Source organism: Paludisphaera rhizosphaerae (genome assembly GCF_011065895.1).
GTDB classification, from domain to species: domain Bacteria; phylum Planctomycetota; class Planctomycetia; order Isosphaerales; family Isosphaeraceae; genus Paludisphaera; species Paludisphaera rhizosphaerae.
On the sequence record NZ_JAALCR010000043.1, the window covers coordinates 1 to 40,613 of the forward strand.

30 protein-coding genes are annotated in these 40,613 nt (G+C 67.6%); 10 read left to right on the forward strand and 20 right to left on the reverse strand.

Going from position 1 to position 40,613, the window contains the following annotated elements; genetic code table 11:
- Window positions 1-187: 187 nt before the first annotated feature.
- Window positions 188-481: a hypothetical protein gene (locus tag G5C50_RS29415; protein WP_165074920.1), complete on the reverse strand. Its 294-nt coding sequence runs from the start codon at window positions 479-481 to the stop codon at window positions 188-190.
- A 101-nt stretch (window positions 482-582) separates the two neighbouring features.
- The gene (locus G5C50_RS29420; protein ID WP_165074922.1) at window positions 583-2,289 is read right to left on the reverse strand and encodes an ABC-F family ATP-binding cassette domain-containing protein; all 1,707 of its coding nucleotides are present in this window, start codon (window positions 2,287-2,289) and stop codon (window positions 583-585) included.
- A gap of 996 nt (window positions 2,290-3,285) precedes the next feature.
- Between G5C50_RS29420 and G5C50_RS29425 the strand changes: the two genes are divergently transcribed.
- The gene (locus G5C50_RS29425; RefSeq protein ID WP_165074924.1) at window positions 3,286-7,416 is read left to right on the forward strand and encodes an NACHT domain-containing protein; all 4,131 of its coding nucleotides are present in this window, start codon (window positions 3,286-3,288) and stop codon (window positions 7,414-7,416) included.
- An 81-nt stretch (window positions 7,417-7,497) separates the two neighbouring features.
- Here the strand turns inward: G5C50_RS29425 and G5C50_RS29430 are convergent, their stop codons facing one another.
- The 5 genes from G5C50_RS29430 to G5C50_RS29450 form a co-directional block, all read right to left on the reverse strand.
- On the reverse strand, window positions 7,498-7,731 hold the full coding sequence (locus tag G5C50_RS29430) for a type II toxin-antitoxin system Phd/YefM family antitoxin (protein ID WP_165074926.1): 234 nt from the start codon (window positions 7,729-7,731) through the stop codon (window positions 7,498-7,500).
- Window positions 7,732-7,837: 106 nt separating this feature from the next.
- Window positions 7,838-9,628, reverse strand: coding sequence for an aspartate kinase (locus tag G5C50_RS29435; RefSeq protein WP_165074928.1), 1,791 nt, complete (start codon window positions 9,626-9,628; stop codon window positions 7,838-7,840).
- Window positions 9,629-9,901: 273 nt separating this feature from the next.
- The gene (locus tag G5C50_RS29440) at window positions 9,902-10,453 is read right to left on the reverse strand and encodes an RES family NAD+ phosphorylase (RefSeq protein WP_165074930.1); all 552 of its coding nucleotides are present in this window, start codon (window positions 10,451-10,453) and stop codon (window positions 9,902-9,904) included.
- A complete protein-coding gene (locus G5C50_RS29445; RefSeq protein WP_165074932.1) occupies window positions 10,446-10,619 on the reverse strand; it encodes a hypothetical protein in 174 nt (57 codons plus the stop codon). Before G5C50_RS29445 ends, G5C50_RS29440 begins: the two co-directional genes overlap by 8 nt.
- A gap of 275 nt (window positions 10,620-10,894) precedes the next feature.
- The gene (locus G5C50_RS29450; protein ID WP_165074934.1) at window positions 10,895-11,440 is read right to left on the reverse strand and encodes a hypothetical protein; all 546 of its coding nucleotides are present in this window, start codon (window positions 11,438-11,440) and stop codon (window positions 10,895-10,897) included.
- Between the two features lie 367 nt (window positions 11,441-11,807).
- Between G5C50_RS29450 and G5C50_RS29455 the strand changes: the two genes are divergently transcribed.
- Both G5C50_RS29455 and G5C50_RS29460 read left to right on the forward strand, forming a co-directional pair.
- Window positions 11,808-12,923 carry a hypothetical protein gene (locus G5C50_RS29455; RefSeq protein WP_165074936.1) on the forward strand — a complete coding sequence of 372 codons (1,116 nt, stop codon included), beginning with the start codon at window positions 11,808-11,810 and terminating at the stop codon, window positions 12,921-12,923.
- Window positions 12,924-13,013: 90 nt separating this feature from the next.
- Entirely contained in the window at window positions 13,014-14,330 is a 1,317-nt protein-coding gene (locus tag G5C50_RS29460) for a UDP-glucose dehydrogenase family protein (RefSeq protein ID WP_165074938.1), read from the forward strand.
- Window positions 14,331-14,595: 265 nt separating this feature from the next.
- Here the strand turns inward: G5C50_RS29460 and G5C50_RS29465 are convergent, their stop codons facing one another.
- Window positions 14,596-15,858 carry a tetratricopeptide repeat protein gene (locus G5C50_RS29465; protein WP_165074940.1) on the reverse strand — a complete coding sequence of 421 codons (1,263 nt, stop codon included), beginning with the start codon at window positions 15,856-15,858 and terminating at the stop codon, window positions 14,596-14,598.
- Between the two features lie 102 nt (window positions 15,859-15,960).
- Window positions 15,961-16,239 (reverse strand): hypothetical protein, encoded by a 279-nt coding sequence (locus tag G5C50_RS29470; RefSeq protein WP_165074942.1) that lies wholly within the window; start codon window positions 16,237-16,239, stop codon window positions 15,961-15,963.
- Window positions 16,240-16,769: 530 nt separating this feature from the next.
- Here G5C50_RS29470 and G5C50_RS29475 point away from each other — a divergent pair.
- From G5C50_RS29475 to G5C50_RS29490, 4 genes are all read left to right on the forward strand, one after another.
- A complete protein-coding gene (locus G5C50_RS29475; protein WP_165074944.1) occupies window positions 16,770-17,426 on the forward strand; it encodes a hypothetical protein in 657 nt (218 codons plus the stop codon).
- A gap of 181 nt (window positions 17,427-17,607) precedes the next feature.
- Window positions 17,608-19,857 (forward strand): hypothetical protein, encoded by a 2,250-nt coding sequence (locus tag G5C50_RS29480; protein WP_165074946.1) that lies wholly within the window; start codon window positions 17,608-17,610, stop codon window positions 19,855-19,857.
- On the forward strand, window positions 19,857-20,324 hold the full coding sequence (locus G5C50_RS29485; RefSeq protein ID WP_165074948.1) for a GyrI-like domain-containing protein: 468 nt from the start codon (window positions 19,857-19,859) through the stop codon (window positions 20,322-20,324). The genes G5C50_RS29480 and G5C50_RS29485 overlap by 1 nt, the downstream gene beginning before the upstream one ends.
- Window positions 20,325-20,840: 516 nt before the next feature.
- A complete protein-coding gene (locus G5C50_RS29490) occupies window positions 20,841-21,473 on the forward strand; it encodes a hypothetical protein (RefSeq protein WP_165074950.1) in 633 nt (210 codons plus the stop codon).
- A gap of 18 nt (window positions 21,474-21,491) precedes the next feature.
- Here G5C50_RS29490 and G5C50_RS29495 read toward each other — a convergent pair whose 3' ends face one another.
- From G5C50_RS29495 to G5C50_RS29530, 8 genes are all read right to left on the reverse strand, one after another.
- The gene (locus G5C50_RS29495; protein WP_165074952.1) at window positions 21,492-21,884 is read right to left on the reverse strand and encodes a hypothetical protein; all 393 of its coding nucleotides are present in this window, start codon (window positions 21,882-21,884) and stop codon (window positions 21,492-21,494) included.
- Between the two features lie 276 nt (window positions 21,885-22,160).
- The gene (locus G5C50_RS29500; RefSeq protein WP_165074954.1) at window positions 22,161-22,550 is read right to left on the reverse strand and encodes a hypothetical protein; all 390 of its coding nucleotides are present in this window, start codon (window positions 22,548-22,550) and stop codon (window positions 22,161-22,163) included.
- Between the two features lie 260 nt (window positions 22,551-22,810).
- Window positions 22,811-23,581 carry a biotin--[acetyl-CoA-carboxylase] ligase gene (locus G5C50_RS29505; protein WP_165074956.1) on the reverse strand — a complete coding sequence of 257 codons (771 nt, stop codon included), beginning with the start codon at window positions 23,579-23,581 and terminating at the stop codon, window positions 22,811-22,813.
- Between the two features lie 208 nt (window positions 23,582-23,789).
- Entirely contained in the window at window positions 23,790-27,248 is a 3,459-nt protein-coding gene (locus G5C50_RS29510) for a pyruvate carboxylase (RefSeq protein WP_165074957.1), read from the reverse strand.
- 407 nt (window positions 27,249-27,655) lie between these two features.
- On the reverse strand, window positions 27,656-28,648 hold the full coding sequence (locus G5C50_RS29515; RefSeq protein WP_165074959.1) for a fumarylacetoacetate hydrolase family protein: 993 nt from the start codon (window positions 28,646-28,648) through the stop codon (window positions 27,656-27,658).
- A 347-nt stretch (window positions 28,649-28,995) separates the two neighbouring features.
- On the reverse strand, window positions 28,996-29,967 hold the full coding sequence (locus G5C50_RS29520) for an N-acetylglucosamine kinase (protein ID WP_165074961.1): 972 nt from the start codon (window positions 29,965-29,967) through the stop codon (window positions 28,996-28,998).
- Entirely contained in the window at window positions 29,964-30,884 is a 921-nt protein-coding gene (murQ, locus tag G5C50_RS29525; protein ID WP_165074963.1) for an N-acetylmuramic acid 6-phosphate etherase, read from the reverse strand. Before murQ ends, G5C50_RS29520 begins: the two co-directional genes overlap by 4 nt.
- A 14-nt stretch (window positions 30,885-30,898) precedes the next feature.
- Window positions 30,899-32,368 (reverse strand): sodium:solute symporter, encoded by a 1,470-nt coding sequence (locus G5C50_RS29530; protein ID WP_165074965.1) that lies wholly within the window; start codon window positions 32,366-32,368, stop codon window positions 30,899-30,901.
- Window positions 32,369-32,708: 340 nt separating this feature from the next.
- Here G5C50_RS29530 and G5C50_RS29535 point away from each other — a divergent pair, with 340 nt between their 5' ends.
- From G5C50_RS29535 to G5C50_RS33065, 3 genes are all read left to right on the forward strand, one after another.
- The gene (locus tag G5C50_RS29535) at window positions 32,709-33,428 is read left to right on the forward strand and encodes a PEP-CTERM sorting domain-containing protein (RefSeq protein ID WP_165074967.1); all 720 of its coding nucleotides are present in this window, start codon (window positions 32,709-32,711) and stop codon (window positions 33,426-33,428) included.
- 177 nt (window positions 33,429-33,605) lie between these two features.
- Window positions 33,606-34,394 (forward strand): class I SAM-dependent methyltransferase, encoded by a 789-nt coding sequence (locus G5C50_RS29540; RefSeq protein WP_165074969.1) that lies wholly within the window; start codon window positions 33,606-33,608, stop codon window positions 34,392-34,394.
- 103 nt (window positions 34,395-34,497) lie between these two features.
- Window positions 34,498-36,843, forward strand: a complete 2,346-nt coding sequence (locus G5C50_RS33065) for a sigma-70 family RNA polymerase sigma factor (protein WP_165074971.1) — start codon at window positions 34,498-34,500, stop codon at window positions 36,841-36,843.
- Window positions 36,844-36,882: 39 nt separating this feature from the next.
- On the opposite strand, the gene G5C50_RS29550 is transcribed toward G5C50_RS33065, so the two are convergent.
- The 3 genes from G5C50_RS29550 to G5C50_RS29560 all read right to left on the reverse strand — a co-directional run bounded on the left by G5C50_RS29550 (window position 36,883) and on the right by G5C50_RS29560 (window position 39,742).
- Window positions 36,883-37,332 carry a hypothetical protein gene (locus G5C50_RS29550; RefSeq protein WP_165074973.1) on the reverse strand — a complete coding sequence of 150 codons (450 nt, stop codon included), beginning with the start codon at window positions 37,330-37,332 and terminating at the stop codon, window positions 36,883-36,885.
- A gap of 20 nt (window positions 37,333-37,352) precedes the next feature.
- Window positions 37,353-38,315, reverse strand: coding sequence for an ADP-ribosylglycohydrolase family protein (locus G5C50_RS29555; protein ID WP_165074975.1), 963 nt, complete (start codon window positions 38,313-38,315; stop codon window positions 37,353-37,355).
- A 218-nt stretch (window positions 38,316-38,533) separates the two neighbouring features.
- A complete protein-coding gene (locus G5C50_RS29560) occupies window positions 38,534-39,742 on the reverse strand; it encodes an anhydro-N-acetylmuramic acid kinase (protein ID WP_240907415.1) in 1,209 nt (402 codons plus the stop codon).
- Between the last annotated feature and the right edge of the window lie 871 nt (window positions 39,743-40,613).

Genomic DNA, 40,613 nt, shown 5'->3' on the forward strand with positions numbered 1-40,613 from the left:
CTGTAGGCTGAGTCTGGCCCCAGTTGCCGCGAGCCGTCGCCTTCTCAAAGCTGGGTCCCGATCCAGCCTGCCACTCCAGGGCCGATTCACCTGTAAGCGTCAGGGGCCCATGAGGTTGCAGCCATACGCGTCGGCCAATCCGGGGCGGTAGAGCTACGGGACTTCATAGGTTTCCCCGATCAGTACGTCAAGCGTGACGCCGCCAGGTCTCCGTGACGCCTTCGTACTCGAATTCGGCCTGGCTCATGGCCTCTTCGATCGACTGATGATACGTGTCCGTGATGGCGCACCAATTCGCGTCACACCCGAACAGGTAATAGCCCTTTTCCCCCTCGTATTGGCAGATCATAAGCCCGGCCGCCGGTCCCTGAAGAACGCCGGCCACCACCTGGCGGCAATTGCCAGTAGGCCGGTGGCGTCGGTCGATCGACGTGAACAGGATGACCTTCTCCCCATCAGTGAATTCAGGAGCGTCTTTCACGAGGCGCCTCCACAGAGCTATCCCCTCTCGCCGTCCGGCCGGGGCAGTCCGGCCTCCGTCGACGCTCGGCCGTCCGGGAGTCCTCTCGCGGAGCCCCCGATTCAGGACACTGAGGACGCCTTGCGGCCCGAGCCGGGCTTGGCGCCGCCGTTGGGGGAGTCTTCCTGCTTGGGCTTGACCCGGCGGGTGAGGACGGCGAAGGGGCTGTCGGCGTCCTGGCGCTTGAGGCGGGCGTAGAGGTAGTCGTCGTAGCTGCAGGGGTAGACCGTCAGCTTGCCCGCCTCGACCTCGATCACCTTGTTCGCCACGGCGCGGATGAAGTGCTCGTCGTGCGAGATGAAGCAGAGCGAGCCCGTGTAGTCGTTCAGAGCCTCTTCCAGCACGTCGCGGCTGGCGATGTCGAGGTGGTTCGTGGGCTCGTCCATCATGATGAAGTTGTGGGCGACGGTGAGGATCTTCGCCAGGCAGAGGCGGGTCTTCTCGCCGCCGGAGAGCGCCCCCACGGGCTTCTCGACGGAGTCGCCCGAGAAGAGGAAGGCGCCCAGCATCTGCCGGAGCGCGCCCTCGCTGGCGCCGGGGTGGACGTCCCGCAGGTTGGCGATCACGGTGGCCTTCATGGCCAGCGCCTCGACCCGGTGCTGGGCGAAATACGTGGCGAAGACGTTGCTGCCGAACGCCACCTCCCCCTTCGTCGCCGTGTTGACCCCCGCCAGCAGCTTCATGAGCGTCGTCTTGCCCGCGCCGTTGGGGCCGACCAGCACCACCTTGTCGCCCCGCTCGATCTCCAGGTCGAGGCCGTCATAGACCACCTTGGAGCCATAGGCGAAGCCGACGTCGGCGAACTTGGCGACCACATGGCCGCTCCGGGGCGGCTCCGGCAGGCGGATCCGGACGGAGGCGTTGTCGGACCGAGGGGCGTCGATCCGCTCCACCTTGTCCATGGCCTTCAGACGGCTCTGGGCCCGCGCGGCGGTCGCCGCGTTGGCGCGGTTGCGGTCGACGAAGTCCTGCATCTGGCGGAGCTTCTTCTGCTGCGTATCGAACGACGCCTGATGAACCGCCAGCCGATGGTCCCTCTGGGGGAGGTAAGCCGAGTAGTTGCCGGTGTACGTGTAAAGCTGGCCCAGCTCCAGCTCGAACGTCTTGGTGATGACGCGGTCGAGGAAGTCGCGGTCGTGGCAGGTGATCAGGATCGCGCCGGGGTAGGAGCGGAGGAACTCCTCGAACCACTTGACGCTGAGCAGGTCCAGGTGGTTGGTGGGCTCGTCCAGGAGCAGCAGGTCGTGGTCGAAGGCGAGCAGCCCGCCAAGCGCCAACCGCATCGCCCAACCGCCCGAGAGCGTGGCCACCGGCGCGTCGAGCTGGGCGACCGAGAAGCCCAGGCCCAGCAGGATCGCCTTGGCGCGGGCCTCCATCTCATAGCCGCCGGCGGCGACGAACGCTTCCATGGCGTCGTCATAGCCGTCCAGGGCGTCCGGGTCGCCGTCTTCCAGCCCCTTCATGACGGCCTTGAGCCGGACGTCGGCCTCGGTCCAGGGGCCGAGGTGGTTCAGCATGTTCTCGAAGACGGTCCCCTCGCGGAGCGGGTGGATCTCCTGCGAGAGGTAGCCGATCGAGACCTTGCGGTCGCGGAGCAGGTCGCCGGTGTCCAGCGACTCCTGCCCCATCAACACCTTGAACAGCGTCGACTTCCCCGCGCCGTTCTTCCCGAGCAGACCAATCCGCTCGCCGCGGACGATCGACGCGTCGACGCCGTCGTAGATCGTCTGATTGCCGAACTTCTTATGGGCGTTGACCAAACGGATCATCGGGGATTCGTCTCGCGGTTCGGACCGGGCGGGAAGAGACGATGAGCCGAAACGCCGAATCCAAGTCCGGCCGGGCCCGTCGTCGAAGTCAATCAATCAGGCAGGGAGAGTCGAAGGAAAGCTAAGAAGGCTAACCGAAATCTACGACATCCGGCAAGGGAAGCCCGCGAGAGTGACATGCCGAAACCGACGGCATCCCCAGAGGCGAGGCATCGACTCGAACCCAGGACATCGAACTCGACGCATCTTCACCTTTCGGCCGCGCCCCCCGGGGCGATCCGCGACCCCCGGACGCATCGCCGGTTTCGATTTTGGGTCCGTTCGCTCCGATCGAAACCCCGTTTTCCCAACGCAAACTCCTTCACCAAAACCTGTTACGCCAGACGCCACCGCCGGTTCGTTCGCGCGCTTCGTCAGGAGATTTCCACGCCGATCCGGTGCCAGCGATTCAGCCTCCCATGGATCCTCAACCCCTCTCCGCTCACCTCCCGATTGGCTTCGACATTGGGTTCGCTCGCCCCCGAACCGAACCCCGGCGGCGGACATAACTCACAAACTGAAATCCACTTACGGCAATACTGCCGACGGCTTCGTTCGTCGACTTCTCCGATTCAGCGGTCGAAGCCATCCGTCGCAGTCACACCGCGCCTGGGCATGACGCTCCCCACAATCCAACCGAGATGCCAAAGAATCCACACGGAGGCTCTTCCCACCAAGATGTTACCCCCAACTCGCCATTTCTGATCCGGCCGCGAAGGATTTTGGGGCGGGTACTGTGTCGACCAAGGACTCGGCGGTCCGACCCAGGAGCGCCGACCACGGCGCGGATTCGCGGCTCCCACCGATGCAGGTCTCCAAGAGGGTTAACGGGCACCACCACAGACTACCTCGATTCGTGCCGACTGATGCCTCACGGGCTATTCTGCCGACCTCGGTTACAATGCTTGAGAGAGTTGCTACATCGCCGATGGCGTCGGTCGAGAGAACAAGCCTTCGATGAACGAGTGGCCAATTCAACGATCCTGGAGCATTCGTTCTACGGAGCCGCATCCAGAGGTCCTAAGGACGTATCAACTCGTCGACGAGCGAGTCTGTTGCCTGCTCGGTGCAGCGGGCATGGGCAAAACCTTCGAGATGCAACGTCTCAAGATCCGGGAGGAGAAGGTCCGCCCCATCTCCTTTGAACGCCTGGCCGCAATGGGAGCCACCGCGGACAGGCTCGAATCGGAATTGAAGAACCTCAGCCGAAATCTCGACGACGACGCAGTCCTCTATCTCGACGCCCTCGATGAGGCGCTCGTCCGTGGCCGTTCAATCGCCCGGGTATTAGCCGGCTGGATTCGAGACGACTTGAGCGTCAAGCAGCCGTGGTTGAGGATCTCTTGTCGCTCCGCGGAGTGGCCGGAATCGATCAAGGAGGCACTGGCAGCCGCCTACCCAGACGGGTGCGTAAAGGTCGCATCTCTCCAGCCCCTTGACCCGACTGAAATCGGGCTGATCGCGAGTGCCGAGGGATTTGAGGGCGACTCGTTTCTCGAAGAAATTCGGCGATCGAATACGAGCTTTCTGGCTCAGCAACCACTGACCCTCAGGATGCTCTTCAAGATTTACCGGAGAGGGAATCGCCTCCCGTCGAGTCGATGGGATCTCTTTGATGAGGCGGTGAATCTCCTCGCTGGCGAGCGAGCCGAGCGACATGATGAGGGAACTGCAGGTCCCTGGAATGAGTCTCAACTCATCGAAGCCGCCGAAAGGCTCGCCTGCTTCGTCATCCTATCCGGCTGCGAAGCAATCGACCTGAGTGACGATCCCCTTGAGGGCAGCCTCGGCAGCATGGAATTGGGACGACTCCCGAGCGCGGACCGCCCGCTCGACCGTGAGATTCTCAAGGCCATAGGTCGAAGCGGACTCTGCGAGGGAGACGAGCCAAGGCGATTCCGCTTCGTCCATCGACAGATCGCAGAATATCTGGCCGGACGCAGGATCGGCTCGCTACCGCTCCATCAATCGCGTCCCCTCTTAGCCTCCGGTCAGGGGTGGCAGTCAGGTGTCGCCAAACCGCTCCTGGAGACGGCGGCGTTCGCCGCGATCAGAAATCCGGACCTCGCACTCGCCCGCTGGGTCGCCGAAAACGACCCGGAGATCATAGGACGTTCGGATGTGGCCGACGACACACTTCGTCGCCGTGCCACCCTGCGACTGATCGAGCTTTTCCGGTCTCACGAACTAACCGATGCCCAGATGTACCGGGATCAACTGCCCACGGACGGGCTCAAGTACACCGGCATCGAAGAGGATCTGCGGCCGGTATTGAGCGAGCGAGTTCCTCTGTGCGAAGACGTTCTGGAATTCACCATCAAGCTCATCGAGAACTGCGGCATCACATCTCTCCATCAGCATTTGGCAGATCTGACCCTCGATCCATCGGCACCCATTGGCTCAAGGGTGACTGCCGGCGGCGTTCTTCAACGTCGAGGCACCCCTGAGGTCAGAGCACGGCTTCGCCCCTTGATTACAGGTTCTCCTGAGGACGAGCACGAGGACCTCAAGGGGATCGCGCTTCGATGTTGCTGGCCCGATAGACTCTCCTCCTCAGAGCTATTCTCAGCCCTGAGCCCGTGGAGCAAGACGATGAGGCTCGGAGACTACGGCTCCTTCCTCTATCAGTTGGGAACCGAAGGGTTTGATGCCGCGGGATGTCGCCTTGCTGGACTCAAATGGGCCAAATCCGTTCTGAACCCAAATAATGCCACGGCACCGACCAACCTCATTGTGCAGCGAATCGCACGCGGCGCATTGGCCGAGATTGGCGATGTGGAGATTGGTGACGCCCTAGCGGAACTACTCCTCGAAGCGGCACGAATTCACTCCGACTCTCCATTCGATCCAATCCAGTCATACCGCAATCGCCAAGTGCCGGAGGTAGCACCGTTACAGGCAGCCAATTCCGAGACTCGACATCTCCTCATCCAACACCTCGCGGCTAGGGCTGATGGCGATGACGTGATCAAGACGGTCACGGTAACGACTCCAGGCCTCGTGCAAGCTGAGGATTTTTGCTGGCTGCTCGAGAACGCAGTCGACTCGACGAGAGGGCAAAACGAGCGGGAAAACCTGGCGACAATCGCGAGCTTGAATTTCCGCTACGACTTTGACTCTGTGGAGGCTTGGCTGCGATTTCGTGAGATGGAGCCAGTTCGGTCGATTCTCAAATATCACTTGTGCGTCAAACTCGAAAGTGATTTGGCGGATACATTGAGACATTACCATTCCCTGGAGAAACACAGGTCCTTAGTGCAACGCAGGATCGAAGCCGAATCAAGCGGTGACACAAATCCCGCAGAACAGGTTCTGCAAACACTGGAGCTCGCGGAAGCCCAACATCCAAACTTCTTCTTCAAACTCTGCAACGATTTAAAACAAACTACAGGGGCTGACCGCAACGAGTTTGAGCGTTTTCCAACCCGTATGCCCGGTTGGATAGCGGCGAGCCTCGAAGTCCGCAGCAGGATCGTGGAAGCCGGCCGCCGTATCCTCACGGAACCGACAGACGCCCCGAAAGCGATTCGATCGCTTCCGTTCGATCAGACACTCCACGGACACATGTGCGCGGTCTGGCTTCTCCTGAAGGTTGACCCGGTCTGGTTGGATAAGCAGCCATCGGAGTGGTGGGAATTCTGGTCCTGGTATCTATTGAGAGGGATAAATCTCCACCTCGTTGGAGAGCCGAAGGAACCCAAACACCTCCTCTTCAAGAAGATACACGAACGGACTGGCGGTTCGATCAAAGGAGCCGTTACCGCACTTCTGAAATCGGACGTTCCCAGGTCGGGCGACCATTTCTTGGAGATCCTGGAGCTTTACGAAGGCATTCCAGACCCCGACCTCGATGCTCTCCTCCTAAATGCCCTGGCCGACGCGTCGATTCGACAAGACAGCCTGCGAAACGTCGTGCGGTTTCTTCTAGGTCGGATGTACGCAGAGACCCTGGCCTGTTGCGCATCCATCCTGCACAGAGCGTCGCAGTTCCCACCAAACGTGGTCGCGACCATCGCCTCCGTGCTCCTAAACGAGACAACTTCCACCGCATGGGACGTCGTGCTCGTCTTCTTCAGGGAGTATCCCGATCTCGTGAAATCGCCCCTCGGCTACTATGCCTCTCTCTGGTGGGGCGGCAGCCGCCCAGGCAGGGCGACCCCGGAATTCGACGCAGTCACGGATGAGCAGACAGGAGAGCTCATCGCGAGGCTTATCGATCACTTCCCTCCCGAGTCGGATCCAGTGCACGACGGAGCCTACTTTCTGACGGAAGTTGATTCAGCCGTCAGATTGCGAGAGGCTCTGATCTCGAGCCTTGGCGCCCGAAATACGGCATCGGCCGTAACCGCGATCCGAAAATTGGAATCGAGGTTCGGGTCAAGGTATCCGTGGCTGCGTAGGCCACGGTCGACCGCCGAACGAGCCTATCGGCGATCCGATTGGAAGCCGATCCGTCCACAAGCCGTCGCCCAAATTCTGCTGGACAGCGACAAACGCTTGATTCAATCGAAGTCGGACGCCATCGATGGGATTATCGCCGCGGTTGAACGGTTCGAGACTAGCTTGCGGCACGAGAGCCCGTCCTCTCTTGAGGACCTTTGGAACACGGCGACAGGTCAAGCACCAACACCGAAGCCCGAAGAACAGGCCTCCGATAAACTGTGCGTTGCAATCCGTCGCTACTTCAAGGATTACGCTGTTGCAGCGGATCGCGAGATCCAGATCTCCCGTCGCCTCGTTCCGACGTCCAGCGACGGCGAACCCGGATCGAGGGGTGATATCATCGTTCGCGTCCCGGATCAGGACATTGTGATACCTATAGAGGTCAAGCGATCGGACAATCGCGAAGCCAAAACCACAGGGCTCACCGATCAGCTTCACGGCCGATACATGAGCAAACTCGGCACGGACGCCGGCGTCTTCGTGGTCGTTTGGTTCGACGCGCCAGACCTGCCGGCAAGCCACAAGCCTGTGTGGGCCAGTATTGAGAAGGCGAGAGAGCACCTTCGCGAGCAGGTCACGAAGGTGACTCAGGAATTCCCCGGCACCAGAATCGAGGCCATCGTTATCGACGCCTCGCTCCGGTAATCAGATTCGGGACCGCGTTCGCTCCGTGCTTCTCCGGTTCCTCAGCGGCCCAGATCAGGACGTGGGTGTCGAGGAGGAGCTTCACTCCATGTATTCCCGGGGATCGTCGAGCGGCGCGTCGAAATCAGGCGCCATGTGCAGGACCGTGCCTCGGAGCGTGCCCAGCCGAGGCGGCTTTCGCTCCAGTGAGGGCGTTGGGATCAGGCGGGCGACGGGGCGGTCGCCTTCGGTGATGACGACCTCCTCGCCCGGGGAGAGCTGACGGATCAACTCCGACAGCCTCGCCTGCGCTTCCTGAACGGAGATCGTGCTCACGGCGGACTCCCTCGGTACAGGGGACCGGAGTCGATGACGGAGGGATCGACTCCGGTCTCCATGATACGCCGACGACGCCTGGTCCGACGGAGGAATCCCGACCGTCTCACCCCTCGTCCAGCGAGAACGCCTTGCGGAGGCTCGCCAGCGCGAGTTGGCCGTTGGCGGCGTCGGCGCCGACGTTGATGCGGACTTCGCTGGTGTTGATGAGCTTGATGTTGATGGAGGCGTCGGCCAGGGCGCGGAACATGGCGGTGGCGACGCCGGTGTGGGTCCGCATGCCCACGCCCGAGACCGCCAGCTTGGCCAGGTCGGGTTCGATGACCACCTTGCCGCCGCCGAACGGACGAACGGCCTCGGCGGCGCGGTCGGCGGAGTCGCGGGGGACGGTGAACGACAGGTCGGTCAGGCCCGACAGGCTCACGTTCTGCACGATCATGTCCACGAACACCCCGGCGTCGCCGATGGCCCGGAAGACCTTCGCCGCGTAGCCGGGCGCGTCGGGGACGCCGAAGAGGGCCACGTTCGCCTGGGCCTCGTCCAGGTCGACGCCCGCGATGACGAGGTCTTCCATGCCCTGGGGCAGGTCGGGGTCGGCGTCGGAGGCCACCAGCGGGACCAGCTTCATCGGCCGCTTGCCGGCCGGGGTGGGGTAGAACGGCTGCGGGGCTTCGGCGTGGACCTGTTCCAGCAGGAATGCCTTGTGCACCGCCCGGAGCGCCGCGGGGGCCTTGGTACGCTCGACCAGCACGCTGATCTTGATCTCGCTGGTGGTGATCATCTGGATGTTGATCCCCTCGTTGGCGAGGGCCTCGAACATCGTCGTGGCGACGCCGGTGTGGGTCCGCATCCCCTGGCCGACCACCGAGACCTTGGCGACCTCCGCGTCATGCTGCACGGACGCCGCGCCCACCGCCTGCGCGGCGCTCTCGGCGGCGGAGAGGGTCTCCGGCAGGTCCCCCTTCGCGACCGTGAAGCTGATCTCCGCCTTCCCCTCCACGGCCACGTTCTGCACGATCATGTCCACGACGATCGCCGCCTTGGAGATCGTGTGGAAGATCCGGTGGACCACGCCCGGCCGGTCGGGGACGCCCTGGATGGTGATCCGGGCCTCGTCCTTCGCCAGCGCCGCGCCGGTGACCGGGACGCCCAGTCGGCGGGCGTCGGACTCGGCGACGATCCAGGTCCCCGCCGCGTCGGAGAAGCTGCTGCGGACGTGGATCGGCACGCCGTACTTCTTGGCGAACTCGATCGACCGCGAGTGCATCACGCCCGCGCCCAGGCTGGCCAGCTCCAGCATCTCGTCATAGCTGATGCGGTCGATCTTGCGAGCCTCGGGGACGATCCGGGGGTCCGTCGTGTAGACGCCGTCGACGTCCGTGTAGATCTCGCAGGCCGAGGCCCCCAGCACGGCGGCCAGCGCGACGGCCGTGGTGTCGGACCCGCCGCGGCCCAGGGTCGTGATGTTGTAGTTCTCGTCGACCCCCTGGAAGCCGGCGACGATCACGATCCGCCCCTCGTCGAGCGCCGCCTGCATGCGGTCGGTCGAGATGTTGCGGATCCGGGCCTTGGTGTGGAAGCTGTCCGTCACCAGGCCGATCTGGGCGCCGGTGAAGCTGATGGCGGGGACGCCCAGAGCCTCGACGGCCATGGCCATGAGGGCCACGCTCACCTGCTCGCCCGTGGAGAGGAGCATGTCCATCTCGCGGGCCGGGGGCCGGTCGTTGATCTCGCGAGCCAGGGCCACCAGTTCATCGGTGGTGTGCCCCCGGGCCGAGACGACGACCAGAACCTGGTCCCCCCGCTTGTGAGCCTGAATCGCCCGCCGGGCGGCGGCCAGGATCTTATTGGAATCGGCGACGCTGGTGCCGCCGAACTTCTGCACGAGCAATGCCACGGCCGACTCCCGTCTCTCTCGCTTCGCCACATCACATCTTGCATGCGCGGAAAAGGACCGGCTCGCGGCCTCCGCGTCGTTGAAAGGCTACTATTCTAGCGGCAGGCCTCACCGCCCGCGAGGCATCACCCACGTCGGCGAGATGCGGCCTGTCGTCGAATCTGGTCGAGAAGACGCGATGTCGGATTTCAGGGGCCGCGTCGTCGACGTCGCCCCTCCAGGCTGGCGTCGGGCACGCCGGGGGTCCGTGATCGGAAGATCACGAACGCCCCCTCACCCAACCGATTCGGGGAAAACCAACAGGCAGATTCCGCCGGGATTCCGCACCGACTCATCGATGAGCCCCTCGAAGCCGCCGGCCTGATACAGTTGGTCTCCGAACACCTGGGTCGGCGCATCCGGGATGAGCTTCCACTTCCCCGCGAGTTCTTCGGCGGAGGTTCCGAGTCGGCCCTGAACCTCTGCCGACCTGAGATCCAGCATCAGCCCGACCCGAATGTGGACGCCGATCACCACCACCTCGTCGGGCGGCGTCAGCTTCGCGGGAGGGACGCCCGAAGCCCGCACGGTGTAGAAGGGCTGATTGCCCTCTCGATGAGCAGTCTCGGCGTCGAGGGCGACGTAAAGTGCGCGATGCGTCCGGCCTGGCGAAACGAACCGAGAGCCGATCAACCTCGAGGGGGAAGCATGAAGCGGAGACGGTTTCTCGGGATGCAGGAAATGCCGCAAGGCGATCGACCGAAATCCGAAAGAGTCGATCGGGCTGAAGACGTTCTCGCGTCGTAGGGCTCGCAGCTCGACGTCGAGCGACAAGCGGTCAAGCATAGTTCGGGTTCGGCCCCCACTGAGACTCCAGGTCCTGCAGAACGAACTCCCCCCGGCTGGCGAGGATCGCGTCGCGCGCCGTTGTGGGGTATCCCGTATCCGGAGAATCCAACCAGGCGTCGGCGGCTTCTTGAGAGCCCAGATGCTCGATCAGAATCGCTAGCACCTGCGCAAGGGAATCCGGGGGTGTCGAGCAACCGTCGCCGCGTTTCCGTCGTACATCGACGAGCGACGACGATGCTTTAGGGTCAAGGGACGTGCCGGGGCCGCTCCCCTTCTTCGATCCCGATCTTGCCGCCATATTCATGGCCTCCACCGATTGACGCCGGAGGTTCTCGGGCCCGAAGAGAGAGGCCCAGCCGCTCACCCTGAAAGAGGCTCCGGTTGATTCGCCCTCATCGCATTATAGTCTCGTCGAGACGATTGTTGAGCGCGACCCACTCACAACAACGTGAAGGCCGCCGAGGCGAGGGCCAGCAGGATCCAGGCGGCGGCTAACGCCCAGGCGAAGAGGTCGACCCAGTCGAGCGGTCGGGCGGGGCGGGGGCTCGCCGCTCGGAGGACGGCCGCCGCGGCGATCGCCATCCCGGTCTGCTCGGCCAGCAGGCGGCAGTAGTAGAGAACCTTGCCGTCGGTGAACTGGGCCAGCGTCCACCCCGTCGCGAGCCAGATCGCCAAGAGGACCGCCGTGTCGGCGATCAGGACGAGGAGAGTCGCCGCTCCAACCACCCCCGCCGGGTCAGCGAGAACCCCGCGCAGCGGCCGACCGGCCCGGAGCAGGGCGATCGCCAGCAAGGTCAGCGACAGGGGCGCCAGCAGCGCGACGGTCCCCAGCGCCTGGAAGTAATACCTCTGAAGCGAATCGGGGACCTGCCGCCAGATCGCCATGGAGGCGACGGTCCGCCAGAAGGCGAACGCGAAAGCCGCCCCCGCGACCAGGATCATGAGGTCGACGATCGTCGCGGCCCTGCGATGGGGTTCGGTCATAAAAGGGCTCGCCGCGTCGTGTTGGTGGCGACCGCCGTCGCGTCGCTTCGACGACGACCGCAGGCGCCCCGATCTTACACTTGTCGATGCCGGTCCGCAACGATCAAGCCGGAAGCCGGCCGCGTCATGACAAAGCGCCGGGTCGAGGCGGTCGAGCGGACGCAGCGTTGCCTGTAGACGACGTCCGCCCCCCGGATGCGACGCCCGGCGCGTCTCTGTGCATCTCGCCGAACGCGCGGTCGATTCGATGCAACCGGCCCGGTCGGTTTCATCGGCTCGGCCGGTAATTGTGTCGGGGGGACGTCCGACGGTCGCCGCCCCTGCGAGCCGCCTGCGACGAATCCCGACCGGAAGAGGAGACGCGAGCATGTTCGAAGCGAGAGACGCCCTGGAACCAGCGACGATCGTATTCTGCATTGAGGCCGGCTGGCTGGAAGCCGAGGCGTTGTTGATGGTGAAATCGCTGAGGAAATGGGGAGGGCGGCTGGGCGAGTCTCGTGTTCTGGCGGTCGTTCCACGCAAGGGGACGGGGCCGAGTCGCAAGTCGATCGCGGCCTTGGAGGAGTTGAACGTCGAGGTGATCGACGGCTCGGCGTTCAACCACCGTCCCTGGTACAACTTCAACAACAAGGTCGTGGGGGTGCTTGTCGCCGAGGAGGTCGCCGAGACGCCGGCGATCGTCTGGCTGGACAGCGACGTCCTATTCCTCAGCCCCCCCGAGGGTCTGGGCCTGTTTCCGGGAGAGGAGTTCGCGGCCCGTCGCGAGACGCTGCCGCCGAACGAGTCCGAGGATGACGGCCCGTTCGCCCGAACGATGCGCTGGAGTTGCGATGCGGTGGGCGTGCCCTGGCGGGAGATCCCCCGGCTGCCGGCCTCGGCCCCGTTCCGGGCCCAGCGGATGCACCTCAACGCCGGGGTCTACGCGTTCCGCAACGGCATGGGCTTCGCGACGACCTATGCCGGCCACGTCGACGTCCTGATCGAGCGGGGAGTCACCCTGGAGGGGGGCAACTACTACTTCAACGAGCAGGCGGCGGTGATGCTCACCGCCGTCGGCCGACGCCTGCGGTTCCGCGAGTTGTCGGTGGCCGACCATCACATGGTCTTCCCCGCCCAGATCGACCTGGCCGGCTCGCCGTCGATCGCGGACTCCCACCTGATCCACTACAGCGCCTCGATGAGCCCGACGCACTGGCCCCGACTGATGGAGCGCTTCCGTCGCGAGCGGCCCGAGCACTACGAATGGCTCCATGAACACGGCCCGATCGACCGCAAGGCCCCCCCCGCGACCCCCTCTTTGCTGGTCCATAAGGTGTCCCGCAAACTCCGCGGCGAAATCCACCGTTGGAAGTGCCTGCGGGCCGAGTCGGCTCGCGTCCGCGTCCCCGCTCGTCACGCGGCGATCGGCCGACCGATGAGGCCCTTCGCGACGGCCGGCCTTGCCGAAGCCAAGGCCGTTTCCGATAATGCGGCCTACAAATAGAACGACCGCGACGGGGACGACCGCGACGGCTCTCCCCAGCCGTCGCAGAGATCCGGCCTCCCGGGCCGAGGCTTCTTGAGGAACCGCAACGTGAAGATCGCAGTCATCGGTACGGGGTACGTCGGACTGGTGCAGGGGACCTGCCTGGCCGAGAGCGGCAACGACGTCGTCTGCGTCGACAAGGTCGCCGCCAAGGTCGAGGGCCTCAAGCAGGGGAAGATCCCCATCTACGAGCCCGGCCTGTCCGAGCTGGTCCATCGCAACTACCGCGACGGCCGGCTGAAGTTCACCACCGAGCTGGGCCCCGGCATCGCCGACGCCGAGATCGTTTTCATCGCCGTGGGAACACCCCAGGGAGACGACGGCGGCGCGGATCTCTCAGGCGTCTGGGCCGTCGGCCGTCAGATCGCTGAGAACCTCAACGGGCCCAAGACGATCGTCATCAAGAGCACCGTCCCGGTCGGCACCAACGCCGAGCTGACCCGGCTGATGAAGGAAGTCGCCAAGGCCCCGTTCGACGTCGCCAACAACCCCGAGTTCCTCAAGGAAGGGGCGGCGATCGACGACTTCAACAAGCCCGACCGCGTCGTCGTGGGCGTCCGCCGCGAGGAAGTCGCCGAGAAACTTCACGAACTCTACGCGCCGTTCCTCCGCACCGACCGCCCGTTCCTGGTCATGTCGCCCGAAAGCGCCGAGATGACCAAGTACGTGGCCAACTGCCTGCTGGCCACCAAGATCAGCTTCATCAACGAGATGGCCAACCTCTGCGAGGCCTACCAGGCCGACGTCAACGACGTCCGCCGCGGCATCGGCCACGACCAGCGGATCGGCTTCCACTTCCTGCACCCGGGCGTCGGCTACGGCGGCAGCTGCTTCCCGAAGGACATCCGCGCGGTCATCCACATGGCCCAGTCCCGAGGGCTCGAGCCCCGGATGATGCAGTCGGTCGACGACGTGAACGAGGCCCAGAAGCAGGTCCTCGTCCGCAAGGTCACCGAGCACTTCAAGGGGGACCTCGCCGGCAAGACGATCGGCGTCTGGGGCCTGGCCTTCAAGCCCCGCACCGACGACATCCGCGAGGCCCCGGCCCTCGTCCTGATCGACGCGCTGCTCGCCCAGGGCGCGCACGTCCGCGTCCACGACCCCGAAGCCATCCCCAACGTCCGCGAGATCTACGGCGAGAAGCTCACCTACTGCGACCGCCCCTACGGCGCGATCGAAGGGGCCGACGCCCTGGTGATCGCCACCGAGTGGAACGAATTCCGCAACCCCGACTTCGAGGTCATCAAGCGCCTCCTCCGCCGCCCCGTCGTCTTCGACGGCCGCAACGTCTTCGACCCCGAACGGATGGTCGAGATGGGCTTCACCTACCAGGGCATCGGCCGCATCGTCCCCGAGTCGGCCTGAGCAAATCCATCGTCGCCAATGCGAGAACGGTCTTCCCCCCTCGCGGGGGAAGACAGATCGCGAAGCGATCAGATGAGGGGGACGACCGCCGTCGGATGCACGTCCGGCGGCTGGTTCTCGTTGAGGCGACTCCGGGCGCCATGGCCACGCAAGCGTGGCCATGAACCGGTGTGGGAAGCCAGCGCGACCGTCGCCGATCGCATGGCCACACAAGTGTGGCCATGGCACCCCGGCGGCTGGCCCTTGATGCGACGCCGATCCCCCCTCATCCGGCCGCTTCGCGGCCACCTTCCCCCTGTATGGACGGGGTAAGGCTGTTATGGGCCGGCTCGCTCCATGCCCCTCTCCCGGCGGGAGAGGGAGCTTCAGAAGTCGGCTGGAGCGGCTCGCGCCAGGCGGCGGCCAGGCGGTTGAGGCCGACACGAGCGCAGGCGTCGGCGAGGATGGCTCGGGCGCCGGGGCGGTCGATCTTCGAGAGGGCGTCCTCGATCGCCGGGCCGAACGTCATCGGGTCGAGCGCCTCTCGAATTCTCGCGGTCGTCTTCGCTTCGGCCTCGGCCTCGTCGCGACGGCCCAGCGCCGTGAGCGCCCGCGTCAGCCGGTAGTGCGTCCGCCAGTCGTGGGGGGCCGTCGTCAGGGCGCGGCGGAACGCTTCCAGGGCCTCGGCCGGACGGCCGTCGTAATCCAGATCCCAGCGGCCGCGGAGCCGGTCGTACCGCGAATCCCGGGCCGACTCCGGCCATGCGTCGAGCACGGCGCGGCCGCGGTCGACGTCGCCGCCGTCGGCCAGCAGGCCCGCCAGGGCCTCGCGAGGGCCCGCGCGATCGGGGTGCGCGGCGACGATCGCCTCCAATCGGGCCAGCCGGGTCGAACGATCGAGGTCGTCGGAACGAGGATCGGCGGCGATCCTCCGCAGCAGGGCCGTCTCGGCCTCGTAATCGTCCGGGTCGGCCGCGCTCCACTTCTTCAGCGTGTCCCGCGCCAGGTCGTCGGGCAGGTCGGACAGCACCGCGAGGGTCAACTCGCGGAGCACGGCCGCGCGGCCCTCCGGCGCCACGCCCTCCAGCGCCTGCCGGCCGACGGCCTCGATCTCCGGCCAGCGGTCCTCGACCCGCAGCATCTCCAACCGGAGCACCCACGGCCGCTCCGGCCTGGGGTCCAGCTCGGTCGCCCGTCGGAGCGCTTCTTCCCCCTGGGCGGCTCTCCCCAGCGCCAGGCAGGCGCGGCCTTCCTCGGCCCAGGTGGAGGCCGTGGCCGCCGTCGAGGCGTTCACTCGTCGCCAGAGCGTCAGGGCCTCACCCCAGTCCTTGCGCGTGGAGGCCGCCTCCGCCCGCCGCCGGATCGAGGCCGGCGCTTCCGGCCGGGTCGCAACGAAGACCACCAGCCCCAGCACCACGGCCGCGACCCCGGCCCCGGCGGCCGCCGTCAGACCCCTCCCCAGGACGAGGGGGCGTCGAGCCGGTTCAGGAACGCGGGGGCCAGCCGTCGCCGGCCGGGAAGCTCGTCGGGGAGGACGGCGACGACTCATGGGGAAAAACGTCTCTGAGGACAAGCCGGAACAGCCGACCAGCCCCACCATCCTGATCGATTCGCCGGGCCCTGAGAACCCCCCGTCCGCGCGGTCGGGGCCTCAGCCCGGTCGACCGGCGCGAGGGTCCTCAAGGATCCAGTGCCCCTCAATGGGGGCGTCCATGTCGTCGAACCTCGCCTTCACCGGCGGCGAGACCCGGACGCCGGCCTTCGTCGCCAGGAAGGCGATCAGTCGACGGTCCCAACCCAGCCGGTTCAGGACGTAGGCCGTCGTCAGCAGGCAAATCGCGGCGAGGGTCAGCGCGAAGAGCAAGAAGGCCATGACGGCGACCGCCACGGCCAGGATGAACAGCTGCAAAAGCAGAACCAGCAAGGGCATGGATTCGCCTCGATCCAGATGCGGACGGAACGTCCGACCGTTCGGCCTCCGCGCCCATTTTACCCCTCCTTCCGAGGCTCTGACAGGGCAAGCGCGACGGCCTGATTCGGGGTTGACCGTCCCGGGGGATCGCAGCAGAATGCGGACCTCCGATTTCAGAGAATGGCTCACCCGGGATAGGCACACGTCGACGTCGTCAGACTCTGTGCGAGATGAAGCCGCCCCCTCTTCAGGACGAAGCTGTGGGCGTCGGCGATGGAGTCGGGCGAGGTCCGAAGGGCTGCGTCCGATCGATTCGACCGACGCCGAGAGGCGAGCGAGGCGTAACCTCGCGTTTCAGAAGAAGGATCGGAGCACGGCCCGCGAAACTTGCTGAAATCCTCGGAAATTCCGACGTTCGACCCGGCCGCTGGCTGTCGGGACGAAACCCTCGAATCCGACGATGAGGCTTGGCGGCGCGGACGAGAAGAAGCCCCCGATCGTCGCCGACAACGAACGACCTGCCATCGCTATCAAGGAGGATACGCGCCGTGACGCGTCCCGGATCCACTCCCTCGACGACCCTGGCGGCCGCGCTTGCGCTGGTCCTTGGGGCCTGCTGCTCCTCCCCCGCCCAGGCCGACGCGATCACTCCCTCGACGGCCACCGCGTATTACAAGCTGACGACCGACTCCAGCCTGGCGGCGCCGGCCTCCAACATCGACGGCCCCCAGGTCGTGGCCGCCGTCACCCCGGCCGGCGCGGTGGTCCCTCCCACCAACGCAGACGGCTCGCAGGGGAGCCCACTGACGGTCCTCTCCTCCTCGCACGGCTTCGACCCCAGCCAGCTCGTCGTGGCCCTGAAGGACGCCACCGCGTCCGACGGCTCGCCCGAACAGCTCCTGGGCCTGGTCTTCTTCGGCCAGGGCCTTCAGGCCGGCGGCGAACTCGACTTCGCCCTCAGCATCGACTCCGCGCTGGCGAGCAACCCGCCCCAGCTCGTCTCCTCGACGCCGGGGATCACCATCAGCGCCATCCCCGACCCGACGAGCACCCCCACCGACACCGGCGGCGGGAGCACCGACGGCGAAACCAACGTCCCCGAGCCCGTCGCCTTCCTGTTCTGGGCGGGCGCCGCCGGAGTCATCGGCCTGCGAGCCCGGAACCGCGCCGGCCGTCGCCGGGCCGCGCCTCAGCCGACGACCTGATCCTGACGTTGAAAATCGGCAACATCACGCGGGATCAAGAATAGTTTAAACCGCAACCGAGCACGAAAAAGTGCTTGGCCGTCTGGAAGCGGATCATTCATAATGGCAGGGCCTCGTCATTGCGCCCGAGGCCCTCGTCTTGCATGACCGCATGTGCATCCTCTCCGGATCAGGCTGAGCCATGAGCGCAACCCCCGCCGTTCCCGCGGTCGTTTGTCAGCATTGCGGATCACCGAAGAGCCCTCTGACCGAGGGGGGTCCTTCGGTCTGTCCCGTCTGCACTCAGAACGAGGCGTCGGACTCGGGCTACGTCGCTTCGACGTGCCCCGAGTGCGGGGCTGGGCTTCGGGTGCGGTCGAAGTACATCGGCCATCACATACGCTGCGGGGCCTGTCGGGCGAAGTTCCTGCTGAATCCACCCCAGACGCGAGCACTCGCCAGGTCGGCGGCGAAGCTCCCGGATCCCACCCCCGACCCCGACGACCCCAACCAGGGCCGCGCCGAGGTCATGAGGCTGCTGGAAGAGGTCGCCGACCTCCGCAACCTCAACTACCGCCTGCGGACCGACGTCGAGCGGCTCGAGGACGAGCGCATGCGCGACTCGGCGAAGTTCCTCGACGAGATCGACTCGCTGCGGGCGCGGGACCGTCGCCTCCGCGCCGACTTCGACCGCGAACGCCGGACGGCCGAGGCCCTGGCCTCGCAGATCGCCGCCCTCCGCGAACGCGGCGACGGCCTTCAGGCGGACGTCGAGCGGCTGGGCCGCGAGCGCGAAGGGGACGCCGCTCGGCTGCTGGAAGAGGTGGCCGCCCTCCGCGAGCGAGGCGGTCCCGAGGCCGAGGCCCTGGCCGCCGAGGTGGCCGCGCTTCGCACCCTCGCGAGGCAGTTTGAAGAAGAGGCCGGCCGCGAGCGTCGGGCCGCCGCCGACCTGGGGGCGGAAGTCGCCGCGCTGCGTGAGCGAGACGAGCATCTCCGCGCCGACTTCGATCGCGAACGTCAGGCGGCCGAGGCGCAGGCCGAAGAGCTGGCCGCCCTCCGCGCCCGCGACGAGCAGGTGCGAGCCGACCTGGAGCGGCTGGAGAACCTCGGCCGCGAACGCGAGGGGGATTCCGCCAGACTGCTGGAGGAGATCGCCGCCCTCCGAGCCGGCGGCGAGGACCTCCGCGCCGACTTCGGCCGCGAGGCCGAAACCCGAGGCGGCGCGGTCGCCGCCCTCCGCGCGCAGGACGACCAGCTTCGCGCCGAGGTCGAGGCGGAACGCCAGGCCGCCCGCGCTCTGGCCGAGGAAGTCGCCTCCCTCCGCGAGCTGACCCGCCAACTGGAAGACGAGGCCCACCACGAACGCCAGTCGGCCCACGCCTTGACCGAGGAGGTCGCCGCCCTCCGCACCCGTGACGAACAGGTTCGCGCCGATCTGGACCGGATCGAACAGCTCGGCAGCCGTCGCGAAGGAAACGCCGCGAAGCTCCTCGAAGAGATCGCCGCGCTTCAGGCGGGCGGAGCGGCTCCCCACTCCGAGAGCCTCCAGCCCGAGGATGTCCGCGAACGCGACGAGCAGTTCCGGGCCGAGGTCGAGGCCGAACGCAAAGCCGCCCGCGCGTTGGCCGAGGAGGTCGCGGCCCTCCGCGCCCTCGCCCGCCAGCTTGAGGACGAGGCCGGCCGCGAACGCCGGACCGCATCGGCCTTCGCCGAGGAGATCGCCTCCCTTCGCACCCGCGATGAACAGGTCCGCAGCGACGTCGAGCGGCTTGAACAACTCGGCCGTCAGCGCGAGGGAGAAGCCTCCCGGCTGCTCGAGGAAGTGCAGGCCCTCCGCACCAGCGGCGAGAGCCTCCGCGCCGAGGTCGAGGCCGAACGCCAGGCCGCCGAGGCCCTGGGACGCGAGGTCGAGGCCCTCCGCGCTCTGCCGCGGGCCGAAGGCGAGGCGACCGCTCCTCAGCCCGACGCCGAGGCGGCCAAGCTGGCCGAGGAGATCGCCGCCCTCCGCGCCCGGGCCAGAAAGCTCGAGGAAGCGGCCGTCATGGAGCAGCGGACGGCCGGCCTGATGTACTCGGAGATCACCACGCTCCGCGCCCACGCCGAGAACCTCCGGATGGAGCTGGAGCGCGAACGGCAGACGTCGGGCTCCCTCTACGCCGAGGTCGCCGCGCTGCGGGCCCTCGACCAGCAGGTGCGGGCGGACGTGGACCGCATCGGCCGCGAGCGCGAACACGACTCCGCGCGGATCCGCGACGAGATCGCCGCCCTTCACGATCGGCTCGGCGGCGGTGCTCCTCGCGAGAGCGCTCCGGCCAGGGCCGCGAACTCGTCCGAGGTCGAATCCGAGTCTTCCCCCTCGAAGGCCGCCTCCCGAATCGCCGCCCTCTTCGACGACGACCCCGACGCCCCCTTCGGCTATCTCGACGAGATCGCCCGCTCTCGGGAATCCTGATGGGACACGCCATCCGCCTGGAACGCGCCGCCGCCGTCCCGCTCGCCGTCGTCCGACGTCGGGCGGGTCTGCGGGAGCTTCCCCGGATCGTCCCGGAGGCCTGCGGGATCGTCTGGGGGGTCGTCAAGGCTCAGCGAATCGAAGGCGCGGGACGACACGTCGCCGTCTACTGGGATGATCAAATCAACCTGGAAGTGGGCGTTGAATTGAATGCGCCGCTCGTCGAAGGCGACTTCGGCGAGGTCGTCGCCTCGGCCACGCCCGCCGGCCTCGTCGTGACGACCACCCACCTCGGCCCCTACAATCGACTCGGTGAAGCCCACGACGCCCTCCGCGCCTGGCTCCAGGCCAACGGCCATCGCCCGGCAGGCCCGGTCTGGGAGATCTACGGCCACTGGCGCGACGAATGGAACCGCGACCCCTCCGGCATCACCACCGAGGTCTTCCACCTCGTCGCCGAGGATTGAGGACGGAGCACTCACGACCTATTAGCGACGGGTGACCCCATCTGCTGTAGGGGCGCCCCTTGTGGGCGCCCGATCGCCGTGGACATTCAACATCGGTCGGACATCCGATGGCGATCGGGCGCCCACAAGGGGCGCCCCTACGGCGATGGAACCGACGGCGGCTGGGAGCCAGTCCCAGTTCTGCCCCGCCGGCCCCGCCGAAGCCCGCCGCACCGGCGCATGAGGACGCCGACGTCTCCGAAGTCCCCAGCATCCCGCCTCGCGACATCTCGTCCGAAGGCGTCGGGGTGATCTCCAATCCATCTCCTGGCGTCGTGAGGCCTTGAACCGATCTTGTGCACACCTGCTTAAACCATCGGCGTAAGGAGTGGACGGCCGAAGCGGACATGCAGAGCGCAACTCACTAACCCAAAACATGTTTCGCCAACACCGAGAATTAGGCCGGCCGTTGGCACACGAATGGCTCAAAGGGCGACGTCTCACCTTTGCCTGCTGAAACGTCGTGCGGAGAGCAACATGAGTCAGCAAACCATCGACGCCGTGGTCGAGCGCCTTGCGCATCTGGAAGCGGTCAACCATCGTCTGGAAGAAGAACGTCGCCGATGGCGGGTCGCCGGGGTGTTCGCGCTGGCCGGGGCGGCGTTGATCGTCGCCGTCGGCGCAGCGGCTCGCGAGACGCCGCCGACCGTCGAGGCCGGCGAGTTCATCCTCCGCGACAAGGAGGGCCGCGCCCGGGCCGCCCTGACCATGCGACCCGACGGCACGCCCGGCCTGGCGCTCTTCGATGAGAAGGCGACGATGCGGCTCTCGCTGGACCTGGGGGCGAAGGGCGAGCACGACTCGGACACGCCCGGCGTGAACGTCTACGGCGACAAGGGAGAGCTGCGAGCCGCCCTGACGATGCGGCCCGACGGCACCCCCGGCATGGCCTTCTTCGACGACCGGAGACAGCCGAGGCTCTCGCTGGACATGTCCGGCGATGAAACCCCCGGGGTGAACCTCTACGGCCCGGGCGGAGTCCTCCGCGCCGCGGTGGCCATCCGCCCCGACGGCACGCCCGGCCTGGGCCTTTTCGACGAGGCCGGGCGCGTCGTCCAGTCGGTCGAGATCGACGGCGAGGGATTCCCCCGTCGCGGTCGGGTTCAATAAAGAGGGTCGAGCTTCACGTCAGCGAGGGCTGGCGGGGAGCCACGGCTTGTGCATGGCGACGTTCCGGCCGGTGCCGTACTCGCGATTCCACGAGCTAATCGGGGCCTTGCCGCCCCGGGGTCGCGCCGCCTGACGGACGGTCCCCCAGCCAGACTGTGGGGCGTATCCCGTCCAGGCGGCTTGCGGCTGATAGGGCTGCCAGGCCGTGGCCGGAGCATAACCCTGCCACCCCGTGCCGACCGAGGCAGGTGCCGCCGGAGCCACCGGCGCTGGGACGTAGGTCACCGCTGGAGGGCTCCACGCCGTCGCCGGCCCATAGCCGACCCAGGGACCGATCGATTGAGCCTGCGACTCGGAGACCGCAAACGCCGCCGCCAGCGCCAGGCTGAGAGTCACGTGTAGGACTTTCATCACACCGTCTCACTTTCATCCGGGGGAGAGGAGCGGGCGGGCGGGCCTTGGGGGATTCCCACGGCGCGCGACCGCCCGGTGAACGTCGCGCCGGCGGATGCGCGAGTCGGCCCCAGCAGCTTCGGTTGTTCTTCGACCCAAATGAGGGAGGGCAGACTCGCGCCAACCCGGCGCGTCGCCTACCTGAAGGGTACGCGAGGAAGGCCTCCCCGTCGAGTCGACGAGTCCGACCTAAACCGAAACTAATCCTAAGTTCTGTAAAGGGTTACGAAGAATTCATCGTGGACTGGCGGGGAGCCACGGCTTGATCATGGCGATGGTCCGCCCCGTGCCGTACTCCGGGTTCCACGAGCTGATCGGCACGCCTGCGCCTCGGGGGCGGACCGACGCCGCCGTGGCGGAGGTCGTCCAGCCGTATTGAGGAACGTAGCCGACCCAGGCCTCCTGCGGCTGGTAAGTCTGCCAAACCACCGCCGGCGCGTAGCCTTGCCAGCCCGTGCCGGCCGCAGGCGAGTACGACGGCGAGGGAACATAGGTCGCCGTGGGGGCCGCCCAGGAGGTCCCCGGCCCGTACGCCGCCCACGATCCGACCGATTGCGCCCGGATTTCGGAACCACTGAGGAACAACGCCAGAGCCAAACCGGAGATGACGCGCAAAACCTTCATCGCACCCTCTCGCTTTTGACTGGAGCTGAGCGGTCGGTAGGCCCGTCGGGCGTTCCCCGCGGCGCGCGGCCGCTCCATCGGCGACGCGCGGGGGTCTCACGTGTCGTCCCCCGGCTTCGGGAGATCGGAGACCAGAGGAGGGCGGGAGAGGGGCGACCATGGGAGGTCGGGCGCGCCGTCTCCATTAAGAATATGCAATAAACTAACCGGCGTCGATGGGTGCATCGAACTTCGGCCGAGAAGGCCCCGGGGCTCGGCGGTCAGGCGTCGCGGAGGATCCGGCCGGCGAAGAGGCGGTGGACCTCGCGGCCGTCGTCGACCAGCAGGGCTCCTTCGGGGTCGATCCCCCGGCCGACGCCGACGAGGTTCCGCGGGCCGATCGACGCGCGAAGGTTCAGGCCGCGGAGCAGGTCGAGTCGGGCCCATTCCTCGGCGAGCGATGGATCGTCGGCGGCCAGGCGGTTGAGGGCGATCGGGAACCGGGCGAGGAGGGCGGCCAGCAGCCTCGGCAGGTCGTCGGTCGTCAGCGGAACCGGCTGGAAGTCACCCAGCGAGCCTGCCATCCGGGCGATCTCGGGGGGTGCCTGATCGAGCCGGGCGGCCACGTTCACGCCCACGCCGATCAGGATCCGACCACCGGCGGAGGTCTCGATCCGCTCCGGGAGGATGCCGGCGATCTTCCGGCCGTTCGCCTCCACGTCATTCGGCCAGCGCACGCCGAGCCCCGGGTCGCGCCAGCCGAGATCGGCGACGGCCTCCACCAGCGCCACGGCCGTCGTCAGGGCGATCCTCGGCTGCTGATCCACGCGGACGCCGTGATCCGCCGGGTCGAAGACGAGCGTGAACGTCAGCGAGCCCTCGTCCGACCACCAGGCGTTCGTCCGCTGCCCGCGCCCGCGCGTCTGGCTCCGGGCCCAGACGACGAACGGACACGCACGACCAGGCTCGACCGCCAGCGCCGCCGCGGCGGTGCTGGTCGATTCGAGTTCGTCGTAGATCAAGACGTCGCGGGCGAACGGCCAGGGGGTCATGGGACGGTCATACCCAGCGCGGGATTCGGAGGAAGACGGTCTTCCCCCCTCGCGGGGGAAGACAGACCGCGAAGCGGTCAGTTGAGGGGGATGACCGCCGTCGGATTCGCGTCCGAAGCATTGCCTTCAGTGCGACGCCGATCCCCCCTCATCCGCCCCTGCGGGGCACCTTCCCCCGCGAGGGGGGAAGGCCGTTAGGGTTCGAAGCTCACGCGTCGCCCAACTTCAACAGCAGGTCGCCCGTTTTGACCTGGAGGCCGACGCGGGCGGGGAGTTCCACGACGCGGCCGGCGCGGTCGGCGTTGATGGTGGTCTCCATCTTCATGGCTTCGATGGAGAAGAGCTTCTGGCCCTTGCGGATGGGGTCGCCGACGGCCACCGCGACGCCGACGATCAGGCCGGGCAGCGGAGCGCCGATCTGCATCGGGTCGGAGGGATCGGCCTTGGGGGTCTCGACGACCGACGAGGCCAGCGAGCGGTCGGCGATCTCGACCTCGCGGGGCTGGCCGTTCAGCTCGAAGAAGACCGTCCGCTTGCCGTCGGCGTGGGGCTCGCCCACGGCCAGGAGCTTGATGATGAGGGTCTTCCCGGGCTCGATCTCGAAGGCGTTCTCCTCGCCCGTCTCGGCCCCGTAGAAGAACAAGGGGGTGGGGAGCACGGAGGTGTCGGAGAACTTGTCCTTGTGCTTGACCAGATCGGGGAAGACGCGGGGGTACATCATGTAGCTGAGGACGTCGAACTCGGAGACCTCGGCCGGGTCGTCGACGCCCATGATCTCGGCGACCTTCTTGCGGATCGCGGCGAAGTCGGCCGGGGGGAGCAGAGCGCCGGGGCGGTCGGTCAGCGGCTTGCGGTCCTTGAGGATCCGCTTCTGCAGTTCGGGGGGGAACCCGCCGGGAGGCCGGCCCAGGCGGCCTTCCATGAACTCGACGACGCTGTCCGGGAAGGCCAGCTCGCGGTCGGAGTCCATCACGTCCTCGGGCGTCAGGTTGTTGGCCACGAGGAAGAGGGCCATGTCGCCGACGACCTTGGACGACGGCGTCACCTTCACGATGTCGCCGAACATCTGGTTGACCAGGCCGTAGGACTCGCAGACCTCAAGCCAGCGCGGGGAGAGGCCCAGGGCGTCGGCCTGCTGGTAGAGGTTCGTGTACTGGCCGCCGGGCATTTCCAGGTCGTACAGGTCGGCGGCCGGCGACTTCGGGCCGGACTCGAACGGCTTGTAGAGGGTTCGGACCTCGTCCCAGTAGCGGCTGACGTCGATGAGCGTCTGGTGGTCGACGCCCGTGTCGCGAGGCGTGAACCGCAGCGACTCGATGATCGCGTTGAGGCTGGGCTGCGAGGTCAGCCCGGACATCGACGCCACGGCGCCGTCGGCCACGTCCAGGCCCACGCCGGCCGCCATCAGGACGCTCGCCGCCTGGGCCCCGCCGATGTCGTGAGTGTGGAAGTGGACGGGGATGCCGACCTCGCTCCGCAGGGCCTCGATCAGCTTGACGGCGGCCGGCGGCTTGCAGAGGCCGGCCATGTCCTTGACGGCGATGATGTTCGCCCCGCGCTTCTCCAGATCCTTGGCCATCTCGACGTAGTAGTCGAGGTTGTACTTGGAGCGGGCGGGGTTGAGGATGTCGCCGGTGTAGCAGATGGCGGCCTCGCAGATCGCCCCCGCCTTGCGGACGGCCTCGATCGTCGCGCCCATGTTCGGGACCCAGTTGAGCGAGTCGAACACGCGGAAGACGTCGATGCCGGCCTCGGCGGAGGTCTTCACGAAGGCGTCGACCACGTCGTCCGGATAGCTCGTGTAGCCGACCGCGTTCGAGCCCCGGATGAGCATCTGGAAGAGGATGTTGGGGATCCGCTCCCGGAGCGCGGCGAGACGCTCCCAGGGGTCTTCCCGGAGGAACCGCATGGAGGTGTCGAAGGTGGCCCCGCCCCACATCTCCAGCGAGAAGAGGTTCGACAGCCGGTGGGCGTAAACGTCGGCCACGCGGAGCATGTCTCGGGTGCGCAGGCGGGTGGCCAGCAGCGACTGGTGGGCGTCGCGGAAGGTGGTGTCGGTGACCAGCAGCGGCTTCTGATCGCGGACCCACTTGCTGAAGCCCTCGGGACCCATCGCCTTGAGTTTCTGGCGGGTGCCGTCGGGGATCTTCTCGGTGTGCTTGTAGGCCGGCGGCGCAGGCTCGGCGGGGAACAGGCGCGAAGCGTCGGGCTTCACGCCGGGGAAGCCGTTGACGGTGACGTCGGCGATGTACGACAGCAGCTTGGTCGCCCGGTCCCGACGCTCGGCGAACTCGAACAGGCTGGGGGTCTGGTCGATGAACCGCGTGGTGCAGTGACCTTCCAGGAACGTCTCGTTCGTGACGACGTTGAGCAGGAAGGGGATGTTGGTCTTCACGCCCCGGATGCGGTACTCCTGCAGGGCCCGCTCCATCCGGGTGGCGGCGTCGATGAACCGGCGGCCGTAGGTGGAGACCTTCACCAGCAGCGAGTCGTAAAACGGCGTGACGATGGCGCCGGCGGCCGTGGAGCCGCCGTCGAGCCGCAGGCCGGGGCCGCCGGACGACCGGTAGTTGGTGATCCGGCCGTAGTCCGGGGTGAAGTTGTTGGCCGGGTCCTCGGTCGTGATCCGGCACTGGATGGCGAAGCCCTCGGTATGCACCGAGTTCTGGCCGTCGATGCCGATGGCCGGGTTCGAGAGCGGCTCGCCCTGGGCGACGAGGATCTGGCTCTTGACGATGTCGATCCCGGTGACGATCTCGGTGACGGTGTGCTCGACCTGGAGCCGAGGGTTCACCTCGATGAACGAGAACGTCTTGGCCTGGTCGTCGACGAGGAACTCGACCGTCCCCGCGTTCTGGTAGCCGACCGCCCGGCCGATCTTCAGCGCGGCCTCACAGATGTCCTGGCGGAGCTTCTCGTCGAGGTTGTAGGCCGGGGCGATCTCAATGACCTTCTGGTGCCGCCGCTGGATGGAGCAGTCGCGCTCGAAGAGGTGGACGAGGTTGCCGTACTTGTCGCCGAGAAGCTGGACCTCGATGTGCTTGGCCTTGGAGATGAACTTCTCGATGAAGGCGTCGGCGCAGCCGAAGGCGGCCTGGGCCTCGCGGCGGGCCTGTTCCAGCGAGGGGTCAAGATCCTCGGCCTTCTCAACGACCCGCATCCCGCGGCCGCCGCCCCCCATCGACGCCTTGATGATGACCGGATAACCCATCGCCGCGGCGACCTTCTGGGCGTCCGGGCCGGGGACGACCGGCTGGCTCCCCTTCAGCACGGGGACGCCGGCCGACTCCGCCAGCGCGCGGGCGGCGACCTTGTCCCCCAGGCTGTCGAGGATCTCGGGCGTGGGGCCGATGAAGACGATGCCGGCCGCGGCGCAGGCGCGGGCGAACTCGGCGTTCTCGGAGAGGAAGCCGTAACCGGGGTGGATCGCGTCGACCCCCTTCTCGACGGCCAGTTCCACGATCGCCGGGATGTTCAAATAACTGCGGATGGGCTCGCCCGGAGTGCCGACCTGGTACGCCTCGTCGGCCTTGAGCCGATGCACGGCGAACCGGTCCTCATGCGAGTAAATCGCCACCGTCCGGATGCCCAACTCATGCGCCGAGCGGAAGACGCGGATGGCGATCTCGCCCCGGTTCGCGACCATCAGTTTGCGGAACGACGTCATGCGGCTCTTCCCGACGGCTGGGGGTGGTGCTGGTTGGGGACTCCGCGGCGCGGGGGGAAGGGCGGCGCGGTCGGCGAACGGGGCTTCCGGTGCAAGTCGACCGGCCTGATATTTGGCCGGGTGAGGGTCGTGGGAGATCGGAGGGCATGCCGGATCACGATCCGGGACCATAACGGCCTTCCCCCCTCGCGGGGGAAGGTGCCCCGCAGGGGCGGATGAGGGGGGATCGGTGTTGGATCGAGGGCGGTCGGTTGGATGCGCGTCCGACGGCGGTCGTCCCCCTCATCTGATCGCTTCGCGATCTGTCTTCCCCCGCGAGGGGGGAAGACCGTCCTCAGCGTGGCCCGATCCGAAGCTCCGACGACCCTCGCCCGGCCCTGCGGACCGTCCGGATTCATGGGCCGCAATTATCTCAGATCGGAGGGGCGGAATTCACCCTCATTTTCGCCCCGGACGGGATTCACCAGCGTCCCGATCGGTGCGATCGTCGCGCGGACGACGTCGCCGGGCTTGAGGAAGACCCCGGTGGCGGAGCCGACGCCCGAGGGGGTGCCGGTGGCGATGACGTCGCCGGGCTCCAGCGTGATGAACCGCGAAACGAACTCGACCACGGCGGCGACGGGGAAGACCATCTCGGCCGTGGTGGCGTTCTGCTTGACCTCATCGTTGACGGTCAGTTTGATGGGCAGCGCCTGGGGATCGGCGACGGAATCGGCCGAGAGGATGCACGGACCCATGGGGCAGAACGTGTCATGCCACTTGCCGTGCAGCCAGTCGAAGAACTTGTCGCGCTCGCGGGCCTTGCGGTCGGGATTGGGCCGGAACGAACGGTCGCTGACGTCGTTGACCACCGTGTAGCCGGCCACGTACTTCAGCGCGTCTTGCTCCGAGACGTTCTTGCAGCGCTTGCCGATGACCACGCCCAGTTCGCACTCCCAGTCGATCTGGTCGGGAGAGATCGCCGGGATGACGATCGGGTCGCCGGGGTGGGTGAGCGTCGTGCTCGGCGGCTTGGTGAAGACGTAAGGGAACGTCTCCTGCCGCTCGGTCGACATGTACCCGCGTTCGACCAGGTGCTTGGAGTAATTCCCCGCCAGGAACAGCATCTTGCTGGGCGAGGGGAGGGGCACCAGCAGGTCGACCTCAGCCCGAGGCATGGTCAATTCGTTGAGCGCGATGACGTCCAGGTCCTCGACCCATTCGTAAAGCCGGCGGGCCTGCTGGAACGAGGGGCCGTTGGGAGGAAGGAGGTCCAGCAGGTCCTCGGTATCCGCCAGCAGCATCTCGTCGCCGGTCTCTCGGCTGTAAAGCTCGGCCGCCTGGTCAAGCGGGATCACCGCGTCGTCGCGATAGAAGCCGGTCAGCACGAGGTCGTCGCAGCGGAACCGACAGACGCGCATGAGGACGCCTCCTCGTGAGTTTTGAACCGACCCGACGCCTTCCGACCCGACTTCCGAACCTAGACGATGATCGCTCCAGTGTATCGACATCCCGGCGCGAGTCCAGACACGCGTTTGATTGCTCGCGCGGTCGGGAAAGGGGTCGTCGAAATGCGAATCGGGCCACGCCGACTACGGTCTTCCCCCCTCGCGGGGGAAGATAGATCGCGAAGCGATCAGATGAGGGGGCGACCGGCGTCGACCGCGAATCGACGCTTCGGACTCAATCCGACGCCGATCGCCCCCTCATCCGGCCCTTCGGGCCACCTTCCCCCGCGAGGGGGGAAGGCCGTTATGGCCTCGAATGTTCACCCCACCTTTTCCCCCTGATGCGCCCGGCGGGCGAGGTTGAGGCCGCCCAGGGCCGGCTCGGGGACGAGGGTCGGGGTTGGGTCGTAGCCTCGGGCGCGGAGGTCTTCCAGGAGGGAGTCGGCCAGGGCGGGGGTGGAGACCAAAAAGCCGCCGGCCAGGCCGATGGGGAGCGGGCCGGACTCCCAGCCCAGGGAACGCGCGGCGGCGGCGGCGGTCTCGCCCAGGTCGCGGCCGGCGGGGCGGATCAGCTCGTCGAGCAGCGTCGGGTCGTCGGCGGCGGCTTCCACGACCGCTCGGGTCAACGCGGCGATCTTCGTGCGATCCATCCCCGGCGCGTACACGGCCGAGACGATCTTGGCCGGGCCGTCGATCCCCAGGGCTCGGCAGATGCAGTCGGTCAGCGGGTCAGGACCTTCGTCCTTCGGGTCGCGGCCGTCGATCCGGCGGGCGACTCGGCGCAAGGCGGCGCAGGCGACGGCGAAGGCGCTCCCTTCGTCGCCGAACGTCGCTCCCCAGCCGCCGGCCCGCGACTTGCGGCCGTCGCGGTCGCGCGAGACGGCGATCGAGCCCGTGCCGGCGATCACTCCCACGCCCCAGCCTTCCGGCGTGCCGGCGGCGACGACGAGGTCGCCGTCGTTGACCAGCACCAGGCGGTCGGCCCAGTTGCCGGCGACCGACCACTCGCCCAGCAGGGCCTTGTCCTCGGGTCGGTCGAACCCGGCCACGCCCAGACAGGCGACCGTCACCGACCGCGGCCAGAGGCCCGCCTCGGCGAACGCGCCGGCGATGGCCTCCTCCAGCGCCGTTCGCGCCGCGGCCGTGCCGACGGCCTTGGCGTTCGACGGCCCGGCCTCGCCCCGGCCGAGGATCGCGCCGTCGGGTCCGCCCAGCAGGGCGACCGTCGAGGTCCCGCCGCCGTCGACGCCCAGAAAGAGGAGGTCGGCCGCCTTCGTTTCCTGCCCACTCATGATGCGTTCGCCCTCGCCTTCTTCGCCTCGACGGCGCGCCGGACCTGGCCGCCGTGGGCTTCCAGCAGCGATTCCGCCTCGGCCGGCTCCACGCCCGCCAGCTCCACCACCAGGGCCGTTTTGAGCTTGCCGCCGCAGGCCGCCAGCAGCTCGACGGCTCGCGCGTCGTCGACGCCCGCCAGCTCGCGGAGCATCCGCCGGGCCCGGATCCGGAGCTTCTCGTTGACCGGCGTGAAGTCGATCATCCGGTTGCCCCAGGTCTTGCCGATCAGAACCATCGCCCCGGTCGTGATCATGTTCAAGACCATCTTGGTGGCGGTGCCCGACTTCAGCCGCGTCGACCCCGAGATCACCTCGGCGCCCACCAGCGGCGCGATGTCCAGGTCGACCTCCGCCCCCAGCAGGCTCGGCCGGTTGCAGGAGACGCCGACGGTGGCCGCCCCCCGCTTCTTCGCCTCGCGGACGGCGCCCAGCACGTAGGGCGTCCGGCCCGAGGTGGCGATGCCGACGACGATGTCGCGGTCGGTCACGTTCATGTCGGCGATCTCGGCCGCGCCGACGTCGGCGTCGTCCTCGGCGCCCTCGATCGACCGCGTCAGAGCCTTCTGGCCGCCGGCGATCAGGCCGACGACCATCTCCGGCGGCGTCGAGAAGGTGGGGGGGCATTCGGAGGCGTCGAGCACGCCGAGCCGGCCCGAGGTCCCGGCGCCGACGTAGATCAATCGCCCGCCGCGGCGGAACCGCTCGGCGGTCCACTCCACGGCCTTCGCGACGTTCTCCGCCTCGGCCCGAACGGCCTCGACGACCTTCACGTCCTCGTCATTCATGATCTGAACGATCCCCAGCGCGCCGACCGCGTCGATCTCGGTCGTTCGGGGGTTGCGGGCCTCGGTCAGCAGGTGGTCTTCCAGCGCCATCGTATCGGACTCGCTCAGCTCGTCGGTTGGAGGGATTCGGCCGCCGGGATCGGGCGGACGGTGGGGAAGATGCGGCCCGCGGCCAGGCCGACGATGAACGTCGTCGTCGAGCCCACCAGGGCGTACCAGGGCCACGCCAGCGAGGTGCCGAACTTGGCGTACATCACCGCGGCGACGCCCGCCGCCAGGCCCGTCAAGGCCGCCCCCTGGCCGACGTCCTTCGTCACGTTCCCCAGGATGAACAGGCCCAGCAAGATGCCCGTCGTGAAGCCGGCGATCGCCAGCGCGTTGTCGACCACGCTCGCTTCCAGGCCGGTCGCCCACCAGGCCACCGACGCCTGCACCACGCCGAACCCGATCGTCGCCAGCTTGGAGAGCCGGACCAGCCGGACCTCGTCCGTGTCGCCGGTGATCGGGCGATAGAGGTCGTTGATGAGCGTCGACGCCGAGGCGTTCAGGGAGCCCGAAAGCACCCCCATCGCCGAGGCGAAGATCGCCGCGATGACCAGCCCCAGGATTCCCGTGGGAAGCTGGTCCACGATGAACTGCGAGAACGCCCGGTCCGGCCTCGTCACGGGCTCGGACGGCGGGAACTGGCCGAAGAAGACGTAGAGCGCCACGCCGATGAACAGGAACAGGGCGAACTGGGCCAGCACCACGAACCCGCTGGCGATCAGCGCCCCCGCCGCCTGCTTCTGCGACCGGGCCGCCAGGTATCGCTGGACCATCATCTGGTCCGCGCCGTGGGTGGCCGTGTTCAGCACCATGCCGCCGATCAGGCCGGCCCAGAAGGTGTAGGGCTTGGTCAGGGTGAAGCTGAAGTCGAACGTCTTGAACTTGTCGGCCGCCTTCGCCGTGTCCATGAGCTGGCCCAGCCCGCCGGGGAGTTTGTGGATCAGGATGTACAGGGCGATCAGGGCCCCGATGATGTAGACGGTGAACTGAAGGACGTCCGCCCAGATGACCGCCTTCACGCCGCCGATGTAGGTGTAGATGATCGTGGCGACCTCAACGGCGATGATCGCGTAGAGGATGTCCCACCTGGTGATGATCGACAGGACGGTCGCCGCCAGGAACAGCCGCAGGCCGTCCCCCAGGTTGCGGGTGAAGAGGAACAGAATCGACGCCGTGCGACGGGTCGCCTGGCCGAAGCGGTTCCCCAGCACCTGGTAGGCGGTCTCGATCTGCCCCTTGAAGTACGAGGGGAGCAGCACGGCCGAGACGATCATCCGGCCGAAGATGTAGCCGATCGGCAACTGGAGGAACTCGAAGTTCCCCTTGTACGCCGTCCCCGGGACGCTCAGGAACGTCACCGTGCTGGTCTCGGTGGCGACGATCGAGATCATCACCGCCCAGATGGGCATGTCGCGCTCGGCGAGGAAATACCCCTTGAGCCCTTGCTCCCCCTTGCCGCCGATCCACCCCCCGAGCGCCGTGCACCCGAGAATGTAGACCACGATCACCGCTACGTCGATCGGACTCATCGGCCTCACCGGAAACGGTCGGATTCTGTTCAGACGCCCACATCAAGGCCGCATCGACGCCTTGCCGTCGGGAGAGGGGTCGATCTTAGCACATTCGGCGACGACCTTGCATCCTCGGTCGAGGCCGCCGCCCGACGAACCACCGCCTCACCCGTTGATCGTCGGCGACGAGGGCCGCTGAACGTCCTGCGAAATCACCGTTCTCCGTGGCGAAGTCGCCTCTCGCGTTGAATGGCGTCTTCATTCGGTCACCGCAGGCCGACCACGCCTTATCTCCACTCGTGGGACGCCCCAAACGACAACGACGTCGACCGTCCCACGAGACAAGAAGGAGATAAGGATGAGCTTTCGCCTTGGCAAGTGGACGTTGATGATCGCTCTCGCGGCCGGGGCTGTCGCCCCGGAGGCCTCCGCGGCCAACCTGGTCACGAACGGCAGCTTCGAGAGCGCCACCGGATTCAATGGAAGCAAGGAGAACCTGAGCACCCTGACGCTGACCGGGTGGAGCCTCGGGGCCCACGGATCGTCCGGTTCGCTGGGCTACCTGGTCGCCCCCGGCCAGGCGGACAACGGCGACTATTTGTCGGTGTACAACGGGTTTCCGAACCAGAGCCCGGACGGCGGCAAGTTCGTCATGATCGACGGCGACCCCGCCTGGACGGTCCCCATCTATCAGACGATCAGCGGCCTGACCGTTGGGCAGGTCTACATGCTCACGTTCTACCAGGCGGCCGGCCAGCAGGCGGGGTTCACCGGCCCCACCACCGAGCGCTGGTCGGTGACCTTCGGCTCGGATACGCAGCTCTCTCACAAGTTCGAGCTCCTTCAAGGGGCGACCGGCCAGTGGGAGAAGCAGACGATGTTCTTCCAGGCCACGTCGGCCAGCCAGGTGCTGACCTTCCTGGCCGTGGGGACCCCCAACGGCGCCCCGCCGATCGCCTTCCTGGACGGCGTCTCGATGGAAGCGGTGCCTGAGCCGTCGAGCATCGCCCTGGCTGCTCTCGGCATCGTCGGCGTGCTCGGCGGTCAACTCCGCCGCTCCCGCCGGGCTTCGGCCTGATCGCCCGACCGCTCGTCGCGACTCGGCAGACCTCTGCCGGCCGGAGGCTCTCGCCTCTTGGCCGGCTTTCGGCTGTTCGAAGGGGAATGCCGCAACACGGCTCCTTGAAACGAGGCGAACGGAAGAAGTACCCTCGATCACCGGACTCACCGCCGCCCCCGCGCGAGGTCGCCCCCGATGGATCACGACGAAGCCGCCCGTTGCTGGGAAGGCAACGCCGAAGCCTGGACGAAGCTGGCGCGGGCTGGTTACGACGTCTACCGCGACGGCTTCAACACGCCGGCGTTCTTCGACCTGCTGCCGGACGTGGTAGGGCTCTCGGGCCTGGACGTCGGCTGCGGCGAGGGCCACAACACGCGGCGGCTCGCCCGTCGAGGAGCCCGCGTCACGGCCGTCGACGTCTCGGAGACCTTCATCCGATACGCCCGCGAGGCCGAGGCCGCCGAGCCGCAGGGGATCGACTACCGGGTCGCGAGCGCCCTGGCCCTGCCGTTCGAGGCCGGCACGTTCGACTTCGCCACCAGCTTCATGTGCTTCATGGACGTCCCACAGACGGACCGCGTGCTGGCCGAGGCCTTCCGCGTCCTGAAGCCGGGCGGGTTCCTCCAGTTCTCGATCTGCCACCCCTGCTACGACACGCCCCACCGCCGCAACCTCCGCGACGGCCACGGCCGGACCTACGCGATCGAGATCGGCGACTACTTCCGCAACCGGACGGGGGACGTCGTGGAATGGATCTTCTCGTCCGCCCCGCCCGAGGCCACGGCGGGCCTGCCGAAGTTCCAAACGCCCTACTTCACCCACACGCTCTCCGAGTGGCTCAACCTCCTGATGGACGCCGGCTTCCACATCGAGCGCCTCGCCGAACCCCGCCCCGACGACGAGGCCGTCCGCGTCTACCCCGCCTTGCAAGACGCCCAGGTCGTCGCCTACTTCCTTCACGTCCGGGCCCGAAAGCCGAGCTAGCTCGATTTCGTCGTCGCCCCGAAGAAACTTGCAATGAAATCCCGGCCGCGCGGGACTACAAAGGAGAGAGGGGTCCGCGAGAGGCGACGGGAAGGAGCGAGCCATGGCGAGGCAGGCCGGCGCGAGCGTCAACGGCGATCTGGACCGGTGGACCGTGGAAGCGGGCCAACCCGACGGTCTGCTGCTTCAGGCGTTCCTCACCCGCGACGAGGACGCCGCCGAGGAGGCCTTCCGCCGCCTGGTCGACCGCCACGCGGCGGCCGTGATCCGCGTCTGCCGCGACGTCCTGGGCGACGAACACGAGGCGCAGGACGCCGCGCAGGCCGTGTTCCTGGTCCTGGCCCGCAAGGCGGCGACGATCGGCCGGCCGGATTCGCTCGGCTCCTGGCTGCACGGCGTGGCGCTTCGAGTGGCTCGCAGGGCGCGAGACGGCTCCGAGCGTCGTCGACGGGCCGAGGCGAAGGGCGGAGCGGCGACGGCCGAGCGCGCCTCGGGCGTTGCGGCGATCGACCCGGACGACCTCCAGATCCTCCACGAGGAGCTGGACCGGCTCCCCGACGGCTACCGCCTGCCGCTGGTCCTCTGCTACTTCGAGGGCTACACCCAGGAGCGGGCCGCCGGCGTGCTCGGCTGGCCGTACGGAACGCTTCAGGCCCGGCTCCACCGAGGCCGACGCAAGCTCCGCGAAGCCCTCGTCCGTCGCGACCCCGCCCTCCGCGGGGCCATGGCCGCCCTCGTCGGCTTCCGACCCGACCCCGCCGAATGGACGACCCGAACCGCCCGCGCCGCCGTCCGCTTCTCCGGCACGGGCGCCCAGGAACTCGTCGGCCCGAACGTCGCCCAGTTGGCCCTCGCCTCCGCCGGTTCGACGACGCCCGCCCTCGCCTCGGCCGCCGGCCTGCTGGCTCTGGGAATCGCTTTGGGCGCCGTCTGGTTCGCGGGCTTCCGCCAGCCGGCAAACGACCTGCCAACAACACAGTCAGAAGCGCCTATCCTCCCTTCTCCCCTGGTGGGAGAAGGTGCCCCAGAGGGGCGGATGAGGGGGGTCGTCACCGTCGCTAAACCTGGGGATCCCCCTCATCCGGCCTTCGGCCACCTTCTCCCACCAGGGGAGAAGGGAGGAAGTTCTCGCCCCAGCCTCGATCTGACCTCTGCGCCCAACACTTCAAGCCCCGTTCCTCCACCCCCCGCCGGCCTCGCGGCGTCCGTCGCCCCCACCCCCGAGCCTCGTCGAGCTATCGACGGCCGGGAGTTGTTCCAGCGGATCTGGGCGGCCAACGACGCTCGCAGCCACGGCGGCGACGGGCTCGGGCCGGTGTTCAACGCCCGGTCTTGCCTGGACTGCCACGACCAGGGGGGCGTCGGCGGGTCGGGCTCGGCGATCCACAACATCGACGTCGCCACGGTCGGGCCGGCGGGGATCGGCGGCGGGGAGTTCTTCTACGCCTTCAGCATGAACTTCGGCGGCCAGGGCTTCGAGTACCGGTTCGGCTACGACCCCTCGCAGTGGGCCTCGGCCGACGGTACGCGCCGGACCGACGCCTCGGCGGCCTCGGCCGTGCATCCCGGGTTCCGCGACTCGCGGAGCGTCGTCCTGCACCGGTTTGGGGTCGACCCGACCTACGCCGCCTGGCGCGACGCCGTCCCCGGGCTGCACGGGAACGTCGACGTCCGGGTCTCCCAGCGCAACCCGTCGCCGCTGTTCGGCCTGGGGCTGATCGACGCCATCCCGGACGAGGCGATCATCGCCCACGCCCGCCGGGGAGGGGGACGGGTCGCCCGCGTCGAGGGGGGCCGCGTCGGCCGGTTCGGCTGGAAGGCCCAGACGGCGACCCTGGAGGAGTTCGTCGTCTCGGCCGCCTCGTCGGAGCTGGGCCTGGAGACCCCCGGCCGTCGCCAGGCCGACTCGCCCCACCGCCCGGGGCTGACGTCGCCGGGGATGGACATGGACCGCGAGGAGTGCGCCGCGCTGGCCGCCTTCGTCCGCGACCTCCCCGCGCCGGTCGCCTCCACGCCGGCCGACCCGAAGGACGCGGCGGACGTCGACGAGGGCGCCAGGACCTTCCGCTCGATCGGCTGCGCCGGCTGCCACCTGCCGAAGTTGGGGGACGTCGAGGGCCTCTACAGCGACCTCCTTCTCCACGACATGGGCGCCGACCTGGCCGACGCCGCGGGCTACACCGTCTTCGGAGCCGGATCGACCGCCGACCCCGAGGATCGGGCCGCCTCCAAACGCCGCGAGTGGCGGACGCCCCCGCTGTGGGGCCTGCACGACTCCGCCCCGTACCTCCACGACGGCCGCGCCGAGACCGTCGCCCGAGCCATCGTCCTCCACGGCGGCCAGGGTTCCGCCTCGGCCGACCGCTTCACCAGACTCTCCCCCCGACGCAAGCGTCAGGTGGAGGCGTTCCTGGATTCGCTCACGGCCCCTCGCGGACGAGTGGAATAGGCGAGCCAGCCGACGATCGACTCCCTCTGTCTCAACTCTCTACTCCACGGGCTCGTCGTAGAAGCGATTGTAGCTGGACCATTCATCGTGTTCGTCGTCGTACCAGCCGCAGCGTCTCCAGCTTCCTTCCTCGCCTTCGATGACGTATTCCAGTACCAGATGATCCTTGTCGCCCAACAGTTGCTTCAGCCTCCGCTCGCCGCTGTAAAGAAAGAGCGTGGCCTCAAACCCAGCCGGCTGCGTCCCTTCAAAGCCCACCAGACAAAAAGGCCCGCGCCATGCGAGTTCCAATGCTCCCGCGAACGGGCGGGGGCTCGCGATCATGGCCCACAAGAAACCATCGTTGATGCGTTCCTCTCGAATTTCGACCGGCAGCCCGAGAAACGCCTCCAGCTTGGCGAGAACGTGTCGAGCGACACGCGACACTTCGTCATTGCCATGTGAGGCATCTTTGTCATAGTCACGCAAGAATCTGTCGAATTCATTCACTCTTCCAAACCTCTTCGGATTCACGCCGACGGCCCCGTCCCCAGCAGCCCGGCGATGGCCGCTTCGATCATGTCCATGCGGGCGAGGCCTTCGCGGAGGCTTGCCGTGATGCCCGACTCTCCCCAGTAGGCGCCGGCGAGCTGGCCGCAGACGGCGCCGGTGGTGTCGGCGTCGTCGCCGAGGTTGACGGCTCTGAGGACGGCTTCTTCGAAGCCGGCCGCATCGTGGAAGGCCCAGAGGGCGGCTTCGAGGCTCTCGACGACCCAGCCGGAGCCGCGGATCGCCGGCGGCGTCTTGCCTCGGTAGCTGCCAGAGGCCACGTCGCGGATCAGGGGGTGGAGCGGCTCGGCGGCGTCGAGCTGGAGCAGGGGGGGCCAGTCGGCGGCAAGGACCACCTCCCGCGGCTCTCCCTGGATCAAGGCGGCGAGGACTGCGGCCAGGTAGCGGCAGGCCGACGTGCAAGGTCCGCTGGCGTGCGTCGGCAGGCTCGACTCCGCCGCCAGGCGGGCCAGCTCGTCGACCTTCTCGGGATACAGCTCGACGTAGCGGATGGGGATCGGCGCCAGCCGCATGATCGAGCCGTTCCCCGCCGACGATTCCCAGGGGTCGCCGGCCCCCCGCGCGTTGCCGCCAAGCTCGAACCGGAGCAGGGCGGCGGCCGTCGTGTTGCCGATGTCGAAGCAGACGCCGTTGACCGAGTACGTCCCCAGCCGCCGCCACTTCACATAGCGGGCCGCCTGGTCGTCAAGGTCCCAGCCCACGCTCCCCAGGCTGTCGGCCAGGGCCAGGGCCATGCTGGTGTCGTCGGTCCACTCGCCGGGTCCCAGGGCGTGCGGCCCGCCGTCTCGATAGCCGACCACCGGCCGGAACGTCCCGGGGCGATGGAACTCCACCGCCGCCCCCAGCGCATCCCCCACCGCCAGCCCCACCAGAGCCCCGCGCCGCCTGTCATCCCAAGTCTTCCCCCCCTCCGACTCCGACATGACTGGACTCCCCATCGAGTCTTCAAGGACCAGGAAGATCCATGACGCCCACCACTATGAATCCCACCATCCAACACGGCAACCCTGACAGTCGCCACGTCTCAAAATCTCGACACGCCTCGATCTCGCTTAAACACGCCGACCCGAAGAAAAACGCTTGCGCAAGTCTATCTAAACACACCAGGCTGACGAAAAGCGGTTGGGACGGACCCTGGCGCTTATCTCGACGGCAGGCAGAGCTTTCCCAGAACGGCTGGACGGCGGGCGCCGGTGACGGAGGGGAGCGAGGTCGGCAGGCCGAAGAGCGCCTCGTGGCCGAGCACCGCGAAGGCCATCGCCTCGCGGGCGTCGCCGGGGACGCCTCGGTCGTCGCCCAGGATGAACTTCGCGGGGGCCAGCAGCTCGGCGAGGCGGCCGAAGAGGGCGGGGTTCTTCACGCCGCCGCCGGCCCCGACGACCTCGACCACCGGCGGCACGAACCGGGCGAAGGCGTCGGCCACGGTTCGGGCGGTGTACTCGGTGAGGGTCGCCATCAGGTCGGCGTCGAACCGGCCCAGCAGAGCGCCGGCCCGCTCGACGAAGTCGTCGCCGTACATCTCGAAGCCCGTCGACTTGGGGGGCTTGCGAGCGAGGTACGCGTCCTCGGCAAGCAGCCGTTCGACGAGCCCCTCATCGACCTTCCCCGCCTTCGCCAGAGCCCCGTCGCGGTCGCATGAGAGCGATCCGCCGGAGATCCGCCGGGCGAGGCGGTCGATCAGGGTGTTGGCCGGTCCGGTGTCGAAGCCGAAGACCTTCGACGGGTCGGGGTCGAGCACGGTGACGTTGGCGATCCCTCCCAGGTTGAGCACAGCGCGTCGGGAGGGTTCGGGCTCGCCCTCGCGGGGGGCGTAGAGGATGACGTCGGCGAACGGCGAGATCGGCGCTCCCTCGCCGCCGGCGGCGATGTCGCGGGCCCGGAAGTCGGCGATCGTCAGGCAGCCGGTGCGCTCGGCGAGCACGTCGCCGTCCCCCACTTGCAGCGTCGCCCCGATCGCCCCCGGCACCGAGCTGTGGTGATACACCGTCTGCCCGTGCGAGCCGATCAGGTCGATGTCCCCGGGCGCGATCCCGGCCGCCTCCAGCGTCTCCAGGCAGGCGACGGCGAAGGCCTCGGCGACGAGCACGTTCATCTCCGCCACGTCGCGGACGCCCCACTTCGCCAGCCCAAGGATCCGGGCGCGGGTCTCGGCCGGGTAGGGGGTCTCGGCGTAGTGGATCAGCTCCACCTTCGCCCCCGGCCGACCGGCCACCGGCGTGCCGAATCCGTGGATCCGGCAGACGGCCGCGTCGATCGAATCGGCGCTGGTGCCCGAGATCATCCCCACCACCACCCGCGACGGCTTCCCCGTCCGGCCCTCGATCATCCCGCCCAGCGCACTCAGCCCCATGTCGCCCTCCCCTGAATCATTCCCTCCCAACATCGTAACAAGCGCCAGCCGCCCGCCGATTGGGTTCCTTCGCACCGACCACGATTCCAACCCGTTCGACGCAACCCTCGATCAAGCAACCACTTGAGCCTCCCAAACTTGGCCTCGAATTTTGGCTTCCTTTGGCGAGAACATGAAGCTCCACTTGCTTCAAAAGCTCTCCTGGGGCGCCATGCCCACGCTCGTCGTGGGCCCGCGATCGCCAACGCCCGCCGAACCGCGCCAAGCCGAATCAAGACGGCCTGACTGCGACTTCGACTGGCTTCGTTCGCCGAAGCACTCGGACCGCTCAACGCCCTCCAAAGCACGTCCCCCATGAGGTTTACGCCACACCGAAATTTGGCTTCGATCGGCAAGAAGCACAGGCATTCTCGCTCGCCTTCCCTCGGGTTTCCGAATTGAGAAAGAGCCCGCGTCCACCGCCTTCTATTCTCACTATGGACCCAACGAGCCTCCCCCGAACGCCGACCGGACGGATTTCTCAAAAAAACAATTTTCCCCCGGTCCTGGATTCCGACGCGTGCTGACCGTTTCGATGGCCTCCGACGGAAGATAGTGCCCGGCCGCCGTCGTCCTAATTCGTAGGGGCACCCCTCGTGGGTGCCCGATCGCCATGGGATGCCCAATCGCCGTTGAATGTCCACGGCGGTCGGGCACCCACGAGGGGCGCCCCTACAGGTTGGGGCGACCCAATCGGTCGATCCCTGGGCAAACTTTGGGAGGCAGACCTCCGAGGCGACGCGGTTGCCCCAAGTCCCCTCTCCCGCCGGGAGAGGGTGGCCCGAAGGGCAATACTGTTCGGCAAGGGAATTGAGCTTCAGAAGAAGCGATG

Coding starts and splice junctions, on each gene's coding strand:
- G5C50_RS29420 (WP_165074922.1), bottom strand. CDS start 2,289: ATGATCCGTTTGGTCAACGCCCATAAGAAGTTCGGCAATCAGACGATC.
- G5C50_RS29425 (WP_165074924.1), top strand. CDS start 3,286: ATGAACGAGTGGCCAATTCAACGATCCTGGAGCATTCGTTCTACGGAG.
- G5C50_RS29440 (WP_165074930.1), bottom strand. CDS start 10,453: ATGCTTGACCGCTTGTCGCTCGACGTCGAGCTGCGAGCCCTACGACGC.
- G5C50_RS29450 (WP_165074934.1), bottom strand. CDS start 11,440: ATGACCGAACCCCATCGCAGGGCCGCGACGATCGTCGACCTCATGATC.
- G5C50_RS29455 (WP_165074936.1), top strand. CDS start 11,808: ATGTTCGAAGCGAGAGACGCCCTGGAACCAGCGACGATCGTATTCTGC.
- G5C50_RS29465 (WP_165074940.1), bottom strand. CDS start 15,858: ATGAGTCGTCGCCGTCCTCCCCGACGAGCTTCCCGGCCGGCGACGGCT.
- G5C50_RS29470 (WP_165074942.1), bottom strand. CDS start 16,239: ATGCCCTTGCTGGTTCTGCTTTTGCAGCTGTTCATCCTGGCCGTGGCG.
- G5C50_RS29480 (WP_165074946.1), top strand. CDS start 17,608: ATGAGCGCAACCCCCGCCGTTCCCGCGGTCGTTTGTCAGCATTGCGGA.
- G5C50_RS29485 (WP_165074948.1), top strand. CDS start 19,857: ATGGGACACGCCATCCGCCTGGAACGCGCCGCCGCCGTCCCGCTCGCC.
- G5C50_RS29490 (WP_165074950.1), top strand. CDS start 20,841: ATGAGTCAGCAAACCATCGACGCCGTGGTCGAGCGCCTTGCGCATCTG.
- G5C50_RS29495 (WP_165074952.1), bottom strand. CDS start 21,884: ATGAAAGTCCTACACGTGACTCTCAGCCTGGCGCTGGCGGCGGCGTTT.
- G5C50_RS29500 (WP_165074954.1), bottom strand. CDS start 22,550: ATGAAGGTTTTGCGCGTCATCTCCGGTTTGGCTCTGGCGTTGTTCCTC.
- G5C50_RS29505 (WP_165074956.1), bottom strand. CDS start 23,581: ATGACCCCCTGGCCGTTCGCCCGCGACGTCTTGATCTACGACGAACTC.
- G5C50_RS29510 (WP_165074957.1), bottom strand. CDS start 27,248: ATGACGTCGTTCCGCAAACTGATGGTCGCGAACCGGGGCGAGATCGCC.
- G5C50_RS29515 (WP_165074959.1), bottom strand. CDS start 28,648: ATGCGCGTCTGTCGGTTCCGCTGCGACGACCTCGTGCTGACCGGCTTC.
- G5C50_RS29520 (WP_165074961.1), bottom strand. CDS start 29,967: ATGAGTGGGCAGGAAACGAAGGCGGCCGACCTCCTCTTTCTGGGCGTC.
- murQ (WP_165074963.1), bottom strand. CDS start 30,884: ATGGCGCTGGAAGACCACCTGCTGACCGAGGCCCGCAACCCCCGAACG.
- G5C50_RS29530 (WP_165074965.1), bottom strand. CDS start 32,368: ATGAGTCCGATCGACGTAGCGGTGATCGTGGTCTACATTCTCGGGTGC.
- G5C50_RS29535 (WP_165074967.1), top strand. CDS start 32,709: ATGAGCTTTCGCCTTGGCAAGTGGACGTTGATGATCGCTCTCGCGGCC.
- G5C50_RS29540 (WP_165074969.1), top strand. CDS start 33,606: ATGGATCACGACGAAGCCGCCCGTTGCTGGGAAGGCAACGCCGAAGCC.
- G5C50_RS33065 (WP_165074971.1), top strand. CDS start 34,498: ATGGCGAGGCAGGCCGGCGCGAGCGTCAACGGCGATCTGGACCGGTGG.
- G5C50_RS29555 (WP_165074975.1), bottom strand. CDS start 38,315: ATGTCGGAGTCGGAGGGGGGGAAGACTTGGGATGACAGGCGGCGCGGG.
- G5C50_RS29560 (WP_240907415.1), bottom strand. CDS start 39,742: ATGGGGCTGAGTGCGCTGGGCGGGATGATCGAGGGCCGGACGGGGAAG.